General features: G+C 52.7%; 65 protein-coding genes, 1 tRNA gene and 2 pseudogenes (1 of these 68 only partly in view). 12 read left to right on the plus strand and 56 right to left on the minus strand.

Annotated elements, in window-relative coordinates; all coding sequences use genetic code 11:
• Positions 1-322: 322 nt before the first annotated feature.
• The 4 genes from ABOC97_RS17275 to dfrA21 form a co-directional block, all read right to left on the minus strand.
• The gene (locus tag ABOC97_RS17275; protein WP_000376623.1) at positions 323-823 is read right to left on the minus strand and encodes a GNAT family N-acetyltransferase; all 501 of its coding nucleotides are present in this window, start codon (positions 821-823) and stop codon (positions 323-325) included.
• A 127-nt stretch (positions 824-950) separates the two neighbouring features.
• Positions 951-1,790 (minus strand): sulfonamide-resistant dihydropteroate synthase Sul1, encoded by an 840-nt coding sequence (gene sul1 / locus ABOC97_RS17280; protein ID WP_000259031.1) that lies wholly within the window; start codon positions 1,788-1,790, stop codon positions 951-953.
• Positions 1,784-2,131, minus strand: a complete 348-nt coding sequence (locus ABOC97_RS17285) for a quaternary ammonium compound efflux SMR transporter QacE delta 1 (RefSeq protein ID WP_000679427.1) — start codon at positions 2,129-2,131, stop codon at positions 1,784-1,786. The genes sul1 and ABOC97_RS17285 overlap by 7 nt, the downstream gene beginning before the upstream one ends.
• A gap of 186 nt (positions 2,132-2,317) precedes the next feature.
• Positions 2,318-2,815: a trimethoprim-resistant dihydrofolate reductase DfrA21 gene (dfrA21, locus tag ABOC97_RS17290; protein WP_004187529.1), complete on the minus strand. Its 498-nt coding sequence runs from the start codon at positions 2,813-2,815 to the stop codon at positions 2,318-2,320.
• Between the two features lie 144 nt (positions 2,816-2,959).
• On the opposite strand from dfrA21, the gene intI1 reads away from it, so the two are divergent.
• The 6 genes from intI1 (at position 2,960) to ABOC97_RS17320 (ending at position 6,781) form a co-directional block, all read left to right on the plus strand.
• Positions 2,960-3,973 carry a class 1 integron integrase IntI1 gene (gene intI1 / locus ABOC97_RS17295; protein WP_000845054.1) on the plus strand — a complete coding sequence of 338 codons (1,014 nt, stop codon included), beginning with the start codon at positions 2,960-2,962 and terminating at the stop codon, positions 3,971-3,973.
• 454 nt (positions 3,974-4,427) lie between these two features.
• The gene (locus tag ABOC97_RS17300; protein WP_003465043.1) at positions 4,428-4,784 is read left to right on the plus strand and encodes a cupin domain-containing protein; all 357 of its coding nucleotides are present in this window, start codon (positions 4,428-4,430) and stop codon (positions 4,782-4,784) included.
• Positions 4,785-5,038: 254 nt separating this feature from the next.
• Positions 5,039-5,365 carry a hypothetical protein gene (locus ABOC97_RS17305; protein WP_003100858.1) on the plus strand — a complete coding sequence of 109 codons (327 nt, stop codon included), beginning with the start codon at positions 5,039-5,041 and terminating at the stop codon, positions 5,363-5,365.
• The gene (locus ABOC97_RS17310) at positions 5,362-5,862 is read left to right on the plus strand and encodes a hypothetical protein (protein ID WP_003100856.1); all 501 of its coding nucleotides are present in this window, start codon (positions 5,362-5,364) and stop codon (positions 5,860-5,862) included. Before ABOC97_RS17305 ends, ABOC97_RS17310 begins: the two co-directional genes overlap by 4 nt.
• Positions 5,859-6,230: a hypothetical protein gene (locus tag ABOC97_RS17315; RefSeq protein ID WP_003100853.1), complete on the plus strand. Its 372-nt coding sequence runs from the start codon at positions 5,859-5,861 to the stop codon at positions 6,228-6,230. Before ABOC97_RS17310 ends, ABOC97_RS17315 begins: the two co-directional genes overlap by 4 nt.
• On the plus strand, positions 6,224-6,781 hold the full coding sequence (locus ABOC97_RS17320) for a recombinase family protein (protein WP_003100847.1): 558 nt from the start codon (positions 6,224-6,226) through the stop codon (positions 6,779-6,781). Before ABOC97_RS17315 ends, ABOC97_RS17320 begins: the two co-directional genes overlap by 7 nt.
• 453 nt (positions 6,782-7,234) lie before the next feature.
• Here the strand turns inward: ABOC97_RS17320 and ABOC97_RS17325 are convergent.
• The 51 genes and pseudogenes from ABOC97_RS17325 to ABOC97_RS17575 form a co-directional block, all read right to left on the minus strand.
• Positions 7,235-7,309, minus strand: a tRNA-Asn gene (locus ABOC97_RS17325).
• Positions 7,310-8,058: 749 nt separating this feature from the next.
• The gene (locus tag ABOC97_RS17330; protein ID WP_004110169.1) at positions 8,059-8,364 is read right to left on the minus strand and encodes a hypothetical protein; all 306 of its coding nucleotides are present in this window, start codon (positions 8,362-8,364) and stop codon (positions 8,059-8,061) included.
• Positions 8,361-8,513 (minus strand): hypothetical protein, encoded by a 153-nt coding sequence (locus tag ABOC97_RS17335; protein WP_000613550.1) that lies wholly within the window; start codon positions 8,511-8,513, stop codon positions 8,361-8,363. The genes ABOC97_RS17330 and ABOC97_RS17335 overlap by 4 nt, the downstream gene beginning before the upstream one ends.
• On the minus strand, positions 8,513-8,725 hold the full coding sequence (locus tag ABOC97_RS17340; protein WP_022649968.1) for a hypothetical protein: 213 nt from the start codon (positions 8,723-8,725) through the stop codon (positions 8,513-8,515). The genes ABOC97_RS17335 and ABOC97_RS17340 overlap by 1 nt, the downstream gene beginning before the upstream one ends.
• On the minus strand, positions 8,709-8,873 hold the full coding sequence (locus ABOC97_RS17345; protein ID WP_172687143.1) for a hypothetical protein: 165 nt from the start codon (positions 8,871-8,873) through the stop codon (positions 8,709-8,711). Before ABOC97_RS17345 ends, ABOC97_RS17340 begins: the two co-directional genes overlap by 17 nt.
• An 11-nt stretch (positions 8,874-8,884) precedes the next feature.
• Positions 8,885-10,207 carry an ATP-dependent DNA ligase gene (locus tag ABOC97_RS17350; RefSeq protein WP_022649967.1) on the minus strand — a complete coding sequence of 441 codons (1,323 nt, stop codon included), beginning with the start codon at positions 10,205-10,207 and terminating at the stop codon, positions 8,885-8,887.
• Positions 10,208-10,241: 34 nt separating this feature from the next.
• Positions 10,242-10,718, minus strand: a complete 477-nt coding sequence (locus ABOC97_RS17355) for a hypothetical protein (RefSeq protein WP_022649966.1) — start codon at positions 10,716-10,718, stop codon at positions 10,242-10,244.
• Between the two features lie 81 nt (positions 10,719-10,799).
• On the minus strand, positions 10,800-11,594 hold the full coding sequence (locus ABOC97_RS17360; protein ID WP_022649965.1) for a hypothetical protein: 795 nt from the start codon (positions 11,592-11,594) through the stop codon (positions 10,800-10,802).
• Positions 11,595-11,674: 80 nt separating this feature from the next.
• Positions 11,675-12,790: a hypothetical protein gene (locus ABOC97_RS17365; RefSeq protein ID WP_022649964.1), complete on the minus strand. Its 1,116-nt coding sequence runs from the start codon at positions 12,788-12,790 to the stop codon at positions 11,675-11,677.
• Positions 12,791-12,948: 158 nt separating this feature from the next.
• A complete protein-coding gene (locus ABOC97_RS17370) occupies positions 12,949-14,289 on the minus strand; it encodes a DnaB-like helicase C-terminal domain-containing protein (protein WP_006812582.1) in 1,341 nt (446 codons plus the stop codon).
• Positions 14,290-14,349: 60 nt separating this feature from the next.
• Entirely contained in the window at positions 14,350-15,075 is a 726-nt protein-coding gene (locus tag ABOC97_RS17375; protein ID WP_022649963.1) for a hypothetical protein, read from the minus strand.
• A gap of 196 nt (positions 15,076-15,271) precedes the next feature.
• Positions 15,272-16,030, minus strand: a complete 759-nt coding sequence (locus tag ABOC97_RS17380) for a DUF2971 domain-containing protein (RefSeq protein ID WP_022649962.1) — start codon at positions 16,028-16,030, stop codon at positions 15,272-15,274.
• 45 nt (positions 16,031-16,075) lie between these two features.
• The gene (locus ABOC97_RS17385; RefSeq protein WP_161496783.1) at positions 16,076-16,429 is read right to left on the minus strand and encodes a hypothetical protein; all 354 of its coding nucleotides are present in this window, start codon (positions 16,427-16,429) and stop codon (positions 16,076-16,078) included.
• Positions 16,430-16,434: 5 nt separating this feature from the next.
• Entirely contained in the window at positions 16,435-17,100 is a 666-nt protein-coding gene (locus tag ABOC97_RS17390; RefSeq protein WP_022649960.1) for a division plane positioning ATPase MipZ, read from the minus strand.
• Positions 17,101-17,254: 154 nt separating this feature from the next.
• On the minus strand, positions 17,255-18,004 hold the full coding sequence (locus ABOC97_RS17395) for a hypothetical protein (protein WP_022649959.1): 750 nt from the start codon (positions 18,002-18,004) through the stop codon (positions 17,255-17,257).
• The gene (locus tag ABOC97_RS17400; RefSeq protein WP_349600228.1) at positions 17,989-18,411 is read right to left on the minus strand and encodes a hypothetical protein; all 423 of its coding nucleotides are present in this window, start codon (positions 18,409-18,411) and stop codon (positions 17,989-17,991) included. Before ABOC97_RS17400 ends, ABOC97_RS17395 begins: the two co-directional genes overlap by 16 nt.
• Positions 18,412-18,596: 185 nt before the next feature.
• On the minus strand, positions 18,597-18,767 hold the full coding sequence (locus ABOC97_RS17405) for a hypothetical protein (RefSeq protein WP_239663902.1): 171 nt from the start codon (positions 18,765-18,767) through the stop codon (positions 18,597-18,599).
• Positions 18,760-19,011 (minus strand): hypothetical protein, encoded by a 252-nt coding sequence (locus tag ABOC97_RS17410; RefSeq protein ID WP_016051635.1) that lies wholly within the window; start codon positions 19,009-19,011, stop codon positions 18,760-18,762. The genes ABOC97_RS17405 and ABOC97_RS17410 overlap by 8 nt, the downstream gene beginning before the upstream one ends.
• 1 nt (position 19,012) lies before the next feature.
• Positions 19,013-19,705, minus strand: coding sequence for an endolysin (locus ABOC97_RS17415; RefSeq protein ID WP_016051634.1), 693 nt, complete (start codon positions 19,703-19,705; stop codon positions 19,013-19,015).
• A gap of 12 nt (positions 19,706-19,717) precedes the next feature.
• The gene (locus ABOC97_RS17420; RefSeq protein WP_016051633.1) at positions 19,718-20,041 is read right to left on the minus strand and encodes a hypothetical protein; all 324 of its coding nucleotides are present in this window, start codon (positions 20,039-20,041) and stop codon (positions 19,718-19,720) included.
• A 92-nt stretch (positions 20,042-20,133) separates the two neighbouring features.
• Entirely contained in the window at positions 20,134-20,367 is a 234-nt protein-coding gene (cor, locus tag ABOC97_RS17425; protein ID WP_016051632.1) for a phage exclusion lipoprotein Cor, read from the minus strand.
• 11 nt (positions 20,368-20,378) lie between these two features.
• Positions 20,379-20,945: a hypothetical protein gene (locus tag ABOC97_RS17430; protein WP_016051631.1), complete on the minus strand. Its 567-nt coding sequence runs from the start codon at positions 20,943-20,945 to the stop codon at positions 20,379-20,381.
• Between the two features lie 41 nt (positions 20,946-20,986).
• Positions 20,987-21,241: a hypothetical protein gene (locus tag ABOC97_RS17435; RefSeq protein ID WP_022649955.1), complete on the minus strand. Its 255-nt coding sequence runs from the start codon at positions 21,239-21,241 to the stop codon at positions 20,987-20,989.
• Between the two features lie 43 nt (positions 21,242-21,284).
• Complete coding sequence (locus tag ABOC97_RS17440; protein WP_022649954.1) at positions 21,285-21,821, minus strand: hypothetical protein; 537 nt, start codon at positions 21,819-21,821, stop codon at positions 21,285-21,287.
• Positions 21,821-25,375, minus strand: coding sequence for a tail fiber domain-containing protein (locus ABOC97_RS17445; RefSeq protein WP_022649953.1), 3,555 nt, complete (start codon positions 25,373-25,375; stop codon positions 21,821-21,823). Before ABOC97_RS17445 ends, ABOC97_RS17440 begins: the two co-directional genes overlap by 1 nt.
• A gap of 87 nt (positions 25,376-25,462) precedes the next feature.
• Entirely contained in the window at positions 25,463-29,620 is a 4,158-nt protein-coding gene (locus ABOC97_RS17450; RefSeq protein WP_022649952.1) for a phage tail tip fiber protein, read from the minus strand.
• 17 nt (positions 29,621-29,637) lie between these two features.
• A complete protein-coding gene (locus ABOC97_RS17455) occupies positions 29,638-30,228 on the minus strand; it encodes a tail assembly protein (RefSeq protein ID WP_016051626.1) in 591 nt (196 codons plus the stop codon).
• Positions 30,216-31,013 (minus strand): C40 family peptidase, encoded by a 798-nt coding sequence (locus tag ABOC97_RS17460; protein WP_022649951.1) that lies wholly within the window; start codon positions 31,011-31,013, stop codon positions 30,216-30,218. The genes ABOC97_RS17455 and ABOC97_RS17460 overlap by 13 nt, the downstream gene beginning before the upstream one ends.
• Entirely contained in the window at positions 31,006-31,704 is a 699-nt protein-coding gene (locus ABOC97_RS17465) for a phage minor tail protein L (protein ID WP_016051624.1), read from the minus strand. The genes ABOC97_RS17460 and ABOC97_RS17465 overlap by 8 nt, the downstream gene beginning before the upstream one ends.
• An 89-nt stretch (positions 31,705-31,793) precedes the next feature.
• Complete coding sequence (locus ABOC97_RS17470) at positions 31,794-32,129, minus strand: phage tail protein (RefSeq protein WP_016051623.1); 336 nt, start codon at positions 32,127-32,129, stop codon at positions 31,794-31,796.
• Positions 32,130-32,170: 41 nt separating this feature from the next.
• The gene (locus ABOC97_RS17475; RefSeq protein ID WP_349600240.1) at positions 32,171-36,742 is read right to left on the minus strand and encodes a tape measure protein; all 4,572 of its coding nucleotides are present in this window, start codon (positions 36,740-36,742) and stop codon (positions 32,171-32,173) included.
• Positions 36,743-36,749: 7 nt separating this feature from the next.
• The gene (locus ABOC97_RS17480) at positions 36,750-36,974 is read right to left on the minus strand and encodes a hypothetical protein (RefSeq protein WP_000952684.1); all 225 of its coding nucleotides are present in this window, start codon (positions 36,972-36,974) and stop codon (positions 36,750-36,752) included.
• A 125-nt stretch (positions 36,975-37,099) separates the two neighbouring features.
• Positions 37,100-37,417, minus strand: coding sequence for a hypothetical protein (locus ABOC97_RS17485; protein WP_000163862.1), 318 nt, complete (start codon positions 37,415-37,417; stop codon positions 37,100-37,102).
• A 59-nt stretch (positions 37,418-37,476) separates the two neighbouring features.
• On the minus strand, positions 37,477-38,223 hold the full coding sequence (locus ABOC97_RS17490) for an Ig-like domain-containing protein (RefSeq protein WP_022649949.1): 747 nt from the start codon (positions 38,221-38,223) through the stop codon (positions 37,477-37,479).
• Positions 38,224-38,297: 74 nt separating this feature from the next.
• Positions 38,298-38,681, minus strand: a complete 384-nt coding sequence (locus tag ABOC97_RS17495) for a minor capsid protein (protein WP_000469441.1) — start codon at positions 38,679-38,681, stop codon at positions 38,298-38,300.
• A gap of 1 nt (position 38,682) precedes the next feature.
• A complete protein-coding gene (locus tag ABOC97_RS17500) occupies positions 38,683-39,156 on the minus strand; it encodes a hypothetical protein (RefSeq protein WP_022649948.1) in 474 nt (157 codons plus the stop codon).
• Complete coding sequence (locus tag ABOC97_RS17505; protein ID WP_001027662.1) at positions 39,147-39,491, minus strand: hypothetical protein; 345 nt, start codon at positions 39,489-39,491, stop codon at positions 39,147-39,149. The genes ABOC97_RS17500 and ABOC97_RS17505 overlap by 10 nt, the downstream gene beginning before the upstream one ends.
• A gap of 97 nt (positions 39,492-39,588) precedes the next feature.
• Positions 39,589-40,422, minus strand: coding sequence for a hypothetical protein (locus ABOC97_RS17510; protein ID WP_022649947.1), 834 nt, complete (start codon positions 40,420-40,422; stop codon positions 39,589-39,591).
• Positions 40,422-40,856, minus strand: a complete 435-nt coding sequence (locus tag ABOC97_RS17515) for a hypothetical protein (RefSeq protein WP_000801184.1) — start codon at positions 40,854-40,856, stop codon at positions 40,422-40,424. The genes ABOC97_RS17510 and ABOC97_RS17515 overlap by 1 nt, the downstream gene beginning before the upstream one ends.
• Positions 40,857-40,902: 46 nt before the next feature.
• Positions 40,903-41,085, minus strand: a pseudogene (locus ABOC97_RS17520) (Ig-like domain-containing protein); the annotation flags it as partial.
• A gap of 74 nt (positions 41,086-41,159) precedes the next feature.
• Positions 41,160-42,035: a major capsid protein gene (locus ABOC97_RS17525; RefSeq protein WP_001130336.1), complete on the minus strand. Its 876-nt coding sequence runs from the start codon at positions 42,033-42,035 to the stop codon at positions 41,160-41,162.
• Between the two features lie 26 nt (positions 42,036-42,061).
• A complete protein-coding gene (locus ABOC97_RS17530) occupies positions 42,062-42,955 on the minus strand; it encodes a DUF6651 domain-containing protein (RefSeq protein ID WP_022649945.1) in 894 nt (297 codons plus the stop codon).
• A 22-nt stretch (positions 42,956-42,977) separates the two neighbouring features.
• Positions 42,978-44,552 carry a phage portal protein gene (locus ABOC97_RS17535; RefSeq protein WP_349600250.1) on the minus strand — a complete coding sequence of 525 codons (1,575 nt, stop codon included), beginning with the start codon at positions 44,550-44,552 and terminating at the stop codon, positions 42,978-42,980.
• Positions 44,553-44,585: 33 nt separating this feature from the next.
• Positions 44,586-45,842 carry a phage terminase large subunit gene (locus ABOC97_RS17540; protein WP_002211787.1) on the minus strand — a complete coding sequence of 419 codons (1,257 nt, stop codon included), beginning with the start codon at positions 45,840-45,842 and terminating at the stop codon, positions 44,586-44,588.
• 2 nt (positions 45,843-45,844) lie between these two features.
• A complete protein-coding gene (locus ABOC97_RS17545) occupies positions 45,845-46,486 on the minus strand; it encodes a hypothetical protein (protein ID WP_022649943.1) in 642 nt (213 codons plus the stop codon).
• Between the two features lie 195 nt (positions 46,487-46,681).
• A complete protein-coding gene (locus tag ABOC97_RS17550; RefSeq protein ID WP_000176291.1) occupies positions 46,682-46,948 on the minus strand; it encodes a hypothetical protein in 267 nt (88 codons plus the stop codon).
• 9 nt (positions 46,949-46,957) lie between these two features.
• Positions 46,958-47,848 carry a hypothetical protein gene (locus ABOC97_RS17555; RefSeq protein WP_002211789.1) on the minus strand — a complete coding sequence of 297 codons (891 nt, stop codon included), beginning with the start codon at positions 47,846-47,848 and terminating at the stop codon, positions 46,958-46,960.
• A gap of 5 nt (positions 47,849-47,853) precedes the next feature.
• Positions 47,854-48,108 (minus strand): hypothetical protein, encoded by a 255-nt coding sequence (locus ABOC97_RS17560; protein WP_022649942.1) that lies wholly within the window; start codon positions 48,106-48,108, stop codon positions 47,854-47,856.
• A complete protein-coding gene (locus ABOC97_RS17565; RefSeq protein ID WP_006812519.1) occupies positions 48,101-48,739 on the minus strand; it encodes an ATP-binding cassette domain-containing protein in 639 nt (212 codons plus the stop codon). The genes ABOC97_RS17560 and ABOC97_RS17565 overlap by 8 nt, the downstream gene beginning before the upstream one ends.
• The gene (locus ABOC97_RS17570) at positions 48,736-49,404 is read right to left on the minus strand and encodes a ParB/Srx family N-terminal domain-containing protein (RefSeq protein ID WP_000164561.1); all 669 of its coding nucleotides are present in this window, start codon (positions 49,402-49,404) and stop codon (positions 48,736-48,738) included. Before ABOC97_RS17570 ends, ABOC97_RS17565 begins: the two co-directional genes overlap by 4 nt.
• A pseudogene (locus ABOC97_RS17575) lies at positions 49,404-50,107 on the minus strand (ParB/RepB/Spo0J family partition protein). Before ABOC97_RS17575 ends, ABOC97_RS17570 begins: the two are co-directional and overlap by 1 nt.
• A gap of 59 nt (positions 50,108-50,166) precedes the next feature.
• On the opposite strand from ABOC97_RS17575, the gene ABOC97_RS17580 reads away from it, so the two are divergent.
• From ABOC97_RS17580 to ABOC97_RS17605, 6 genes are all read left to right on the plus strand, one after another.
• Positions 50,167-51,726 (plus strand): DEAD/DEAH box helicase, encoded by a 1,560-nt coding sequence (locus tag ABOC97_RS17580; RefSeq protein ID WP_022649940.1) that lies wholly within the window; start codon positions 50,167-50,169, stop codon positions 51,724-51,726.
• A gap of 2 nt (positions 51,727-51,728) precedes the next feature.
• Positions 51,729-52,007: a hypothetical protein gene (locus tag ABOC97_RS17585; protein ID WP_001291547.1), complete on the plus strand. Its 279-nt coding sequence runs from the start codon at positions 51,729-51,731 to the stop codon at positions 52,005-52,007.
• Between the two features lie 59 nt (positions 52,008-52,066).
• Positions 52,067-52,489 carry a hypothetical protein gene (locus ABOC97_RS17590; RefSeq protein WP_032623531.1) on the plus strand — a complete coding sequence of 141 codons (423 nt, stop codon included), beginning with the start codon at positions 52,067-52,069 and terminating at the stop codon, positions 52,487-52,489.
• Between the two features lie 4 nt (positions 52,490-52,493).
• Entirely contained in the window at positions 52,494-53,021 is a 528-nt protein-coding gene (locus ABOC97_RS17595; protein ID WP_006812523.1) for a transcriptional regulator, read from the plus strand.
• Positions 53,022-53,344: 323 nt separating this feature from the next.
• On the plus strand, positions 53,345-53,995 hold the full coding sequence (locus ABOC97_RS17600; protein WP_022649938.1) for a hypothetical protein: 651 nt from the start codon (positions 53,345-53,347) through the stop codon (positions 53,993-53,995).
• 50 nt (positions 53,996-54,045) lie between these two features.
• Positions 54,046-54,249 carry a hypothetical protein gene (locus ABOC97_RS17605; RefSeq protein ID WP_016051712.1) on the plus strand — a complete coding sequence of 68 codons (204 nt, stop codon included), beginning with the start codon at positions 54,046-54,048 and terminating at the stop codon, positions 54,247-54,249.
• Positions 54,250-54,893: 644 nt separating this feature from the next.
• Here the strand turns inward: ABOC97_RS17605 and ABOC97_RS17610 are convergent.
• Positions 54,894-55,161: the 3' portion of a hypothetical protein gene (locus tag ABOC97_RS17610; RefSeq protein WP_022649937.1), read on the minus strand. It continues 215 nt past the right edge of the window; only the last 268 of its 483 coding nucleotides appear in the window; its start codon lies off the right edge, out of view — the gene reads right to left on this strand; it ends in the stop codon at positions 54,894-54,896.

Genomic DNA, 55,161 nt, shown 5'->3' on the forward strand with positions numbered 1-55,161 from the left:
TTTGGTATCTCTCATAAACGGATGTTTTTGAGAGAACTATCTTCGGCCTTCACACGCACGAAAGGCGGCGAAGCTCCGCCGTTAATCCGTCCGCCGGAGATCTCGCCCAGGCAGGCTGAAGGCCGAGCAAGCCTGACAGGCCCGAAAAGCCCGGCACGGGCGTCGGCGGCGATGACGGCGGCGGCATTATCCAGGGTTGATGATGGAAGTGGAGGATATCGACAACCTCTCGCGCAACCAAGACATCGCGGTCGGACTGCAAGTGATCTTGAAGCCACGGGCCCGTCCCACCCCGACATGGACCTCGATGCCCGAACGGACGTTAGATTTCGAGTTCTAGGCGTTCTGCGATGAAGGTTGGATCCCAGCCGGGATTGAAAGTGTCGACGTGGGTGAATCCGAGCCGCTCGTATAGGCCACGCAGGTTCGGGTGGCAGTCGAGCCGCAGCTTGGCGCACCCCTGCGTTCGCGCGGCATGGCGGCAAGCCTCGATCAGCGCGGAGCTGACACCCCGGCCCGCATGTGTCCGTCGCACCGCGAGCTTGTGCAGATATGCGGCCTCCCCCTTGAGGGCGTCGGGCCAGAACTCGGGATCCTCGGCCGACAAGGTGCAACAGCCGACGATGCCGTCGCTGCAACTCGCGACTAGGAGCTCGGATCTCAGGACGAAGGTCTCCGCGAATGTCCGGTCGATCCGCGCGACGTCCCAGGCGGGCGTTCCCTTGGCGGACATCCACGCCGCAGCGTCGTGCATCAGCCGCACAACCTCGTCGATATCACCCGAGCAGGCGACCCGAACGTTCGGAGGCTCCTCGCTGTCCATTCGCTCCCCTGGCGCGGTATGAACCGCCGCCTCATAGTGCAGTTTGATCCTGACGAGCCCAGCATGTCTGCGCCCACCTTCGCGGAACCTGACCAGGGTCCGCTAGCGGGCGGCCGGAAGGTGAATGCTAGGCATGATCTAACCCTCGGTCTCTGGCGTCGCGACTGCGAAATTTCGCGAGGGTTTCCGAGAAGGTGATTGCGCTTCGCAGATCTCCAGGCGCGTGGGTGCGGACGTAGTCAGCGCCATTGCCGATCGCGTGAAGTTCCGCCGCAAGGCTCGCTGGACCCAGATCCTTTACAGGAAGGCCAACGGTGGCGCCCAAGAAGGATTTCCGCGACACCGAGACCAATAGCGGAAGCCCCAACGCCGACTTCAGCTTTTGAAGGTTCGACAGCACGTGCAGCGATGTTTCCGGTGCGGGGCTCAAGAAAAATCCCATCCCCGGATCGAGGATGAGCCGGTCGGCAGCGACCCCGCTCCGTCGCAAGGCGGAAACCCGCGCCTCGAAGAACCGCACAATCTCGTCGAGCGCGTCTTCGGGTCGAAGGTGACCGGTGCGGGTGGCGATGCCATCCCGCTGCGCTGAGTGCATAACCACCAGCCTGCAGTCCGCCTCAGCAATATCGGGATAGAGCGCAGGGTCAGGAAATCCTTGGATATCGTTCAGGTAGCCCACGCCGCGCTTGAGCGCATAGCGCTGGGTTTCCGGTTGGAAGCTGTCGATTGAAACACGGTGCATCTGATCGGACAGGGCGTCTAAGAGCGGCGCAATACGTCTGATCTCATCGGCCGGCGATACAGGCCTCGCGTCCGGATGGCTGGCGGCCGGTCCGACATCCACGACGTCTGATCCGACTCGCAGCATTTCGATCGCCGCGGTGACAGCGCCGGCGGGGTCTAGCCGCCGGCTCTCATCGAAGAAGGAGTCCTCGGTGAGATTCAGAATGCCGAACACCGTCACCATGGCGTCGGCCTCCGCAGCGACTTCCACGATGGGGATCGGGCGAGCAAAAAGGCAGCAATTATGAGCCCCATACCTACAAAGCCCCACGCATCAAGCTTTTGCCCATGAAGCAACCAGGCAATGGCTGTAATTATGACGACGCCGAGTCCCGACCAGACTGCATAAGCAACACCGACAGGGATGGATTTCAGAACCAGAGAAAGAAAATAAAATGCGATGCCATAACCGATTATGACAACGGCGGAAGGGGCAAGCTTAGTAAAGCCCTCGCTAGATTTTAATGCGGATGTTGCGATTACTTCGCCAACTATTGCGATAACAAGAAAAAGCCAGCCTTTCATGATATATCTCCCAATTTGTGTAGGGCTTATTATGCACGCTTAAAAATAATAAAAGCAGACTTGACCTGATAGTTTGGCTGTGAGCAATTATGTGCTTAGTGCATCTAACGTTGGACGTAACGGGCGCCGAGGCGCAGCCGAGGGAACCCAAATGCGCAGCATTTGGGTGTCCCGTTGACGGACTTGTTAGCCGTTACGACGCGCATAGACGGAGTGCGTGTACGTGATTGTGCCTTGAATGGTTTCGGATGAGACAACCTCGAATTCTGCTGCGTTAAGCACTGGGAAGAAGGCGTCACCCTCAAAGGTTTGATGTACCTCAGATAGAAAGACGCCGTTGGCATGCGGTAGCGCCAGCGCATATACCTCGGCTCCGCCGGCTACGTAGAGTTCTTTGCCGTGTTCGGCTGCGATGGCGATAGCCTGTGACAGCGTTGAAACAACTGCACAACCAGGAGCGCTATAACGAGCTTGGCGCGAGAGCACCACTGTGTGGCGGTTTGGTAAGGGCTTGCCTATGGACTCAAATGTCTTGCGGCCCATAACGACCACTTTGCTCTCGGTGAGCCTGCGAAAAATCTTCTGCTCACCTGGGATTTTCCAGGGGATATCGGGACCATTGCCAATAACCCGATTGGCACCCATGGCAGCGACCAGATAAATGCGGACCGATTCCGGGTTCATACGGCTAACTTTGTTTTAGGGCGACTGCCCTGCTGCGTAACATCGTTGCTGCTCCATAACATCAAACATCGACCCACGGCGTAACGCGCTTGCTGCTTGGATGCCCGAGGCATAGACTGTACAAAAAAACAGTCATAACAAGCCATGAAAACCGCCACTGCGCCGTTACCACCGCTGCGTTCGGTCAAGGTTCTGGACCAGTTGCGTGAGCGCATACGCTACTTGCATTACAGTTTACGAACCGAACAGGCTTATGTCAACTGGGTTCGTGCCTTCATCCGTTTCCACGGTGTGCGTCACCCGGCAACCTTGGGCAGCAGCGAAGTCGAGGCATTTCTGTCCTGGCTGGCGAACGAGCGCAAGGTTTCGGTCTCCACGCATCGTCAGGCATTGGCGGCCTTGCTGTTCTTCTACGGCAAGGTGCTGTGCACGGATCTGCCCTGGCTTCAGGAGATCGGAAGACCTCGGCCGTCGCGGCGCTTGCCGGTGGTGCTGACCCCGGATGAAGTGGTTCGCATCCTCGGTTTTCTGGAAGGCGAGCATCGTTTGTTCGCCCAGCTTCTGTATGGAACGGGCATGCGGATCAGTGAGGGTTTGCAACTGCGGGTCAAGGATCTGGATTTCGATCACGGCACGATCATCGTGCGGGAGGGCAAGGGCTCCAAGGATCGGGCCTTGATGTTACCCGAGAGCTTGGCACCCAGCCTGCGCGAGCAGCTGTCGCGTGCACGGGCATGGTGGCTGAAGGACCAGGCCGAGGGCCGCAGCGGCGTTGCGCTTCCCGACGCCCTTGAGCGGAAGTATCCGCGCGCCGGGCATTCCTGGCCGTGGTTCTGGGTTTTTGCGCAGCACACGCATTCGACCGATCCACGGAGCGGTGTCGTGCGTCGCCATCACATGTATGACCAGACCTTTCAGCGCGCCTTCAAACGTGCCGTAGAACAAGCAGGCATCACGAAGCCCGCCACACCGCACACCCTCCGCCACTCGTTCGCGACGGCCTTGCTCCGCAGCGGTTACGACATTCGAACCGTGCAGGATCTGCTCGGCCATTCCGACGTCTCTACGACGATGATTTACACGCATGTGCTGAAAGTTGGCGGTGCCGGAGTGCGCTCACCGCTTGATGCGCTGCCGCCCCTCACTAGTGAGAGGTAGGGCAGCGCAAGTCAATCCTGGCGGATTCACTACCCCTGCGCGAAGGCCATCGGTGCCGCATCGAACGGCCGGTTGCGGAAAGTCCTCCCTGCGTCCGCTGATGGCCGGCAGCAGCCCGTCGTTGCCTGATGGATCCAACCCCTCCGCTGCTATAGTGCAGTCGGCTTCTGACGTTCAGTGCAGCCGTCTTCTGAAAACGACAGCGCGGCACGGGAATCAAGGCATTGCGATTCTCGAAAATAGTTCTTGAAATTCTATTCTTGATTGCATATCATCTCAACGAGTTTCGATAAGAAAGGATGCGCATGCGACCGTCTGGTTCGCTGGTGGGCAAGGAGGCAGCAGCCGACACGCTCATCGGCAACTGCACGACCGCACGACCAGCCTCCCGTTCAAATTCGAGTTAGAACTCATATCCAGCCTGTCTGGGGGCACTGTGAAAGAGGGATCACCGATGACTGTTGAATCGAGAATATTTTCTGTAGCCGAGTATGTTCAGCCGTCCGAAGGCGAGCCTATTCGTTCCGTTGTGCTTGAAACCCGAGACTCAATTATCGTGGTTTGGCATGTCCATCCCGGGCAGGAAATTGCGGCTCACATTCATCCTCACGGCCAAGACACGTGGACTGTTTTGTCGGGAATGGCTGATTACTTTCAGGGCAATGGGATTGTTCGTGCCCTCAGGGAAGGTGAGATAGCCGTGGCAAGACCGGGCCAAGTGCACGGGGCGCGAAATACAGGTACCGAGCCATTTGTGTTCGTCTCGGTTGTGGCATCAGCCAATGCCGGTTTCGTATTGGCTGAGCGATAGAGCCCAATCTCTGGAGTTGGTCCAATGAGCGGTCGGGGAGATAGGTAACAGACATGCAGCGGACACGGCTGCTAAACCAGGTCGCAAACCTCCTTGCGTCGCAGCGTGCCGCAAGCGACGCGATCAATCGAATGGGGTCGGCATGAGACTGAACACCATCCAGTTCCCGACCGCGTAGCCGCCTGTCCTGCCGATCAGGTCTTGACCATCGACGCCTGGGATCAGTCCTGAATGTTCTTGGAGACCACTACGTTATGAGCCGCAGCCGCCGCAAAACACCCATCGTCGGGCACACGACCTGCGGCAGCGAGCGCGAGGACAAGAAGCTCTGGCATCAGCGCTGGCGCACCCGTGAGCGCACGGCGCTGACCAGCGCGTCGCCCGAAGCCCTGAGCGCCCATCTGCCCCTGCTGGAAAACCAGGCCAGCAGCGTCTGGTCGATGGGCAAGGATGGCCGCTCCTACTGGCCCGTCAAGCGCCAGGCCGCCACGGCGGATCGCATCGCCAATCACAAGGGACGCAACCCGCAAGAACGCGCCTCCCTGAAAAAGCGCCTGCTGCGCAAGTGGATGAGCAAATGAAGCTCTCCTTCCATCAGCACATTGCGCTGTTCTGGATGATCGGTGCTCCGGGCGTCTTCGCGCCCGTGATCGAGAACGCCAAGCGGCCCGATGCCGGCGCCGTCATGGCGTGGGGTGTCGCGATCGTGGCGGTGATGATCCTCTTCACCCCTTTGCTGCTGCGCTGTCCACCATTCCGGCGCTGGTATGGCCGGACGGATGCGCTGTCGGAGCGGCAGCGCCAGGCGCTTGCCGAGCGCGGCCTGCGCCGCTACTACCAGACCGCTTTCGATGACGGCTACGTGCCCCGCGTGATGCCCTACGTGTGGCGCATCATCTGGACGGTCGGCGGGTTGATGGCTGTGACCGCCGTACTGCCTACCAACACCGGACGGCCAGCCTTCGATGCCTTGGTGGTCTTCTCGACCTGGTATCCGATAGGCGTGATGCTGCTGGTTTTCGCGTCGAGGCCCCTTGGCCGGTTGATTCGCCAAAGAGCACAGGAGCGGCGGAAATGAGCACGTCAACCATCGAGGCGCTGGCCAGCGCCTGGGCAAGGATTGCCGAGGAAGCGGAATTCCCCGCTGACTACGAGGGGACTGCCACACCACAAGCGCATCGGGCTAGCGAAGCTATTCAGGAGCAGATTCGGGAGCGCATCGTCGCCACCAACGACATGCGGCTGTTCAGCCTGCTGCACCTGCTGGGTCAGGCGTCGCTGCGCATGGAGCAAGCGCTGTGGCCGGAGGATTACGAGCGGATGACGCGCGAGGTTGAGGAAGCCCTGCGGCAAGCCACCGACGCCAACGCCAGATCGTACACCCACGAAGAAGTGATGCAGGCGATGCAGGAACGCATCGACCGGGCGCGAGACAAGCCATGTTGATTGGCTATGCGCGCGTCTCGACGCAGGATCAGAACCTGGAGCTGCAACGCGAAGCCTTGAGCAAGGCCGGATGTAAAAAGGTCTTCGAGGACAAGGTGAGTGGCACGCGGGCAGACCGGCCTGGCTTGGCCAAGACGCTCGAAATGCTGCGCGAAGGCGATACTTTGGTCGTCTGGAAGCTCGACCGGCTGGGCCGGTCGGTCAAGCAACTGGTCGATCTGGTCGGCGATCTGCACAAGCACGGTGTCCAGTTCAGGAGCCTCACCGACTCCATCGACACCGGCACACCATCCGGGCGGTTCTTCTTCCACGTCATGGCGAGCCTTGCCGAAATGGAGCGCGAGCTGACCGTCGAGCGCACCCGCGCCGGGCTGGAAGTCGCCAAGCAGCTCGGCCGCAAAGGCGGCCGCAAGCCGAAGATGACCGACAGCAAGATCGAGTCGGCCAAGAAGCTGCTGGCCAGCGGGGTGCCGCCCAAGGACGTGGCCAAGAACCTCGGCGTGTCCATTCCGACGCTGTACCGCTGGGTGCCAGCCTCCACGCACGCTTAGCGTGCTTTATTTTCCGTTTTCTGAGACGACCCCCATATTGAGTCCTTTCAAGTGAGTCACCGAAAGAACTATACCGACAAATAATAGGTAAGTCATTACTTATCAATTGCATTTTTATGAGACATTCAAGACTCATTGTTTCAGTCTTTGGAAGACTGTTGCTGCGCGGTTATCGAAACTTGGTTAATGCTAATGTACGCGTACATTAGCATTAACCCTCTCATTCCGGCAACAAATAGCATTACAGCAGTGGGAAGCGACGAGAACCATCAACAAAAAAGGGGCCGAAGCCCCTTTGGATTTTGCGCTGAAAAAAGTGTAACTACGATGCTAAGAAGCACTATGGTTAAGAACGTCTGCCGTGTCTATCACAGCGTTGAACGGTCTGGCGACATTTGCGGAGTCTTTCCGTTCGGACGGTGGTGGCGAACTCCAAACCGTTCAGCGCTGTGTTGGCGATGGTGGGTGGACTCGAACCACCGACCAGTTGATTAACAGTCAACCGCTCTACCACTGAGCTACACCATCATTATTCGCGGCGGTACTTGTTCATGGACAACCAGGCAACCAAGAACTTTCCCGCAACTTGCACTTTACGTTAGTGCCAGACGAGGCTTGTGGCTTGCTCACATAGAGCGAAGATCTGGAATCCTTCTCGGCGGTTGATGGCCGCCAGATTCTTCGATCTTATTGGATGTATGGAATCATCCATGTTGTGAAACCAGGGGCTACATAGGCAACAATGATTTCACCAGAGGGTTAAAGAATCCTGCTTTCACAACGTTGAGGCCACTGAACCGATTTATGTTCGACCCAACATATTGATCAGTCACTACAGCTCTGTGGAATCACCTGTATGATTAAAAGAAAAACAGTGACCTCAACGTTGTGCGCTGGCTAACCAAGCCAGCCGGGTTACGTCGCCGCTTTTAACCCAAGATTAAACGACATAAGTAATGGAAATGACGTAACAGGATGGACGGTCAGTTGGCTGAAACCGGGATGATGGAATGGAATGAGGAAAACCAACCGCCCATCCTGTTACTTCATCGAATAGGGCATGGGTGGTGCAACATGCCCTATCCTGCGTTCTGCAATCACACTCGCTCAGTGTGTCCCATTTCGGTGACGAGGCTGGAAACTGACCTCGCTGGTGTTTGGCTTCTTAGGCTACTGCCAGGTACGTATCTTCGTTTGCAGTTATATTTAACGTTCAAACAGTCGCGTCTCAACGAAAACAAGTGAATCTTATACATATTAGATAAGTAAGTAAATACTTATTTTTCTGTGACTCGTTCAGTTGCTATCTTTTTGATCAAACTCACCTTCTGTTCCGGCGTTCTCGTGATGATGGCCGTAAAACGCTTCGCTTGAATAGTGATAGTTTCGTTCTCCTTGAGTTCGCCGTAGTGAGTCTCCAGCAGAGAACCCAGGCGCCACAGACCGTCGTCTATGCGTTTATGGCTGGCAAATCTGATCAGCAGTAGCTTTACGATTAACTGACCAATGTAAAAGGCATATCCGAAGCCGGCCGCCACAAGGTAGGTTGCCAGCCACCAGTCGAATGAGGTCAAATTGCTCATTTCTGCACTCCCGTCTCGTGAACAACCCGATACAGACGCTTACCGATGCGAAGCGTTTTGGTTTTCAGTTCCTGCCTGACCAGATCGCGACAGATACTGAAGCCGAGGGCCACGCCCCCAGCAAAAGATAACAGGATGTATGGAATCATCAGAACGCCCCCGCCTCAGTCAATTGCTGTAACAGTGAGTGTCCTTTTTCAGTGAGTTGATAGTTCTCCACACATCCTTTTGGCGAAACGTTAGCGACAAGATTCATACGTTCCAGTTTGGCGCGGGTCTTTGGCTTCCAGTTGGCGTAGAACTGTTTCCACTGGCTGATTTCACGCAGAGTTTCTTTCTCCCGTTTACTTAACATGATCATCCTTAATCTCCTTCAGTGTGTACGTGATATCTACAATGCGGTAAATGCGGCCGCGCCTCTGCATGACACCGGCTTTTACGTAATCGTTGATGCAGCTGGACATAACCAGACTGCCGATAACAATGCCGACGACCAAAAATACAATCATCCAGCCGAGCATCAGTCTTTATCTCCAATACGGTCTTCGGTATCTCGCAGACATTTCGGCCACTTCAGACGTGGGTGGCGTAAGCTACCGTCTGGCGTTTTCTCATGGCAGTGAACCTCGACGATGCGTCCACGATATTTCTCCTGATTGTTCCAGATCTCATCCAGGTACTTATGTTTGATACCGCTGGCACGCACGATGACGCCGTTCTCCAGACGAATCACTATCTTGCCTAGCGTATGCGCAAAGCCAGAGTCCGGGTCGCCTGGCTCGAAGTCGATGATTTCACCGTCTTCGGAATCCTCGTCTTTCAGCTTCCACCAGCTGCGGGTACGCTTGAACTCGTAAACAGAATCCGGATCTTTGCCCATCTCCCCCTCTTCATTCTCATCCAGGCGCTTCATGAAGCGTTCGATAAAGTCTTCATGGCTATGGATGATGTAGAACGGATGCAGGTGGATATCTTGCGCGTAATCTTCCCCGCAAGTGTTGCGGAATAACGCCACCAGCATAGCCAGGCGCTCTTTCAGCTTCATGCCGGTCTTCAGGTACTCTTTGCTTTTTGCCTGAGCACGCCACTCCGGTAAGAAGAAATCGAAGATATGGTAAACGGCACCAATGGCTGTCACGTTCTTCTTGCGAAGCGCCGACACGGACTGGTTGAACGTACCTGCAGTACCCTCACCATCGAAAAAGATGTGCTTGAAACCGGAGAGTCTGCCTCGCTCAAGCATGGCTGGTTTAAGGTGATCGAGTGACGTAATCGGATTGCCGGTACGCGTCAAGAAGTTCACCTCTTCCTCGTCAACGATAACTTCGCAGATAACCCGGAGACCATCGAGTTTGAGGCTGCCGATCATTGGCCACTTGGCCTTTGGGTTTTGTTTAAATGGGTATTTGTCGCCTTTCTCCTTGTACGGAGACGCCAGCTGTACCTCAAACTTCGGAATTGGGTTTTCGAACACCTTGTTGCACAGGCTAATGCCGACGCCGGCTTTCGGATCTTTCAGCAGGAAGCGACGAAACACGTCCTGCCCGTCAGCGCACATTGAGGCAACGAGTGATTCGACAGCAGTAATGGCCGCGTTCCCGGTCAGTTCGCGCGCCGCCAGCTTCTCCAGCAGCTCGACTACCTTCTGATCGCTGGGTACGGAAGTATCGAGTGGCTCGGCCACTTTGTACTTCTTCACACCGAATCGAATGAATGGGTTGAGCATTAGCGAGACCATGCTCTGCTCAAATTCATCAAGGTTGGCCAGCGCCTCTTTCTTGGCGTTGGTTCCCATCGTTTTTATGGCATCCAGCTTGTGCTTTAGGGCGATCAGTTTTTCCATTAGTGTTTAACCTCCATCGGTCGCTCGGGAGTTTTCATGTGTTTTCTTTGGTTGCTTCTTCAATGAGTGCCGCGTACACGTCAGTGACGGGCGCCAGTGAATCGGTGGACGTGGTTTCGGGTTTGGCTGGTTCTGTTTTCTTCGTGCGTTTAACCAGACTGTTAATCGTCATGGTGTTGCGCTTCCGGGTTAGCGTTCTGGCGTGGTCGTTTTGCTCTTCCACTTCTTTGATAAGCGCAGCCATATCGATGAAGTAGAGCTGTTCGCCTTTGCGGATCTCTTCGACCATCATCTTCAGCGCCTGGCATTTGCCAGCAGCAATGGCCGCAGCGCAGGACTGGAACGATGTCGCCGGGAGGCGCTTCTCTTTGTAGGCGAGGATGGTGTGCTGGCAGACTGTATAGCTGCAATGGGCCTCATGGCCGTTGATCTTCACTTCCGGACAGCGCAGCGAATAACCGTTGTTTCCGGAGATAGACGGGATTTTCGACAAATCTGTTCTTGTGGACATGCTTCTAACCGTAGTCGTGTACTTACTTATTAAGCGCAGTTTAAAAAAGCCCCACCAGGGGGCTAAATGGTTTTTCGAGGCTTACCAGGTCGCCCAGCCAGTCATTTTGTCCTGAGCGGCTTCGAACCGGTATGGCTCCAGTAAATCGTTGGCATGGTGGACGGCGTATGATTTTGCCTCCTGTTTAATCATCGGCAGCTCGTTGGCCAGGCGTGCCACCTGCCCTGCAAAACTGGCGAGCACACCGTCACATGCCTGACCCGCGTCAACAATGATGCGCACCAGGTCTAAGTCGCTGCGGCACATATCGCAGATGATGCCGTATTCCACCTCACGAATGCGCTCAACGGCTTTTTTGGTATCGCCACTGACCACCAATTCCAGCAAACCAGGTGGTGTTGTCAGATCGGTAACGCGTTCGGTAACTTCAGGCAGTTCGACAATGCTCAGGAACGCCGCGATAGACGGATCATCCTCTACACCAGCCCTGCCTTTGATCGCGCGAAGAGTTGCGTCGACAATTTCCTCAAATCGTTCACCTTCATCACACACCGCCTGATTGGTGTAGACAACGCGACCGTCGTACCATGCACCGGCACGTACTTCGACCGTTGCGTCCTTCATTTTGCGAGTGAACGCCACGAGTGCCGCGCGTTTCTGTTTAACACCAGGCAGCTCCGGGGACTCTCCAAAACGAACCCATACCCGCATGTATTTCGAGCCTTCCCCAAGAGGTGCTGTGCTCACAGACGTGGCGATGTGCTCCAGCGCAGTTTGGATCGCCTCATCGATAATCTTCTGGCGCTCTTCTGTATCAATTTCTACGCCTGATTTGTCGATAATTTCGGTAACGGACTTCTGAATATCTGCTTTCATAAAGGTTCCTCAATTCCTTCGTCGAGCATATTCTTACAGAAAAATAAGTATGTATCTACTTATCATTAAAGGCGTGCAATTTATACAAGAGCTTTAATGCCGAGTACCTTGCTTTGTAGCTCCAACTGTCTGGAGTACGGCTTGGCACGATAATAGGCTTTTAGTATCTGCTCTGGCGTCGCGTCGCCGGGGTCGAGACCTTCTTCGCCCAGACAGGCCACTTTGACATTCAGTCCGATGCTGGTGAGACGTTTGGCCGCTGACATGGTGTTGCGGATCGCTTGCTTTTCGCTGTCCCACATCATGATGACGTTGCGTAATCCACGCGCCTTGAGCGTCAGGAACGCGCCTAACTGATCTTCAGCGTCCTCATTCATATTTCCGGACAAGTGCATCCCGAACGTGCCAATTGGCTCTACATAATCCCGCAGCGTCTCTTCGTCGAAGATGGCTCGCTTCACGCCCATTACGTCAAATGCCCCTTCACACACAACGACCGTTTGTTTTCCGACTGCATTGTGGCCGTTGTAGAGAAACTTACCCGACGCCGGCAGCTGCATGGGGAAGAGATAACGGCGTTCTGCTGCACCGGTAATGTCACGCCCCTGGAAGGTCTTCATCACGCCATCCAGATCGTAAACCGGTATCAGGATGCGCATATCAAACACCTGCCCTTTGACCTGGTCTGTGTACGGATCGACGTATGCGTGCTTGCCTTCGACGCAGTAACGCAGATCAAAGTATTTGGCCAGCTCCGGGGAGATATGGCGCTCCACCAGATAATCAGGAAGACGACCGTCAATGGGGAGTTCGTAATGGCGCGGGAGAGCTACTGGCCCTTCGAGTTCAACCTTGCTGGCCAGCACGACCTCTTCCGTCTTCGGCGCCCATCCTTGTGAGATCAGCGCGTTCTGGACGTACTCTTCAAAATCGCGACGGGATTTGCCGCTGTAGTGCTTGAGGAAGACCAGCTTGTTGAACTGAATCTCTTCGGGATGATCACCAGCAAAGCATTTGCCGACGCCATTGGTCAGGTTGAAATAAACCTTCCAGTTTGAGCTGCCGCATACCGGACACTCCTTGATATTCACCTCACGTCCACGAGTACTGACGCCACCACGACGGTAGATGATTCCTTCCATATCGAGCCATTGTTCAAAATCCAGCTCGGTCAGTAATTCTTTCAAGTCGCTCACGTTCTTAACCCTACTTTTTGCAGGTAATATCTTGATAATCCTCGGTATTTGAATACCATAAAGGCTCATGTGTTTTTTCTTTTGTGGCTTTGGCAAAAGAGAAAATTTGTTCTCTTATGGAGACCGGCGTGGAGAGCGTTTCTCCACGCCTTCTTTTTTTAGAGGACGTCCATAATGCGTTCGATGAATCGCATTTGTTCGAGGTTCTGCTTAACGCGGATGCTTACGCCGCCTTTCTGGTTACGTGAACCAGCGAAGTACAGACGCGCTTCGCCTTTCGCCTCTTCCTCTTCCGTTTTGTTGATCGTGATAACGAGGTCAGCGATACGCACCTTCTCGATGTTGTCCGCTGCGTGCATCATTGTTGCCACCTCAGAAGCACCACCTTCCCTGTTAGTCTGCGATGCAGTGATGCCGGCAACGTTGTGTTTGTCGTACAGCGCACGCAGGTCAGTGTAGATGCTGCGAATGTTGGCGCGGTCGTCGCGGAGGTCGTAGCTGGCACGCATCAGGTCAGCGTAGTCGACCACGACCATGTCGGGGATCATGCCATTGGCTTTCATGCTGCCCAACATACGATCCAGATCTGCAGGCGACATGCTTCCGGACGGTCGTTCAACAATCCACAAGCTCCCCACGCCTTTCGTCGCGCCCAGCTCTGCCAGTTTGCGATGGACGTCGTCGCGGCGCTCCACCAGCTTGGACATTTCGGTCTCAGACAGACGGGCGTCAAAGCGATCTGACAGAATGGAGGTGTGAACTTCCAGCGACAGATACAGGACGTTGTAACCGGCAAGCGTGGCGTTGATGGAGAACTCACCCATCGCCGTCGATTTACCAGACTTCGCGAAGCCCATGAACAGCACCATTTCACGCTTTGCCCAGCCTTTCTGGTAAAGCAGCTTGTCGAGCAGCGGTAGACCCGTTGTGATGCTGTTTGGCACGTAATCGTCGGACGCTTCATACTCACGCGCCTTGTAACGCTCTGCTGATTCAGAGAAGTAATCGTAAATGCCGGTCGCTTCGTTAGAGCCGATTTGCTGGACTTTAGCCATGATTGCCATCGCGCCCTGGAAATCGCCCTTCTCTTTCATCTCAGCCGCTTTAATCAGCGCGTCGTCGAATGCTACGCTTTTGGCGAACGTGGCGACCTGGTCGACCATGTACGCCGTGTCTGACAGCTTCTCAGCGAGAATCCGCTTAAACGCCTCAACGACGTCGGGGAACAGCTCTTCGCGGATCGTCTTATCGCGTTTGGCGCGTTTGAGCATGTCGAGTATGGCCGACGATGATGGTGCGCTCTTATACATTCTGTAGTAGCCCGACACCATGTTCACCAGAATGGCGTTGGCCGCATTGGAGAACTGGTTTGGCGCAACCAGATCACCGGCGCGAGTCAGAAACTCATGGTCGCGACAGAAGTAGGCTGCGAGTCGATTCTGGAAGTCGTCGTCGAACTCTTCAGACAACCCTCGTCCTGTGTGGCAAAGTTCGGTCATGTGCTTTCCTTTGGTGCTTAAACAATTTGTTTTCTAATACTAAAAAAGCCAGATAGGGGATCAACAGAATCGCCGTGCTTCTTCCAGTTCTTCCGGGAAGTGCGCGTAAATCACACGCTCAGGCACGATTTCCATCAACCAGACAGCGGAGAAGATGATGCGGACGCGCTTGTCTCGGGTAATGCCACGCAGACGCTCCAGAACCCACTCAAAATAGCGTTCTTGAATCGGGTCGTGCTGCATATCTCCCAGATGCTTAAAACTCACCAGAGAGTCATCCAGACGGGTTACAGCGCGTTTGGCTAACTTCTCTTCGAATATCTCGATCAGCTCGGGCTGCCAGAGATGCTGGGGGCGAGGCAATTTGTCCCACAGACGGCGTGCAGCTGCGGACAGAACGGTAGAAATGAAGTAGTCATAAGAGCAGCAGTACTGGTCGGCAAACTGGCGTGCTTTCCAGAGAGACGTTTTGTTCGCCGTCGACAGCTCCTGATACGGCACACGTTTCAAACCGGTTGTGAATGGGGCCGTCTCATAGTGTTCGCGGCCATGCGACAGCATGATGTATGAGTACTGGCGCTTGTATGCCTCAGTGAAAAGGCATGTGGCCATAAGCGGGTGCATGTCGCGGTAATCAAACCACTTTGTCTCGAACAACTCAGCCTCATCCTTGCAGCGTGACAGCCCAATATTCTCGGCCACCCACTTGTCCATGACTGTGGTGTCCCACTCGGTCATGAAGTCGTACTGGTCGTTGTTAATAGTGTTAAAGAAGATCTGGCTCATGTGCTCCGCCGATAGGTAGTCACTTACTTATCATAATGGGCGAATCATAGCGACTGGAGATGTTTTTTGGAAGTGGAAACGGAAGGGAATGTGTCTGGGAAGTTGGCATAGAAAAAGACCTGCTTCCGTATAAATAATAATAAGTAACTTAGTATTTATATATACGGAAGCAGGTTCTTAATTGAAGCTGCCAGAACTAGTAACCTTGAAAAGTAAGGTTCTTGTCCAGCTCCACACGCTTCAGTTGGTACGAGTCGGTAGGGCAAAGCATTTTGTACACGGCCAGATTGCTGTCCAGCAGTTCACGGGCAAAACTTTCCAGCTCTGGATAGGGTTTGCATCCGATAGAAATCTCTTTGATGAGCGAGGTGTCGAACTTCTTAATCCCTGGCAGCTCAGAGATAATCCGGAACTCTTCTTCGTACTTCCAGCTCTCACCCTTGTGCAGAAAGATGGCTCTGACAATGTCGTACACATCAGCGGTATAGAAGTTCACTTCAGGCGGCGATTTCACGTACTCCACATCACCGTTTAACGCTGTGTGTTGGTCATCCAGCGCTTCCACAATAGCGTCATCAAACCCTATGCAAAATCCAGAGTGGGAGCTGGCGTAATGCGACCACATCAGGTAATTGGTGTCAGTTCTGGTGAGGCATATCACACCGGTATTCAAAAGCAGATTTCCGCGCAGCATATAGGCGTCAAACTCTTCGGCGTTTTTGGTTCGCCCTCTTAACCAGTTCTCACCGTCCTCGTCGCTTTTGCCAGGCCACATCTCATAATATCGGACACGCTTCTCCGGGATCGTGGCGTCAAAACTAAATTTGGCTTTGAACTCGGCAGGGTCATTGAAGTCGTGTGGCCGGGTGGCTCGGATGGTTCCATCTTCGATGAAGAATTTAAGAATTTTGATTAATTCGTTTGGGTCTTCATGCCCTACGTATTTGTACAGCACAAACAAAGTCCTTTTGAGTTAAAGGCGTCTTTCGACGCCTCTTATTTAACCTTTCTTCATCAACTCACGTTTGATTTCATCGGTGCGCATCGTGACGTCGGCAGCTGTGATCGCCTCGTTCAGTTTCACGATGTCTTCGATTTCCTGCGGCGACTTCTCTGCCAGATGGAAAATGGCTGCACGAATCACGTCAGAACGGGTGAATTTCTCGAAACGAGGGATGAATTTCATCATCTCCAGCAGATCGAAATACTCGTCTTCCAGCGACATTGTGCGGCTCTTAATCTTCTCTTTCCCACGAGTCGGACGCCCCTGCGGTCTGACTGGCTGGCGCATTGGGGTGCTGCTTTTTGGCTGCTCTTCCGGCTCTTTGCGCTTTGCAAGGTCTCCCATTCTCATGGACATTATTCTTCCTCCAGACTCATGATGTAATCTACAAACTCTTCGAACTCGGCTTCTGCCTTCTTATCGCGTTCCGCGCCGGTCATTTCAAAGATAGAACGACCGGCCTCTTCCGCATCGTCATAAACGTTACGGTTGTACAGATTAACCGGCGCAGCCTCGATGCCAAATGTCTCGACAATTTCTTTCGCCGCCAGAATACGTGATGCCTGGGAAGGCAGTGACGGACACTGGTTCACTACCGCGCGGATCTTCACTGTCTCGTTCACATTGCGAACGTTGTCGATGATCGGGTCGATATCACGCAGAGATTTCAAATCACGACGTTTAGGACGCAGCGGGATGATTATCACGTCAGCCATAAGCATCGCCAGACGCTGAATTTCGGAGTCAAAGCCACCAGCATCTACCACTACATAATCGGTGCGCCCCTGAAGCGATTTAAGATGTTTGACGATATCATCCTGAACATATGCGAAGGGAATCAGCTCAAGATCATCATTCTGGCGACGGTCTTCACACCAGCTCGTCGTGGTACGCTGGATATCGATATCGGTGACGTGAACCTTCTTTTTCTTTTTAACTTTGAGGCATACCGCAATTTGCTGGGCAACGGTAGATTTGCCTGGGCCGCCTTTTGTGCCGCCAACCACAATGATCTTGGTCATTGGTGAGTTCCCTTTGCGTGAATTATTGTCGTATGAAACAACTTGTTTTCTTATATGTGATATAGCCTAAATGCCTACGGCTGCGGTGTAAAGGTTAAATGATAGGTACTTGAGGAATGTGGAGCGTGGGATCAAAAAACCCGCCGTAGCGGGTTTATGGGAGAGAGATGATGTTGACGATGTGCGTACAAGAGCCTTTATCAAGTCGCAGCTCGCGGTCTCCCCACTCGTCTGTTACGCGACTTAAAGGCAAACTGCCAATATCCCACGGCAGGAAGCCGGTGGTAGAACCCTTTGCCTTGTCGCCGAGCTGGTCAAGACAACATTTTTTCACGGTATCGTAGATCATAACCTCGCCATATCTCCGCATAGTACCTGACCACATGGACGCACCCAGAATGGTTTGCAAATTGTCGCAAACGAGGTGGCGGTATTTGTCCAGTATGAAGCGATATGCTGTAGAGCCTATGCGGGCTGAGTCAAAAGGCGGTTCGAGATAAGCGCCTTTGATTTGCTTACCGAGGTATTCATTCCCATCGACGCCAATAAACGAAAAATCGTTATAGGCAAACCGACCCACAACCTTCAGCTCTTCTGGGCTAAGAGTCGCATCCACGATCTCAATTTTGATGATGTGTTCGGCAGCCTCAAACGCACTCATCCCCTCGTCATCCATAACCCGCGTGATTTCGTCAAATTGATAATCTGAGTTATAGGAGGGCAAAAGATACACAACGAGAAAGTTGTCGAACTCGCCTTTATCGGCACGCATCTCCACCAGACGAACAACATCGCCTTCTGGTGTCGCGAAATGAAAGGTCTCTAAAATAGTATAGCCGCCCATAGAGAGCGGCATTTTGTTCAACTGCTTGTGGTAGCGTTCATCAATTAAAGAAGGTGCCATTGTTCTTTTTTGCGTTCTGGTAAAACGCTTTCCTTGAGGTCGTTGAACTTATTCTTCATGAATTGTACAACGGCTTTCTCAATTTTTGGAACAATGGATTCTTTAACATCAACAATTTCGGGGTACTGTTCTTGCGGCTTGAGAACAAAGCGCAATTTGTTATTGCGCACAACGACCTCTGCCAAAGGAGTTACAGTTGAGGTGCTGTTGGAGATGTTCTCTGCGCGAGTAACATCGCTTTTGAATGTGACAATGAAGTGCTGGCGGTCACCTGTTTCGCGACATAACATGCGGCGCACTTCCACTGAGTCTTCACTGTTATGAAAACGCATAGGGAAGCTATCGACTACCGCAGTGTTCGTGCGGATCGTTTGCATAGTACGTGTTTTGTCATGATAGTTGAGCATGTTTCCACCTTAGCCGTTAAGACGTTGATGTCGTGCGGCGACCCCATCGGGGTTTAGAGGCTACGAGAATGCAGCGCTTCTTTGAAATAATGTATGAATGCCTTGACACTCGTTGATTAAATCTACATCAGTCACAAACTAATTGCAACCTGACCACTCCCCAAAACCCCGCTAACCACGGGCGCTTACGCGCTTCCGTCTGCTTTTTTGCCGCTCCATTGGCACAAACGCTCGCCCACCATATTGTGAGTCAAGATCTGTCGCTCTGTCTCTTCGGTCATTAAATCCTCATTACTCACATAGATAGGGTTGGCTGCATCGCAGAAGAGCACGCCGGAAGTCTGTGTCTTAATCACGCACCCACTTACCATGCAGCTCACGATGAACAGCAGAAGCGCCTTTCCGCCGCACTTCATTAAATGTCTCATTTTTGACGTCCACTGTACTTTGAAGCCTTTTCCTGTCTTCCTGCCTTGCCTTCTCTTCGATCGCTTGCCGAGCCGCACGACCACCCATCGCATAAGCACCGACAAGCACGAAAAGAACGGCAGCCAGGGTAATCAGAGCAATTTTCAACTTCGAAACCAGGCTGCCGAACATTTTAAACCATCCCTTTCTGGTGTTTGCGTACCTGAGACCAGGCAATAAAGCCGGCCACAATGATGGTGGCTACGCCAAAAATGATACGAACCGTATCACCGCTGGTGATATGACCTTGTGCCTTATCCATCGCCACAGACACTTGGGGCATTACGTCGGCCAGCTGCGCCAGCCCAATACCTGCCGTGACAGTTGCGCCAGCCGTTTCTTTGGTCACAGGAACCGCTTTAACCGTCTTGATCGGCTTAACGACGCCAGCGCGACGCAGACCTTCCTCAATAACTTCTGCCGCATACCAGGTGTTTGGCGTTTTCAGTGGGCCACGGCCGTTCTCGTGCCGAATGATCGCCTCTACCAGCGGACGCAGAGTGTCGTAGTCGTGTAGATCGATGATCATGTCCGGGGTGACACCAACGGCTTTAGATACCTCGTTCACGTAGGCACTGGTGTTGTTTTCGTTTGGCGGCGCCCAGCGCTCGATGACCTCGCGAATGGTATCGATGCTTGAGCCGTCCTTCGCCCGGCGCTTGTCGTGGTAAGTGATGAGCGTTACCGCCAGCGCTCGAATCCCCCATACAGGATCTTTGAACGTGCAGAAACGTGGTTCGGAAGGGTTGCTAATAAGCCCCTGCCACGGCGACCCCTTATCGAGATTGCCTGGGTTGTTGTTACGAATACCTCTTGGAGTTTTCATCCTTGATCTCCTTTATTGCAGTCCATTCTTGACGCCGTAGGCGGCTAACCCCAGCAGCAGCGCGGTAATCAGGAACGACGTAATCTTTGAGATAATGCCGCCAAAGAACCCGCTGGAGATGGTGTCGAGCCGGTTAAGAAGTTTGTCCAGGTTGGAGTGCTGAATGCTGTGTTGTGCAGGCGTCATATCGCCAAAGTAGGTTTTGAGCTGGTCATTGACCTCCTGGCCAATTTCTTCACGCAACTCCTTACCTAATTTGCCAACGACTTCACGCGCAACGATTGCGGCAATGCGTTCAACCTGCTCAGGCGTTACGCCTGCCATCTCGTTCGACATGATTTCCTCCATGAAAAGTCAAATCGGGATGGCAGTTTTATATCACAATATAACTGTATTTTGTAGGTAAGCACTTACCTACAAAATGAGTTTTAAATTTTTGGGCATGAGCTTAGTGAGGTGAAAGCACCAGAGCCGACCCAACGCCAGTTAAAGACACTACCTGCACGGTATAATGTGTAATGCCCTTCTTTCTTAATCGCATAGATTGGCACACCAGTGTCAACGCCGCCTACCATTGCTCGCCCATAGCAAACCGGCTCTGGTAGTTTCTGGCACGCAGTCAAAGTTAAAGCCATACCTAAAATTAATATCATCTTTTTCATTCTATTCTCCGTTATCCGTAGAGGTTTCTGTTCAAAACTGGAACTCGGTTATTGATAGCTAATGTAGCCCCACCGTTAATTTCATTAACGAGAATCGAACTCACGGTGTTCCCATAACATGTGTAACCGTATACTAGGGTCTTCGCACCACCCGGCATCGGTATGGCGAATGCGTTAGCATATGTAGGCACAATAGCTACTGGATAATCAAAGTTGTGTTTATCTCCGCTGTTCCAGCTCTTATTATCAAGAAACGTAAATGACAATGGAATATTTGCCGTGTTATAGATCTCCACTCCCGATGAATTAAAGAAACTCATCCCCCACTTCTCTTTTTTTGAAATGCCAGTTGCGAACACATACACCGTTACACTGGAGTCGCTGCCTACCCCGCCGAAGCTGTAAATAACCTGGTTATTGCGAACTAATCGGCTTGCGAGCAGCGAAACAGCCTTTGAATAAGCAACGAAAACAATAGGCGACCGATCTGGAGACAGGCCAGTATTGAACTCACTTCCGCCTCGCAACGACACCACATGCTTACTTTGGAACACCATCGGGGTAAGACTTGGAGACATCCAGACCTTCCCATCAGAACGAACAATTTTGCTTCCGTACATTATTTCTGAAACACCAATATATAAATTGTACCGCGAGCATCAGACCAGTTAATCGAGTTGCCCGATACCGAAACACTTCCAATATATCCATTGATTGTTTCCATTATGTAGTAATCAATTGACATACCTGGCTCAATTGCATAACTTCTGCTGCCACTACCTGTCGGTAGAAAATAATCCAGATAATAAATTGGCGCTAATGCGTCAACCATTTCCTGACGGCTAGGCGACCAGATTTTTGCTCCATAACTCATTATTTTCCCTCCGTGAAAAGAGGCACTAACGTACCTCTTAAAATCAGACTCTGGAGACGGTAAACGTCGCTCCTACCTGATTGAAAAACCAGTTTTGTGCAGTTAATGCGTAATAAGTCCGCACCCCATTCAGGTACATATAATTGACAAACGACAGCACAGTACCATTAAGAGATAGATTAAAGTTTTGTGCAGGCCCATTAACCAATCCCAAATAGAGATTTTGATAACCGCTTGGTTGATAAAAATGTCGGATTTCACAACCAAACAAGCTACCGCTTAGAGAACCAGTAGGGCGCACGGTTAGAACGTTACTGAGTACATTCTGGATACTGCCTGTAGCGGTTGCAAAACCGGTGTAGTTAGTGGACACAACGACCCACTGCATGTTTGTTACCTGCACGCGGGCATCATAAGTACTGCGTCCAGTTGTGATGGTAAAGTCGGCAGTAGATTTACCAACCAAGCCACTCATCCAGAACGGTGTGCCGACCTTAACAGCCGAGCCAGCGGCGGACATCCACCGCTGACCAGTTGTTGCGACGGCTGACGACCCGACCCATCCGGAGCCAATAGCCATCAATTACCTCCCTTTAAAACAGACATTTCTCCACGGAGTTCGCGCACTTCTTCACGTAACTCCTTCACAGCCTCGACCAACATGCCGATCACACCGTTATAGTTCAGACGTAAACGCGCTTGGCCGGACTGATCATTGTGGTCGACAGTTACCAGCTCAGGCTGGACCTTCTGAACGTCCTGCGCGATAAGCCCACCAGACTGTTCGTAACGGTCATAGACCTGAATTTCATAAAGAACGCCTTCAATCTGCTCCACTTTATCAAGCGCCCGCTCAATCTTGCGGATCTGGCGTTTGCTGCGTCGGTCAGAGCGAATATAAACGTCGTTAAAACTACCATTGCCCCCGCAATACCACACGCCATCGCTCTGCAGAAAAGCCTGTGCATCCGTTCCGTTAGCAGTACGCGACTTGTTAATCATGTAGAACCCGAACTGCGAGTTCCCCAACCCACCGACCATAAAGTAACGATCGGCGTGCTCTTGACGAACAATTGCTGATGCTGAGGACGTTGCTACAGCAGAACTGTTTGAAAGCGCTGCGTTAGTCCTCATGTCGATCCACGATGTGCTCGACGTCGGGATTCGGATATTTCCGCTCGTGACATCCACCCCTCCCCCAACGCTCAAGCCATTCCCCATTGAAACTGCACCGCTTGCGTTTGCAATAGTAATCGGTCGTAAAGCATTCCAACTTCCAAGCGGATCTCCAGATGCGGTCAAAAGGAAATAGGTGTTCCCCCCATCATTTCTGATAAAGAAACCATAGTTGCCATATGCCGCGCGGTAGGCGTTGGCCGATCTGGAAATGATATCCCCTGCTGCAGTCAGACCACCTGAAAGCGTGCCACCGGACAAAGGCAAAGCCCCCACATCTGCGGCGCTCGGCTTGTTGAGTGTGGTGTAGAGCTGTGCCCACGCCGACCAATTTGCATCACTAGCATCACGGCGAGAACGAACGTAAACTGGCGCATGAGTACCGCTCGTTCCGCTCCAGCCAATCAATAGTTCACCTTCACCTGAAGACGCCGCACCTTTAAGATGAATGACGTTGCCATAAGTCGTTGGGTAATTGTTGCTGTAGGCTTCATACATTTGTATGCCGGACATTGCCCCCTGGGAGTTAGCTTCCAGCGCTGCGACTCTCCCGCATGACACAAGTGTGGGAATGGAGATATTTGCTGACCCGTCAAAAGACACGTTATTAATCGTTCTTGGGGTCTGTAGCTTAGTCGCTGTTGCTGCATTGCCTGTTGTACTCTGATTACCCGCAGTATTTACGCCCGGCAAATTGATATCAGTTGACCCATCAAAAGAAACTCCGCCAATTTTTCGCGCTGTTTGCAGTTTTGTCGCCGTACCAGCATTGCCCGTAGTGCTCTGATTGCCTGCTGTGTTTACGCCAGGTAAGTTGATATCGGCTGACCCATCAAAAGAAACCCCACCAATTTTTCGGGCCGCCTGCAGCTTCGTAGCTGTGGCTGCATTACCGGAAGTATTCTGATTACCCGATGTATTTACGCCTGGTAGATTGATATCTGCGGAGCCATCGAAAGACACACCTCCGATACTACGAGCGATCTGGAGCTTGCTCGCCGTTGCAGCGTTACCGGAAGTACTCTGGTTGCCCTGAGCATTCACCCCCGGAAGCACGATATCTTTGCTGCCATCGAACAATACGCCACCGATGCTGCGAGCGGTCTGCAGTACAGTCGCTGAACTTGCGTTACCCATGAGCGATCCGGTAATAGAGCCATCTGCATCGGAAAGCACACGATGATAAACAACTCCCACAACGGCGTTTTCCGGTAGCGTATCCAGAACCTCAAAAACTTCCAGGGTCTCTACCGCTGCGCCAGAGAACTGAAGGTTAACAATCAGCTTCTGAGCACCCGCACCGGCATTCAGATAGATATCGTAGTTGTCCTCATCGGTGTTCACAGTGGCTACGTTCTGCACGGCAGAATCCATTGTGCGATAGGTAACTACATTCAGGCCACGCGGATCGCCACTAGCTGTTCGAAGCACTATGTCGGCCATTGCCGCCTGATAAGGGCTGTTGACTTCATATCCCGCACCGCCAATGATCTCGATATAAACGGTGCTGGTCGACTGCGGCATACGTGCGCGCGAAATCTTCACCCATTTAGGCGAATCGGTAGTTAGGTCCATCTCTGCGGAAGTCCCTTTCCACTTCACGCTCGCTACACTTGATTGGGCATTCTGAGCATACTCATACGCCTTATCCTCAGACTCTTTCGCTTTTGTTTGGGATATTTTTGCTTCACCCGCGGAGGTTGACGCCTCGGTTGCCTTCTTCGATGCGAGCACAGCGGACTCAGCCGCCTCATTCGCTTTGACTTCTATCCCAGCCAGAGAATCTGCCGCTGTTGTTGCCGACGCAGCTGCACTCGTCTCTGACTTCTTAGCTTCACCTGCGCTCAATGCAGCGGCTTCTTTGCTGGCTAACGCAGCATCAGCGTATTCGCCAGATGCCGAAGCACTATTAGCCGCAGCCTCGGCACTCAGACCTGCGGCAGATTCACTCTCAGCAGCAGCCTTCTGCGATGCGTCGGCGTTGGTTTCTGAAACTTTGGCCGCAGCAGCACTGGCCACCGACTCCCCGGCGCTCGAAGCAGCATGAGTTTCTGACTCCTTAGCCGCATTTTTCGAGGCCAGCGCATCAGCTGCACTACCAGCGGCGGCCTGCTCTGAGGCAGAGGCATTGGTTTCAGAGGTTTTTGCAGCAGCAGCAGAGTCAGACGCAGCAGACGCTGAAGCAGAGGCTTCGGATGCACTGGTCGCAGCCTGAGCTTCAGATGCTTTAGCCGCATCTTTGGATGCCGCGGCACTCGTGGCTGATTCACCAGCTTCAGTCGCTTTGGCAGACGCTGTCGCGGCAGACGCAGCAGCATCGACCTTGAGGCTTTCAGCATTGGTTTCAGACGTTTTGGCAGCGGATGCACTTACACCGGCAGCGCTTTCTGATGCAGCTGCGGCGGTAGCACTCTGGCTTGCTTCGGTGGCTTTGGTCGTCGCTGTATTGGCGCTTTCCGCAGCGGCCGCAGCACTGGCAGCCGCTGCTTTGGCCTTTTCACCAGCGGCATCGATAGCGTCGGTATTGTCTTTGTACCATTGCTGATTGGCATTGTGCTCATTGACGATCTGCGTCAGCGACTTCACGGTCACTTCCGTACCGTCTTCACGCTCAAGCGTGACCTCATCAACAGCTGTCAACCAGCTGCGCATCGTCTTCGAGTCGGCTGACATACGGGTCATTAGCGCGGTAAAACGTGCGCTGAACTGCGTTAAATCGCCCTCATAGGTTGTAATGATGCGGCACGGAACTTCCGTCTGGGTTTCGCCTGAATACGGCTCCACCAGCAGCAGGCTGGTGTCATTGAGTACGCGCTTAATTTCGTGCAGTTTGTTATCAGGGCCAATGACAATCATGCCCGGCAGCACACCATTCGCGGTTACGTTCCAGAACGTACCGGTGCCGGTGAGTGTGTCACTCCCCTGTGTAAATGTGATAGTACCTTCCCTGTACCACATATTCGCTCCTTGATAAGACGGGCATCCTTGCCCGTTATTAAGTAAGTACCTACTTATTTTTACCGATATGAAGAAATATTTCTACTGTCAAAGAAGCCCAATCCTCACCCGGAGAACGTTGTTGTCGTCATAGACATCGATACGCTGGCCGTTGATGACCAGACGACCGTTACCGCCACTATTGCCGTTGATCTCCAGCACGCCATTTTTCCCAAAGCGCCATCCTGAACGGCCAGAGATAAAGTTGGTGGACTGTAGGTCGCCAACTTTGGCGTTGGTGATTGTTCCATCCTTGATAAAAGCGCCGTTCATGTAAGCAACGCTGTTTTCGACCACAAACGGTGTGGTGATTTTCCCGTTAACCGAGTTCACAAGACCAAAGCGGTCTGCTTGAACAAGGAACTGAGAAAGACCTGTGCTATCAATGCCCAGCGCGATACCGGCAACATATTTCTGGCCACCGCTCGTGGAGGTCTCCATTTTAAGCGTCCACGCTGTCGAAACCTTTTTGTTGGTATCGGCAATTGCCTGGGCCTGCTGCTGGATAGTGGCCGAGTTGCCATCTACTTCAGCCTTAATCGTATCAATACGACCACCTAGTGCTTTATCGGCTTCCGCGCGTGCGGTTGCTTCAGAAGTAATAGCGGCACTGATATCTTTTCCTGTCTGAGCCTGCAAATTGGTGATTTGCCCTGCCAGCGCAGAGTCGGCATCGGTTCTGGCTTTCGTTTCTTCCGCAACAGCCGCCTTAATGTCGGCACCTGTTTGGGCCTTTAGTGTTGTGATTTGTTGTGCCAACGATTCGTCGGCGGTCGCTCTTGCAATCTGCTCTTCGGCCAGCGCCGCGCTGATATCTCCCTCAACCTTCGCTTGCAATGTTGTGATCTGCTTCGACAACGACTCATCCGCCGTTGCACGAGCCTCTTGTTCGGTCACAATTGCCGCAGCGATATCGTCGTTAATCTGAGCTTCAAGCTTGGTTATTTGGGTCGCAATAGCCTTATCAGCCTCAACACGAGCCGTCGTTTCTTCAGTGATAGAAGCGCGAATATCTTCACCAATTTCTGCGCGGATCTCTTCCACTTTCGAGGCCATTGCAGACATATCGTCGGCAAACGTCTTCTGAGTGGTTGCGATCTTCGCGTTATTGACCATCTGCTTGTGCTGGTCTTCATCCTGACGCAGAGCGAGATCGATATTGGTTTTGGCCAATGCCTCAATATTGGTGGTTACTTCCGCGCTGGCTCGCTCGACTTCGGCCACAGTTTTCTTCATCTCTTCAACAGCAGCAACGCTATCGTCAACAGAAGACTTCATCGCCTCAATCTGTTTGGCGTTCGCCATATCGCCTTCTACTCGGGCCTCACGTTCTTCGGCAATCAATGCAGAAGCATTATCGAGTGCTGCATGAGCTGCTTCGACCGCGCCAGCTACGGCTTTGCCCTGCTCGGATACAGTTTCCTGTAACTCAACTAAAGCCGCATTGGAATCTTCAACCTGTTGCAGAGCGTCATTGACCTTATCCAAAGTGCCGGACACTTCCGTTTTAAGCCCGTTTTGCGCTTCTTCTAGTCTCTGATCTGCCGCCGTCAACTTGTCATCGAGATCTTTGAGGCTTTCCTCCATCTGCTGATAGATAGAATCAACAGCCTCCTGAGAAACCTTAGAGTCGATTTCCTCAAGCAACTCCTGTCCCAACTCAGAAGATGTGATTTTCCCTGTCAGGAATGAGAGAACATCCTTTGTCATCGCCTCGGTACCCAAATTGGAGTTCGGCGGACTCAACATGCCTCTCTTATTTGCCGCGCGAACCCAATAGAACCACGTTTCGCTATCTCCCAGACCTGCATGGGTGAAAGTAGTACTGGCGGCCTCGGCAATCAGTTTTGCGGTGTCCAGGTCGTTGGTCTGTGACGCATACACGTTGATGTGGTCGAGATCGATTGAATCAGGGTTAACCCAATTCAGAATCACGTTGCGATAGTCACCCACGGCCGTCAACGCAGTCGGTGCGCCTGGCGGTGTCATCGTTCCCTGAACTTTATAGACTGTACTGATGATCTCAGTCTTTTTGCCGCTGAATGACACAGCATAAAGCTGGATATCATATTGGCCGTTCTCGGCAATATTGATGATTTCGTACTGCTCTTCAGTGACACGCGCGGACTGCCAGTTAGAAACGTTGTTCTCGTCCGAGCGACGCCAACTGATCCAATACTCAGCAGACTTACCTTCCCAGGTCGCAATAAGCTTGATGGAAAGGTTGCCTGGGCTGGAAATATACGTTCCTTCCGTCACCTGCAGGTTTGTCGGCTTCGAGTATGTTGGATCGAGAACGGTGTTGTTCTCCGGAATCAGCGTCGCCCCATTGTCTATCGCTTCGTACTTCGAAGGGTTATTCTGGACGACCGTCACATCGAAAGACCCTTGCGCATCACCCTGTGCAACGTTGATAACGCGTACTCGCATTGGCTCCAGGTCTGGTTCGGTGATAGTCCAGATGCCATTCATTACTGGCATTTCGCCGGATGCCAGAGACTTCGAGAACGTCACTTTAGTGATATTCTCCCCCGTCTCCAGAATGTCGCGTTCGACGATCTTGCCTTCCTGGTTCAAGATGCGAATGTAGCTGCCGCTTTTCTTCAACGATACTGGTGCGTCTAATGTAATGCTGCTCTTGTTAAAGGACATAATGCGACCGGAGTTGCGCTTGCCCGAACGGTACTTGTTCTGGATTAGCACGGTTTCACCAGGCATCAAGAACGAAGCATCGAGACCTGCAGTAAAGGTGATAACGTCAGACTCCATGCGAGCGGTATACAGCAACCACAAACCGACACGATGCGCCTGTCCACGGCTGGTACAACCGAACGCAACCACTTCAGTTTTGCGCTCGCCATAACGGCGCATCGCCTCCTGGTCTTCGACGTACTCGATGTTCTGCTTGTAGCCGTCTTCTTTATTGTTGTAGGTGACAAGCGCAACGGAAGGACGATCTTTGCGAGCTGAACCTTTATAGCTGAACAGGCCATCTTTGACGTTTGCGTTGGTAAACATCATGACCGGGTCTGACGGACTGTCCTGCATGACGTTGACCATTCCACCAGCCCAGAAGACCATACCGCGGAAGGCGCCAGCGATATCCTGAATCAGTCGATAAGCATCCTGCCGGCTGGTTATCTGGGTGTTGATGGCGAAACGCTTCTCCTTGCCGCCGAAACCATCGTCGACCTCTTCGTCGCAATAGCGACCGATCTGATACATCTGTCCAAGATCAATCATGGACTCAGAGACAAACTGCCCAAGGCCATATCGGGCGTTGGTCAGAACGTCGAAGAGAATCCAGGCTGGGTTAGAAGATGACAGCAGCTTAAACGTACCGTCCCAAACACCAACATAGGTATTGGTGTTCTCGTTGTAGTTTGACGGCACGCGGATTTTCAAACCACGCACCAGATACGAACGAGAAGGCATAGAGCTGCCGAACTGCTCTGAGTTAACCTTGAGTCCAACAAGCGCAGAGTTCGGATAGTTCATTGGCGTATCGACGATCTCACCGATGGAGTCCACCCACGTATCGTTATAGAGATACTGAGTTTTGCTGTCGTCGGTTAGGCGTATGACACGAACCTTATATGCGCGGCCAGGTTTCGGCAGTTTGAGTTCGTAGCTGCGGTAGTAAACACCTGTCTTCTTCGCTGTCAGGGCAACTTCAACACTTTTCTCGCCTTCAGCAACTACATCAGCAAATGTTCCATCGCCATTGGCGATCTGAAACTTGTATTTGACTGTTGTGCCGTTGGTGTCACCCGATTTCTTATCCACGCTACGCAGAGAGGGAAATTTGAGGATGACGCGAACGCGGTCAGCTTCATCGTTATCGATGGAGACTGTCACCTCATGTGTCTTTTTCAGCTGAATGTTGATGGATTTGGGCGTTTCAACAAAATCAAAGCCAGCCATAGGCGTCTGGTCTTGCGAACCGTCGCGAAAATCCCATGTAATGCCGCTATAGTTGGCCGAGCCGTCTTCATTGAGGATCGGCAGATCATCGATGAAAATCGATTTTGCACCGTCAACCAGACCACCAATAACGCCTTCCCCGAGCAAGTCGAGGATAGACGCCATAGCACGCGAGTTAACGGTATCATCGGCTTCAACCGGCGTGCGGCTGGAGCTGCTGCTTTTCTTGCCGCCTGCACCTGCGATCAGGAGAGGCAACCTTTTCTTCTTGAACTGTTCCATGTTCAAAAAATCCCTTATTACATAAGCTGGTCGATGGTGATAGAAGAACTCACAACCTGCGAGCCAACCAAAATTTCCTCTCCATAGATGAGCTGCACCGGGTTTCCCTGGTTAGTGGTGTTCTGCGGCCCATCGAAATAGAACGAGTCGGAGTTATCCGCCTGTCTCACACTGTCGTTCGTCGCCTGTGGCGAAATGAGTTGCGCGACGCCGCCCATCATTAATGACAAACCGAGCGGAGCCAGGGCTGGAACCCAGATGGAGGCGACCATCAAAACAGCACCCACCACCGTCTGAAACCAACCAAACGCAGAGCCGCCACTACCGCGAGGAACTGGCGTAATTCGGATCTTCGCGATGTTGTCGGACTGCCCCATCATCTGGTACTCACCTTCGTCGACCGACCATTTGTGGCCCTGCTTGTTGGTGATCTGGATGTGGTATTTGTCGTAGGTTTTGAGGTTTCGCTTCATCCAGGCTTTGAATCCGGGGCGATTAGCCTCAATCAAATCCAGAGCCTGCTTGGTGTTGCGAACCTTCAAATGCCAGTGACGACCGAAGTGTTTGGCCATAGGGCCGCCAAGTTGCACATGAACTAACTCAGACACGTCTCATCTCCCTTGAGTAAGTCTCTGTGACGCAGGTGGTGCGTCGTGTGTTTCTGGTACATGCCACCGTAATAAGCGCGACAACTCAGGCGGTCGATCTGGTGATGCAGGATCATGCCGTCTCCGATATACACCGCGCAGTGGTCAGGCATTTTTCCGTACTGGATGAAGAAGACATCGCCGCGCTGCGGTTCCGTCCCTGGCGCAAGACGCACCAGCCCTTCATTTCGATAGTTCTGGTCGAGAATGTCGTTGTCGCCCGTGTACCATGACGGGATATGCAGGTGCGCATTCGGATTCAGCTCAACACCAAACTCGCGCTTGAGATAGTCGCGGCAAAGCATCCAGCAGTCGAAGACACCGAACACATAGGGTCTCCCCAGATAAGGCATCTCAAAGCCGTCTGGGGTGATCACATTCATCTCACTGAAGTGAAATGGCGCATCGCCCTCGACATTCTTCCGAACAGCCAGAATCAACCACGGAACTTCCGTTGCCTCACATCCGGCTCGGTCGGCGTCTGACGCATCAGCTGATTCGTCAGTGTGGGAGTGCCAGATGGCAACCACGTCCCCCGCATCTTCCGCAGCGATAATGTCGTCAGCGTGCATAACAAACGTGTTTTCCGGGTACTCCGACACGTTCCGGGCTTCAATGAAGCGATATTTCTCGCCAGTGGTGCGCACCAGAAAGCCACACGCTTCGTTCGGGTAGCGTTTGATGGCTGTCAGATAGATTTGTTGCATAACGTCCGAGCCAAGCTCAGGGAGCACTTTATTACCCATAACGTGTTGCTCCGATGAACCCGCCAAAGTGGATTACGCCATTGGCAAAGTAGTTACGGCGAGCGTTGCATGAGTCGTAGCGTTTCGTGCAGTAATCCGCGCCTGACATGGTGGTTTGCTGGTTGTTTTTGTCGAAATATGGGCCGGTGTAGCCGCACTCTGGGCCGCGGTATTTCCACGGGCAGGTGTTTTTGATGATCTGGCGGTACGGCAGCTGCACGCCCATCAGATCGAACACACTCGACAGCTCAAACTCGACGACCTCATGGGTTTCGAGAGTCTTCTGTTCGATGAACCACATCTCATCCGGGAAGTGCTGATTTGGATCTGCGGTTGGATTCCCGTCTTTGAAGTTGGCCGCATCGAGAAAACGCGCCAGCGTCATCTTGCGGATGATGCGGCAACCCACCAGATCGTCGTTTGCCTGAACTTCAGCGGAGACAGTTCCGGCAAAGTTGGAGACCTGGATTTTTGGACGCGGCAAAGTACCCTGACCAGTCTTATCAAAGCCTGACGCTTTGATTGGCCACGGTTCGTAGGACACACCCTGCCAAACGACTGGCTCCATCAGTTCGTTTGTGCCGGCGTGGAAAAACAGCTTGCCCCCAGAGGTGGTGTTCGACATATCAAGTTCGAACAACTCAATGAGCGCGGAGGGCGACAAGCTCTGAATATCAGCTTTAATACCCATCGTTTCTTCCTTGAAATAAAGAGGCGCCAACATCCTGTCAGCGCCTATAAATAATAGTAAATAAGTGCCTACTTATCTAGTAGGTTAAATTATCCTTCATAAATTTGTCTGAAGGTCGCAGTGAGAACCTGATAGCCCTGGTAACGTTTGACCGTATGGCTGTCGCACACCACAACAATCTTTTTGCCACGAGGGTTCGTCCAGTAGAACGACTCAACGGCCGCGCGTGCCGTCAGAAAGTCATCGACGGCATTGATGACGTCGTAAGAGCGCGTAAATGTCAGGCTCCACTCTTCTTTGATGCGATTGAGACCTTTGGCCTGGCGCTGTTCGTAATCGTCACCGAAATTCAGAACCGCCACGTTAGGCTTCACGGTCTTTTCCGACTCGTAGTCGGGATACCAGTTAAAAGTCAGTCTTTCCATCTCACATCCTTGTGAGACTGCCCCTTCCGGGTCAGCCGTGGTTAGTTACGTTGAGAGTTAGGGTTGAGCGAACCGCCTGGCCGCTTCTCCTGAGCGATGGTTTCAAGCGCGATCGCCTTCATGCGCTGCGCTGCCTGACTCCATGCGCCTTCGGAATTGCTGTTCTCCGAGACACTGCCGTCGCTGTTGACGTTGATCTCAATGCTGACAGGTGAGAAAACGCCGCCACCGCCGCCTTTAACACCCTCTGCGTTGAGCGTAACCGGGATGGAACGCCCATCCGGAAGCGGAACGTAGGCTTCGTTCATATCCCCTTCACCAAACAGCGCCAGCTGTGGAGAGTCAGCGATGCCACCTTTCTGGTACGCACGCAGCGGAACCACGCCGTCTTTCCCGAAAATGCCGCCTTTGGCGAACTTCGGAATTGCCGGGATGCCGCCAGTACCATCAGATGCCGATCCGGTGAGATTGTTGAACCCGGAGTTAGAGCCGGAGGAACCCGATCCGATGTTGTCGAAGCCACCACCAGCCCAGGCAGACACAAGCCCGGAGGCAATGGTGGCGCCGAAGCTCAACCACTTATTGCCAGAGCCGGACATGTTTGCTCCCAGCATGGCAAACGCGGCAGAAAGCGCCCCCGTGACAGAGCTAAGGTTCTGCATGGAGAAGATGGATGTCTTCACCGCTTTGGTTTCCGCGTCTTTGGCTTCAGTGCTGGTGAACAGTCCATTCACCCAGCTGCCGATCGCGTTGGTTGCAGAGCCAATCGCGCTGGTCGTCTGCTGAGTGGTCTGCCCCAGACCGGAGACCGAGCTGGAGGTCTCTTTCGTCGCCTCACCCACGCTCTTATCGCCGTTGACCGCATTCATCCGGACGCCCTGGTTGGCAACCGCTGATGCGACACCAGAAAGCAGATTGCCGCTCTGAGAGCTGCCCGCTGCCGTCGTTCCCATCCCCAGCATGTTCATGAGAGGCAGGGTGATCTGCGTCTTCACAACCATGTTGGTGATGTCGCGGAGGATGGATTCTGCCAGGCTGGAGAAGTCCATTTTCCCCTTCATGACGAAGTCGGTCAGCGTATCCGTCATGTTGCTGAACAGGTTGCTCCAGCTATTTTCCAGCTGATCGGCCAGATTCTCGTACTCAAGCGCCAGCTTCTGTGTCGCCGTACCCGTCTCTTTGATGAGAGCGGTGTTGCCTGCCGCCACCAGCTGGTTAATCTGCTTGGTGTAAAGCGCCACGATTTTCGGATCAGAAGCCTGGTCACGCAGATCCATCAACGCTTTCAGGTTACGGTTGTAGGTGTCGTTGAAATCGGCCACCTTCTCTTCACGAGACGGCTTGTAACCCGCGCTGATGATGGAATCGTATTCCGGCGCCCAGGTGGAGATCATCTGCTCGACGTTGCGGCGGTTGAACATCTCGCGATAGTCGTCGCTCGCGTTAGCCAGGTCAGCCAGGCGTGACTTGGCTTTGTCGATCATCTCCTGAGTGATGAACTCATTCGGTACGGCGTTGGCCAGTTCGGTCAGCGATTTGGTGGTATCGCGGAGAGACTGATCAAACGACACGGTCGCTTTTGAGCTTTCACCCATCTGCCCCATAAGCTGATCGGCTTTATCCAGGGCTTTCTGGTAGCCGGCCGCCAGCTTACGCTGCGCATTTTCTTCCTTCCTAGCGACACGCTGAGAAGCATTGGCAGTACGCTGCCCGGCTTTTTCCGCTGCTGCGGCGTCCTGCTCACGCGCTTTGGTCAGTGCGGCGATCGCGGCAGCACGTTCCTCGTCGCTCATTTTCTCCAGAGAGCTGGCGCTGGAGGCTTTCTGCAGGTTCAACTGGGTTTTGAGCTGTTTCGGCCCGATGATCGGCTTGCCTTCGAAGTCCAGCATCGCCGTACCGTCTGGCAGTGTGCGCTGGTAGGTCGCGGAGTCCATCTGGTTCCGCATATACTGCGCCAGTGCTTTCTGAGCCGCTTTATCGGTCGTTCCCAGCCCTAGAACGGTTCCCTGGTTGGACATTACGCCCTTACCGGTTTTCGCCGCGCTATCACGCTCGAACTCCGCCTGAGTCAGCTCCTGAGCAACAGCTTCAAGATGCTCCTGATACCCACGGATGCTGCCTTGTAGCTTCTGAACCTGCTCGGTGTTCCCCTCTTTCTTCGCTTTCTCCAGCATGTCGCTGAAGTGGGCAATTTGCTTCTCGGTTGCGTTTTTGCGAGAAGACAGGTCGTCGACCAGCTTCTGCGCCGGTTCCAGATAGGACTTGTTCACCTTCTCGCGAAGCGGTGCGAGCAGCTTGTTCTTCTCGTCGTCCGAAAGCGATTTGTCGTCGTTGATTTTCTGGATCTTATCCAGAGCCTCCTGACGGGCTTTCACAAACGTTGCAGAGAAGACCTGGTTATCTGCCCGGATTTTCTCAATCTGGGATTCAGCAGCCTCTTTTGCCAGCCGTTTGGCCACCGCGCCATCACCCAGCGCCATCGTGCCTGTGGTTCTTTCGTACTCTTCCTGATTTTTCTTCAGGCGAGCCTCAACAACCTCTTTGGACTCCTTCACGGCGACAGGGCCAGCCGCTGTGGAGTAGTAGTTCACGCTTTCACCGGTTTTAAGCGCCTGCTGGTCTCGCTGGATCTGTTTTTCAAGCTCGGCTGCACGCGCTGCCATCTGCGCACGCTTGGCCGCAGTCATCGCCTCCGGGATTTTGCGGATCTCGTCCACAACTTTGGACGTTTCGCTGCGGAGCATGGTCATATACGTGATAAGACCGGCTACAGCCACGGTAGCTACGGTGAACGCTGCACCAATGGGGTTTGCTGCAATGAACGCAGTTAGCCCAGCAAACGCGCCCTGAAGCCCCGTAATCGCGCCACGGATAGCGAAGATCAGCGATGGGATTGGAGCCAGCCCCATACGAGCCGCACGATTAAAGCGGGTGACCGCTGTCGCGCCCAGATTGAACGGAGCCTGGAGAACGGTCGACATCTTGGTAAATGTGTTAACCATTTGCCCGGCAGTACCGATCACACCTGCAATCCCGGCACGCATCAGCTTGAACGCCACCATCGCAGCAACAACTTTGCCCAGGCTGATAACCAGCTCCTGGTTTTTAGCCAGCCACTGCGCCAGCTCGCGTAAGCCGTCGATCGCCGTGGAGAGTCCGGAACCCAGCGAGTTAGCGAACGAAATGCCTTCAGCGCTGTTCATGATGGAAGCAAGCTCTTTCATCCCCTTTGTGAGAGAATCCAGATAGCCCGCCTGACCGACACGATCGGCAAACAGCGTAAAGGAGGTTTGCAATTGCGCCAGCGCACCAGTGTAGGTTTGCATCATGTCTTTGGCGGCGTTTTCGTTCTCCGCACGCAGACCAACGAACATCAGCGATAGCGCCTGTTTCGCTTCCACAGTACCGGTGGAGACTGCTTTGGTCAGTTCCCCCATAGTGATACCGGCAGCGTCTGCCATCGCTTTCATCGCGTTAGGAACGGCTTCACCTAATTGCTGACGCAGTTCTTCCATCGACACGACGCCCTTACCGGACATCTGCTGGACAGCCACGGCAGCACGTTTAAGCAGTTCGCTATCGCCGCCGAAGCGTGCAACGGAGTCCACCAGTGCTTTCAGCGACCCGTCAGTAGGATCGAGACCTGCCGAGCGGAATTTAACGAAGGAATCGGTCAGAGCCTGCATCGCAAACGGGGCGTTTTGCGCCATATCCACGATGTACTGCATATCCTCTGCGGCTGCTTTGCCAGGGTTGGCCTTGTCCTTGTTCAGCCCGCGCAACATGACACGCATACGCTCCATTTCGGAGGCGGCTTCGATGATTGGCTTCTGCCAGCCGAACAGGATGTCAGTTACCGTTCTTGCCGCATCACCAATCTCGCCAAGCAAGAAAATGTTGCCGCGCAGACCAGAGAACACACCACTTTCAGCACCACGCCCGCCGTGGCCATAGGAACCGCTGTGTCGACCACCACCGCCATCACCGTAGCCGCTGGTGCGTACACGTACCGGCTTGCTGATCAGTTGCTGGCGGCCAATCACGGCATCCATCTGATCGCGGACTTTCTTCAGCCCCTCGGCAGCCTGGCTCGTTGTGACACCCCAATTACTGAGACGCTTCGTCGTGGTGTTAAGGCGCGTATTCATGCCACTCACGGAGGAAGAGGCTTCTTTTACCTCCGTACCGAAGCGGCTGGCGCTCTTGCCAGCGAACGTTGCCCAATCGGAAAACTCGTTGAGTTCAGACTGAACCTTGCGCAGCGATGTGGTGAGCTTATTAACGGATGAGGTGGTTGTGTCGACGCGCTCAATCAGGGTTTTGAGACCTGAGTTGAGGCTGGTAATGTTGCCTCGCGTCTTGCGCGAAACATCAGACACAAGCTCGAAGCCGGCAGCTACATCCTGTAGTTTGTCTGCCGTGGCATCGAGCTTGGACTCCAGAACGCCGATGATGCGGGAGACCGAACCCAACGAGCGTTCCAGATTGTTAATTTTCTGAGCTGGCTTTGTGGCCTGCTCCCCGAATCTGGTAAGTAGCTTACCCGCCCGGTCGATTGACGCTGTAAACTGCTTGTCTTCCAGCGACAGGATAAACTCTACGTTTTGTGACATTCCCTTGTCATCCTCTGCCAAAAATTTGCATCAGTTGCTCTTTGGCGTCAGGGTCTGCCTTATCCTTGCGAGGATCGTAGACTTTATCGGTTACGACTGGTCTTCCAATCCTGAGTTGCAAACCCTCCATGAACGCCTTCACGCCCTCGCCATCTGCCTGAGCAGCGCGAGCGACTTGCAGGTTGCGGACATCCTCTTCCGCACGCAGACGGTCGATGTTGCGGCTGAGCATCCAGAACATCGTTAGAGGGACGCCCAGCAGCTCTAATGGCGACACGGCGTAGTGAGCAACTACACGACTGAAATAGAATCCGAGATCTATCGATACGGTCTTTACCCCGGATTCATCGCGGGAAATTACTTTGCCCCTTCACCAGCCGCTTTTTCGTTCTCTTCATCAATCACTTCCATAGCGAAGGTGAAGATCTGCTGGAGCTGCGGAACAGTCAGTTTTTCCAGTACAGCGTCCGGCACGGATGGGATGACCTTGCGAACCAGGTCGGCGTAAGCAGTAACCTGCTCAACAGGCGACATGTTCTGGAGGTCTTTGCCTTCCATCTGCTTGATGGAGACGAACAGGCCAACAGTCATTTCAACGATGGGATATTCCTGGCCGCCGAACTTGATGCTTTTCTTCGGCGGCAGAATGGAGTCGAGATCGAGTAATTTGGTCATTGGTTAAAGTCCTTTTGAAAGAGAGGCTCTTCCTGAGCCTCTGCTTAGTTACGTCGCGATTATTCGGCAGAATTAACCGTTACTGCTTTGGTCGTTTTCTTGCCGCCGCTATTGCTGGTAAAGGAGATATTTGCCGAACCTTCAGCTACTCCGCGAACCAGACCAGTCTGGTCAACGGTTGCTTTCTCCTGATTGTCGGATTCCCACACACCGGTTTTATCGCCGGCATCTGCAGGGGTGATCTGGGCAGTCAGCTGCACGGTCTCACCGGCTTTAACTTCCGGAGATTCCGGAGAGATAGAGACGGTTTTAACCGGCTTTGGGCCGCTCATTTTCCCCAGCACGCCGTCGTCATCCGGGTAAGCGGTGAACTGAACGGAGAACACGCGAACATCATCAGACTGGTAGGTCATGGTGAAGTTACCTGCGGTCGCAGCTTTCGGGATGGTCAGAACGTAGTCGGTGGTATCCTGCGGGGTCAGAACCAGCTCTTTGGCTACGTCGATCAGGTTGACGCCCTGTGCGGAAGTGATGGTCACAGCGTTATCTTCTTCGCTCAGAGTAGAACCCGGCATCAGATCGACCATATTCTGCAACACAGACTCGGCCAGCGGCGCAGTGATAGTGATGTTACGACCCTGCACCAGCTCGGAGATGGTGGTCTGCCCCAACTGGTCTACGGTGACTTTCAGAGTTTCGGTCGCAACTTCAACCTGAACACCGCCTTTGGTGTAACCCAGATCAACGCCACCAAACGACACTTTGCAGGCGCCAAGTTTGATGTTTTTTACATGGGTATTGGACATTGTTGGAAAACTCCTTTTTCCGTTAAATCAGCACCTTCATGGTGCCAATGGTAAGTATATACTTACTTATTTTATTAATTCAACAAATAGCCCGCAAATTCAATCGGGATACCCGCTTCAATCAGCGAACCTTCGTTTTTGGGATAAGTAATCGGCATCGACATTGGCCGAACCAACCGGAAGTAAACGCCCTCTGACACGGTTTCTTCGACCGGGAACATGTCCATGATCTTATTGGCTTTCGCCACCGCCTTTGTGATCGTCGCATTACGCACGATGACGGTGAAAGAGTCGTGATAGAAGCCTTTTAACTCATGGTCAATGGTGATCCCCGTATTGGGAGTAACCAACAGAACACCGGACTTCACATTGGCTGGCATGTAGTGACAGAAAATGTCAGTGCCGACTGTACCGATCTTCGCCTTCTGCATCAGGCTCGCAAATGCCTCAATAAACACATCAACCTCTCGTAAAACCTGCTTTCCTTGCCGCTTCTGCAATCGTCTGAGTGAACTGTTTCTCACTGATCTGCACGGCTCTCTCAAGGAACAAAGGCCCAACTCGTGGCTTCACACCAGCGACTGGCGGGTTGGTGACGCTCTTCATGCGGGAGAGATAGCCGAGACGATACTTGCCCAACTCCATGTACTCCGCATAATCGCCAACCTCAACGCCCGGATGCCCTTCTCGTGGTTTGGCTCCAGATACCGATAACTCAATACGCAGCCCGGTATAGCCTTCTTTGACCACTCTCGCGAAGATCGCGCTTTCGAGTGAGCCAGTCTCCAGCGGGGCCATTGCCCGCGCCAGACGCTCAACCAGACGCGCCAGCTTCTCCATGTCACGGATGAGATAACGCTTAAAAGCTTTCTGGCTGTTATTGAGCCTGTCGCCAGCACGCTTAAACTGATGCGAGTCGTACTTCAGACCCATATGTTTGCCCCTACTTCCAGGTGCCCAGGGCGCCCACGCAGTCCCCAGCGACGATGCACGCTGGATACCTTCAGCTTTTGCCCCTCCAGAATGAGAACGTCATCAAGCTGCACTGCGGCCTCAAGTGGGATCACCAGAACAGCATCGAACAATTCCAGATTCGCTTTACCGCGACTGCCGGAGCTGTCCGCACGTACCGATGACTTCTCGTTACTTTGCTCAAACTTAACTACGCCGACGTTCGTCTTCCTGACGAACTGCAATTGCGCTTCACCGTAGACGTTCTTCGAACCAAGACGGTAAATCGCAATCTCTGCTTGCCATGAAATGTTCATGCACTCTCCCTGTGGTTGGCGGCCGCACTCATTACCAGGCGAAGGCGCGATTGCTCGTCTTGAGCCTTTCGACCAGAAGTAAATAATGCGACTGGCGTTACGCACGGCGAACAATCATGCGGTTATTGATGTAACTGACCAGCAGTCGCCAGGTACTGCGAGCCACATGCACATTTGCCGCTTTGCCGGTGCGGTACATATTGGTCGTTTCACCAATGGACTCAGACAGAATGCCGTCCTCGCGGGCTGCCGCTACGTCATTACCGTTAGCGATTTCGCAGGCTTCATTAACCACGGCCAGCATTAATGCCAGTTTGAAGTAGTCCGGGAACTCTTCGAATTTATCCGGCGTCATCTGTTCCCAATCGATCTGATCGTGACGATATGCCCCGTCAGCGCCCCACGGAATGTCATAGACGTTCAGCATGTTTTGCGGGCGGTCGTAACGGTCGAAGTCGATACGCAGGACTTTGCGGATTGAGAACGGCAGCGTTTTGACGCGTCTGGTGGCCTCAATGAGACGTTTGCGCATCAGCCCTTCGCCATCAGCTAACAGGGTGTCGCCGTTCAGCATATCGATAGCTTGCATCTGGGCGTCTGCGACCGTTGCGAATGACTGGCCAGGAATTGACAGCTCGAAGCTATTCAGCAGAACGTACATCTTGCGCTCTTCATGCGTCAGCCCGGATGCCACCGCTTTGACAATGACGTGTCGCAGATCGCGCTCTTTATCTGAAAGCAGGTTGTGTTCGGCCGACACGACAACCGGAATGGACATCTGCCCCTCAGTAATATCGAGAGGTTCGTTATCGACGATGATCGCACCTGCGCCATCTCTGACGGTATACGTGGCCGACTCAATATCCAGAACGTTAAATGCAAACGACAGGGAAACTGCTTCCCCGCTACGGTACGTGTCGATCTGCGCCATTACTCACCGCCCTGTGCTTTCAGGATGCCTTCGATCATTTCAACGATACCTTTGGCTTTCACGCCAATCTGGTTGCCGATCTGACGCAGACCCGCAATACCTTCACAGTCCGCAATCGACTCCAGCTCTTCACGAGTGAAGCGTTGTACCGGTTTGGCTTCCACTTCAGCCGTACCACGTTTCATTGGCACAATATCCGGGGCCGCCGTCTCGACAATGTCGTCCGCAGTCAAATCATTGCGGCTGCTGTACGCGGCAGAAGGAGATACATTTTTGCCTTCAACGGTAGTGGCACGCATGGAGGCACAAATTCGCTGCTGATCGATGAATGGCAGTTCAGCAACCGAGATGCCGTCGACAAACTGGATACCGCAGAGAATGCCCGTATACCCCAAAAACTGAGGCTCCAATAAACGAATTTTTGCTGGTTTCATTCTTCTTCTCACTTAATGGGCGTCATCGCCGCCCATGTGTTGGTTACGCAGCCGGTGTAATGGTGACAGACTGAGTGAACGGAATTGCCCGGAAGCAAGCCGCAAGATGGTTCTGCTGGCGCTCGCTCAGAGGCTCGTTGGAGATGGAATTGGTGAATCCGGCACGGCACATATGCCCCGTGAAATCCGCAAACGCCTCTTCCGTGATCTTCATCTTTTGTTCTGGCATTTCTCGCTCCTACAAAAAGGGTGGGCGTATAGCCCACCCTTAAAGGGTAGATAATTACTTACCTACCATACTGATCAAATTTTTACGTTGGTCAGCGCGGCGATAGCCTTGTCGTGCTTGTTCGCCAGAGAGCAGTACCACTTAACGCGGGTACGGGTTGCGTCTTTGTTCTGAACAGTACCGATGTTCTCAACAACGATACCTGCGTTTTCACCGCCATACAGACCAGTCACACCGTTCTCTTCGGACAGGTGCAGGCAGTAGATGCTTGCTTTGCCCGCGTCAGTCGGGATGAAGTCGTTCACGATGAACGGTACACCGTTGTGGCACAGCATCGGACGGCCGAAGTTTTCCATCATGATTTCGGACGGGCCGAGGCTAACGGTACGCAGCAGAGCGCGATAAGCACGCAGGTGCTCGGAACGCATCATGATGCAGTCTGCGCCCAGATCTTTCACCGCGTCGACCAGCTCGTCGAACATGGAGAAGGTCATGGAAGCGCCTTCGATATCGATCTTCTGATCGTCGTGCATCAGCTTCGGAATGCCGTCGAACGCTTTGGTGTTGGTGCTGGAGTCGCCCAGAATCAGGTTGCGGCGGAATGCGCGAGCCAGACCTTTCACCTTCTGACGAACCTGGATTGCCAGCTGGTTGTTGGTGTCGGACATAGTGGTCGCCAGGAATTTGTCGACGTCTACGTCGCCTGCCAGGATACGCAGCTTCGCAACGTGTTCGGTGAAGGTTGCAGCGCCTTCGGTGATGGTGTCGTTCACATCAATGAAGGTTGCTTCGCTCAGGGTAGCTTCGCGGTTGTAGAGGTATGCCTTAGAATTAATCTTCATGAAAGGCAGAACAGCGAACAGGTCATCGCGATCGATGATGGTCTCGATCACACCCTGCTCAAGTTCGTTGTTAGACAGCTTTTCAGCTTCATCACGCAGTAATGGCATCTTTCATTTCCCTATGATTTAAGATGTTACTTGAGTCCGATTTTCCCCAGACCGGAGGTCAACTTATCCATAGTCGACTTGCTCTTCGGCTGGTTTACTTTGTGGGTCGGTTTGCTATTGGAACCAGCACCCTGCTTGGCTTCGCTGCGCAACAGTGCGTCAGCTTCCGGATCTGCACGCAGAATGCGCTCAATCGCGGATTCGAACGGTAACGGTTTGCCTTCACCGTCAACCAGAACTGCACGTTCTTTCTGACCGGCTGGCTTATCAAAGCCCACAACACTACCGTCTTCACCCACTTCGAAATGAGAGCCGTAGATAACGCGAGCCTTAGCCGGAGTCATCAGAACTTTGTCACGCAGGAAGGCAGAGCCGCTGAAGGAAGCGCCAACAGTCATTTCGACCAGTTGAGCCTTCAGTGCGGCGTTCTCGCTCTCCAGAGCGGAGTAGCGTTCGTCGCGCTGTGCCAGTTCAGCCTGGTGCGCTTCGATCATCTGCTTTTTCACAGCGTCGAATTCGCCGCGACGTTCCAGTTCAGCCTGCTCTGCCTCACGGCGTGCGGTTTCTGCGGCTTGTTCAGCTTCGAGAAGCTGGCGAGCACGCGCCGGGTCAATATCGCCGTACTGAGCCAGCTGATCGGCCAATGTGCGCTCTTTCTCCTTGCGCTTCATGTTCTCTTTCAGCAGGTCTGCACCGGTCTTCTTGGACTTTCGTAGTTCTGCCAGCAACTCTTCCTGAGTCATACCGGCATACTCGTCGTCACCCTTCGGTTGCTCTTTTTGCTCGCCCTGTTTGCCTTGGTCTTGCGTACCCTGCTCATTGTCTCCAGCAGGAGCGCCGCCACCAGCGCCGCCGCGCTCATGCGCTTCGGCTGCATCCATCAGGCCACGACGGGCCAAAAGCATTTGCCACAGATTCATAGAAATTCCTTTTCGTTACTTATCACTCGGTCTCTTGAGTAGATGAGTCCCCATTCCCTCGGGGTTGATCTTGCCCGCTTTCTTGGGCTGTATCTCGATCATAAGTAAGTACTAACTTATTTTCAAGGGTGTTTAGATCATTTTTTGGAGGAAATTTCAAGAGATCTTTATCAAATTCCTTTTTCATCGCCTCAGAAATGTTCGGGAACACTTTCTCGATGAGCATTTCCATCTGGTGACGACGAACGGAATCAGGTGCCTGAAGCAGCGAGAGCTTTTCAGCAACTGCAAACTCATCAGTCAGACCGCGGATGTCGAAACTTTCCGGGTACGCGATCAGAGAGTGGTCTTCATCCAGTTCGACACCCATCCACTTCGCTGCCAGCTGCATCATCTGGCGCTCTGCCCTTTCGAGGCGCTCTGCTTTTGTCACCAGCAGACTGTTAACGCGCTGGAAGTCGTACATCTTCGCTGCGCCCGAAGAGTTATCGATGCCCTGTGCGTTATCCTGCTTGGTTCGCTCACCTGCCACGCCAACGGAATGGTAGATCTCGTTAATCACCGTCTTAATCGTGGTGATAATCATCTGGGCCTGTTTCGGGTCCGGAGACAGGTAGAATGGCTGATTACCGCTCTCAGAGTCGAAGGTGAAGACGCGCTTTGTCCCCATTTCAAGCACTTTGGTGTGGTTTTCATCGCCCGGCAGCAATGACTGAACCGGGATCGCCAGCTGGCTGAATGTCTGATCCTGAATAATCGCGTCAAGGTTCGACAGGTAGTTGGCCACGGCGCGATCAAGATAGGCAATATCGTCAATCAACGACGGGCTGAAATACGGAGACTCGCTTTCACCAATGCAATCCACCGGGAACACCGGCACCACGCCCAGATTATGCTGGCCGCTATCCTCCAGAACGACTTTGGCCTGACGGCGACCGCTATTTCCGGAACCCTTCTTCACTTCTTCACGGAACAGATACCACTCGTTTTGCGTCCACAGACGGTAACGCTGGTATTCCTGCCCGGTTGATGTGAACGGATCTTCGTCGTCGCGCGCGATTTCAACAATCAGCGCCCACAACATATTGCCGTCTTCATCCCAGGCAACATCAAGCAGCTGCTGCGGCGAAATCCAGTAAGCGTAGGCACGCGCATCATTTTTCTTCTCGTCTGCAACAGACTCAACATCGACGTTCATGGTGCTGTCCACGACAACCCAGATACGGCCATAAATGGATGATTGCAGATCGATAGCCGCCATAAACGCATCGATGGAGGCTTTCTGGCGCGTGGCTCGCTTCCAGAAATTGCGGATCTGCTCCGGTGCTTCATCAGTGTTGCGGTGAATGACCTCTTTGAAGAGGTATTTGTTGATGAGGTTTACCACTTCGCGCGTATGGTTGAAGCGATAAGCGCGTTCCAGGCGCTCTTTGAACTCCTGATCGCCCTCTTTGAAGTAACGGAAGATATTGTCGTTGAACCAGGCACGCCCGCCAGCGTAGGTGCTGGCGAGGAAGTCCCAATGTTCTTTTTTCTTCTCATATTCAGGGTGGCGTCGTGCCACAAGGTCTTTGATTTGCTTGTCAGTCAATTCCATTTGATTTCCCTTTCCACTTAGGTAAGCACTTACCTATCTAGATCCACCAAGAATAACACGATTTTTCACCGGATACCTACGATGAACCGGATAACCCAACGCATCCGCACTGTGTTCGATGCCGCCAGTCTTATCCATATCGCGTGAGCCTGGCTTGTAGATCACCTTCTCCAGCGAGTCGATGAGGTGTTTGCACTTCGGATCGATGTACAACCGGGTTTCGCCCGAGGCACTCATCAACATGCGGTTCACTGCGTTAACACGGTCTGCGATCGGCGGGTGCTTCTTCGGATAATCGACTCGAAGGAAACCTTTTTCCTTGAAGATATCGACGTCCGATTCGCCGCGTGCGTGCTGGCGATACGCACCTGCCGGGTCAGGGAAGATAGTGACCTGAGACTTCCAGCGCCAGAAACGGCGCTCCAGCTCATCACACACTTCAGCCGTGTTGGAAGAGAACAGCACAACCTCGTCCACGGCCCACAACTCGCCATTTGGCTGCGGCTGCAGGATGACCGATGACATAGGGTCGATGTTGAAGTCCTGACCAACCCAGATCGGCAGTTTCGGATTGAACTGGAGTGGCTTCACATGCACATTGCGGTCGAACGGGTAGTAAACGCGTCCGGACATGTTTTCGAAGCTGGCCAGGTATTCCTGTGCGAACGATTTAGGGTCCATATCGTTCTTCGCTGCTTCGATTTCCGCGCTCGGTACGAACGGAGAATCAGCCGTAACGAACTGCCAGCTCTTCCACTGCCCTTTGCGTTGCAAATCTTTGTTCTGACCGATAGTCCACAGCTTGTGGAACTCGGAGAAGCCTTTTGGCGTACCGATGATCAGCGCACCGCCACGGGTAGAGGACAGTGTCGGACGCAGTACCTTGTACCAGGTGTCCGGCTTCATATCCTGAAATTCATCGAGCACCACAAAGTGCAGTGCCACACCACGAAGCGTATCGGGCTTATCCGCACCTTTCAGCGCGATTTCAGAGCCGTTCTTCAGCACGATGGTCATCGTGGTGTCGTTTTTCTTACGAACCCATTTACGCGGCAGAACTTCCTGCAGGTCATCCCACAAGATCTGGCGAGCCATCTGGTACGTCGGTGCGACGTACCAGACACGTTGCTTCTTCTCTTTGGCTGCCGCGCGGATGATGGTGGAGATCGACAACCGGGATTTACCCCAGCGTCGACCCGCACACACCACTTTGAAACGATGTGGCGACTGAAAGACTTGCATCTGCCCAGAATGCAGCTGTACGAGACTCAGAGACGACGGGATGGCCATAGTTAGACGCTCCCATCACTTTCATCACCAGACGCGTCAGAATCGCCCTCTGCTTCGCTCAGTGCTTCCTCTTCGAGTGACTCAAGCAGATCGTCATCAATCAGATCCGGCTCATCATCTTCCTTACGCAGCTGCGCCACCTGGGAAGGCGTAAGTTCGCCAAATACCAGGTTCGGGATTTCGTCTTCTTCGTTCTCAGCGCGATCCATACCGAGCGCTTTCGAGGATATTTCGAAGCACTTAGCGAGTGTGCCGCTGGCTCGCTGGAGACTTTTAAGGTCATCTTCTATGGCTGCGAGAGGTCTGCCATCCTTTTTGGCAGTGGCAACTTCGTGCATGACCATGCGCCCGAGTGCGAATGCCCAATCGTCGTAACGAGTCCGGCGCTCTTCGATTTTCTCTGCACGCGCCTTCGCACGCAGCTCTGCGTCGGATTTGAGCGACTCGCGCACCATCTTCCCAACGGAGTCCGCGCCTTTCTCTAATCCACGCTTTTTGAAATGTCTGGAGAGCGTTTCACGACGAATGCCGTACTCTTCCTCCAGCTTGGAGAGTGTGTATTCGCCGGAAGTCCACTTTGCTTCGGCTTCTGCCCACTCAGCTGGTGTCAGGCGAGTTTTGCTCTCGTCTTTTTCTACAGTCATAGATCCCTCTAAAACACTCAGAGCGCATCCTTGCGCTCCTAAACAACTTGTTTAATTCAGTGCCTAACCAATTTGTTTTCTGGGTGTTTAAAACCGGGCTGGGGAGTATTCAGAACCTGCTTCCGTATATATTTAATAAGTCACTTAGTATTTATATATACGGAAGCAGGCTCTCAAACTGGCTCCCAGACCGACTTACATCACCAGTAATTTGGCTCGGGCACGACCTAACGTGGTCAGTCCCAGCGTGCGACGGTGGTAGCCGGAATCTCCGCGCTGGCGGCACATTCCTTTCTCCACCAGCCCCTTTTTCACCAGTGCGCGGATAGAGAACTGCATACTCTGTTTGGTCGTTTTGTACGGCAGCACTTCAAGCAGCTCGTCCAGATCGAGCAGATGCCCACGCTCATGGCCTAAATTGATGGTTTTGATGATGTCTTTTTGTTTGTCGGTCAACGTCATGGCAAATCCTTATGCCGGTAATGCAATTTCAAGAGGTTTATTCAAAGGCTGTTTGTCGAATGCCAGCAGTGGCAGCGTGTCCGGCAGCTGACGACCAAAATCCGGGTTGCGGTACACCCCATATAACGGTGAGGTGAAGCTCAGGTTATGAATATCTTTGAGTAGCTTCACGATGCTGGCTTCATCCACCAGGCTGTCGGCAATGTCCTGAATGGTAGTGCCTCGGTTACGCCCGGCTTTGGCCAGTGAACTGTTCTTGTGGTAGTCGGCAACCAGATCACGCAGCGCACGACGGCGGCGAGACTCACTCATGGCGAACAGCTCTTTGACGATCGCTTCGTTGTCGCCAGGGTCGGAACGGAAATGACGCTGGAAGACGCGCAACGCACTCTCATAGCTCTTCGGACGCTCCGGACGGATGAACTGGAACCCTGCTTTCATGGCGAACGGGTTGTATTTGCTCATCGACGACTGGATCTCGATGATTGGCCGGTCGTGCATCCTGCTAACCAGGTTAATCATACGATAGGAGACGCCGACACCGCGGTACTGAGTGTCAACAACGGAACGGCTGATCACCGCAAAGTTGTTGTTCACGTACCGGCCCCAATACTGGTTGGCCACGGTGGTATTGGTGGTTGGCTTCAGCTTAGGAAACATGCGATGGCGAGGCGCCAGCAGCAGTTTCGGGTAAGCCATAACCACGACGCCCACCAGCCGGTCGTCCAGTTCGCAGCGATAATACGTTGGCGCGAACGGCTTACCATCCGTCTTGTAGTGCAGCGACTTCAGCGCGTGCCAGTCTTCAACCGTGCCTTTGGTAACGGTCATACGCTCCAGAAAGTCCAGATGACGCGGGAACTCTTCCGGGCGGTAGCGTTTGATGATGATGTCTGTCATGTCGATCACCTGCGCTCGATATTGGCATTGATGAAGTCCAGGCGAAGCGATTCCATCGCCCCGACCATGACGTATGGACGCCCACCGTTATGCCAGCAATCCAGAACATTGCCGTCGTTGTTGATCATCAGCAGCGCCAGGCTCTGGCTTTTGCCTTCTCTGGCGTACTGGAGTGCTTCTTCCAGCAGGCGGATGACTTCAACGTTGTTGTTGTCAGCCTCTTTCGATGGCTTCAGCTCTACGATCTTCAAATCAGGCATATTCCACCTTCACGCGTTCTTTGTAGTGCTTGGTGATCTGCATATCCGGGCGCAGCGCGTTCTTCAGGTCTTCGTGGGTCGTCGCCACCATTACCGTCGCACCAACCTTACGGGCGGCACGCTGGAGGTTCGACGCCACAACCTGGGCGGTTACACGGTCGAGAACAGCGCCAAATTCGTCGGCTGCCCAGACTTTGGCGCCTGACTCGATCAGCTTGGCGATCTTGAGACGGTATTTCTGGCCGTCAGACATCTCGGATGGCTTGCGCACGAATAGATAGGCGTCATTCAATCCGGCCATAGACAGCAGCCCCAGCGCTTCGCTGGTGGTTTTGCCCAGCTGGTCGATGACGTTAACCTCATTGTCGAAGGTAAAGTCATCGATGGAGGCTACAGAAAGCCCTTCATCCTTCATCTGGCGTTGCAGCTCGCGCAGCACAACGGATTTACCGGAACCGGATTGGCCGGTGATGTACACCACATCGCCCTGCTTCACTTCCAGCTCCAGATTGTCGTAAAGCGTCCACTCTTTTTCGTCCAGGCCAAGACCGAACGATTCGGCAATCTCCAGCGTGCGCGTGGTTTTATTCACGCGGGTCTGAAACGATACGTTGATGGTGTATTTGCTCATGCAGCCAGCTCCCCAGAAGAAACTTTCTCCGCATACGCCACGAAAGCGTCTACCCCGCTCTCTCCCGTGATTTCTTCCATGTGGGCAAGCAAATCCCCAACCACAATGGCAGAGCCAGCAGGGAGCGTTTTAAAGCCCAATACGTCGATGACGCGGACTTCTTCAGAGGCCACTTCGCGACTGATCTCGGTGTGCTCTTCTTTCTGGCGTTCCGTCTCTTCGCCCAGATCGAGCACCAGAGAGCCGGTTTCCATCTCTTCGGTCATGCTGCCGACAAGCACGTTCAGCTCGCGCTCTTCAAAACCGAAGACCTCGACGTCGCCCAGCACCAGGGATTCCAGTTCCTGCTGCAATTTGATGGCGTCGTAGTCAATACTGGCCAGGCGGTTGTCTTCCAGACGCTTCGCCTTCACTTCTTCTTCGCTCAGATCGTCGCGAACGATGACCGGCACACGCTCCAGACCAGCCAGAAGTGCCGCCTCGCGACGACCGTGGCCAGTAATGATGACATCGTGCTTGTCGACCGTGATCGGCTGGTCAAAACCGCGCTTTTTGATGGCGGCCGCCAGATCGCGGATCTGCTGTTCGTCATGTTTTTTGGCGTTCATCTCATACGGGATGAGTTCTGCCGGGTTTCGATAGACGATTTCAAAGTTTTTGGTCATTACATACGCTCCTTGTAGTAGTCGACCAGCCACACCAGGGCTTCCCCGGCGTTCTCCATTTCGTTACCGGTATTGATCCCCTGCTCTTTGATGATGGTTTTGATGGTGTCGGCGACGCGATCTGACGCATCAAACGTCACCTTGAAGCGCATCGTCTGGTGTTCAGCGCCGACTCGCTCGGTTTTCTCGCGTTTGTCCTCATCGACCGACTCGTCATCGCCACGGGAGAGCGCTTCCAGCGCTTCAAGATCGATAACGGACGCTTTGGCGAGTGTTGCCGCCATTTCGTCGTCATACGGGGCGATATCGGACAACCGGTAGTCGATTTCAGACTGGATTTCTTCGATTAAGCGCTGCAAAGCGACCTGATCGTCTTCGCCGTAGCGCTCGTTATCGACCAGGGACATCTGTTTGGCCACCAGGTCGTTAATTTTGCCCACGGAGATGACGGGGACCGTTGAAATGCCCTGCTCCATCGCGGCACGCCAGCGGTGTTCGCCACCGAGGATCTCAAAAACGCCCCCGTCCAGCTCCCGCGCCAGAATTGGCTTAAAAAAGCCCAATTTTTCGATAGAGCCTTTCAGTTTTTCGAAGTTTTGCGCCCCAACGGAGTTGGTATTCCAGGGATTCGGACGCAGGTTCGCGACTTCCACCTGCAGAATCGTAATTTTCACATCCATAATTCTGATACAATCCATTGTATAAGTACTTACTTACTATAATAGCCAATTACCATACAAAAGGCACGAAGGAAAGAGGTTTATGACAGTTCGGATTGTATCGAATGCAGTCAATGCGCTGATTTCTGGCGCTGATGACAACGTGAAACGGCTCGTTCAGGAGATGTTGAGCTATGAAGTGGAGGCTGGTGACTGGAAAGGAACCAGCACGATGTTCAACTGGAGCAAAAACGCGTTCCCGGCTGGGTTTGCGAAGCCAGTAGCGGCCAACCTTCTGAAAGCTGGCATCAAATGCGTGCATGTGCGCAAGGAAAAAGCCCCCGCGCTTGGCAAGCCGAACCCGGTAGTTAACCCATTCCCGTATAACCCGGACTATGCGTATCAGGATCAGACTGTGGAAACACTGGTGCGCGAAGGGATGATGATTGCCCAGATTGCGACGGGTGGCGGTAAATCGAACGTAGCGTGTAAGGCAGCTGCTCGCATTGGTCGTATGACGCTGTTTTTAACCACGCGCTCGGTTCTGATGTTCCAGATGGCAGAGAACTTCCAGAAATCCATCGACTACCGCGCGGAGAATGGCGAGCCGTGGTTGAAAGGTCAGAAAGTTGGGGTGATTGGATCTGGTGAGTTCCAGGTCTCGCGCCATATCAACGTTGCCACGGTGCAGACCCTGGCCAGTTTTCTCGAAGAACCACCGCGCGACGCATCACCGGAGAAAAAACAGTACCACCTGAAGCGCCGGGAACTGGTTAAGCGCTTTCTGTCCAGCGTTTCTCTGCTGATTCTGGAAGAGGCACACGAATCATCTGGTTCAAACTTCTACGATATCGCCAGGTTGTGCATCAATGCCGATTACCGTCTGGCGCTGACAGCTACGCCGTTCATGAAGGACTCGACCGAGGCAAATATGCGTCTCATGGCCGTTGCCGGCCGCATTGAGATAAAGGTAACGGAGAAATATTTGATCGATCGAGGTATTTTAGCGAAACCATACTTTCTATATCATAAAATCGCGTACACTCCAGACGAGGTGCGGATTAGGGCCGAACTTGCTTCGAAACACCTGAACTTTCGGGTTGGAATGAGTACGGCTTACCAGAAAGCCTATCAGTTAGGCATCGTTTACAATCTGGGCCGCAACGAGGCTATTGTGCGCGAAGCGTTAATGTACAAAAGTCACGGTCTGAACTGTATGACGCTGGTTCGTTTGAAGCGTCATGGTCAGATTTTGATGGAAATGATGAAGGAAAGCGGCCTGAAGGTCGATTTCATCTACGGAGAATCAAACCAGACTACCCGACAAGCAAAGCTCAACAGTCTGGCGGCAGGCAAGATAGATGTTCTGATTGGTTCAACCATTCTGGATGTTGGTGTCGACGTTCCAAGCGTAGGGGCAGTGATTCTGGGTGGTGGCGGCAAAGCCGAAGTTGAGATGCGCCAACGTGTTGGTCGCGGTCTTCGAGCCAAAAAGAATCAGGCTAACGTGTGCTTTATCACCGACTTCATCGACGTGAGCAACAAATACCTCATGTCACATTCATATGAGCGGAAGCACATTATCGATACGACGCCTGGGTTTGCCGAGGGCGTTTTGCCGGTGGGTGGCACATTCGATTTCACTGTTTTGAATAGAGAGTAAGCATGAGCGAGAAACGCGCTATACACTGCCAGGTTCAGTTAACCGAAAAAGCAAACGACAAGCTGGAAACCTTTCAGAATCGACTGCGTGAACGCAATATTAAGCTGTCAAAGGCAGACATCATCAATCTGGTGCTGTCCAACATGACGATGGCTGATTTTGATAAGGCAGCTACGTCATTAGAGGCTTCTGCAAAGGCCCGTGAAAAGGTCATGAAGATTTACGAATCCTCTGGCATGACCAAAGAAGATCTGGCCGATATTCTCAAACGTCTCGATTAAGCATTAAGGGCGTCGCAAGACGCCTTGTTCGTTGAAGTGATAAGGATTTAGTTCAAGCCATGAAACACGTTCTACTTCCACTGATTACCATCCCCGTTTTACTCCTGAGTGCATGTTCATCCCGCCCTGTGTCTGTAGCCGATGCAAAACCGGCGCCGCAGGCCAGAGTTTTCAAATACCAGACGTCTGCACCAACCACGCTGGTGGTTATGAGGGACAAAGGTATGATAGGTGCGGGCTGTGACGCGTCCATCTTCATCAATGGTGAGACGGTTGCGAAACTTGAGACCGGTGAAAAAGCGACGTTCCATCTTGATGCCGGGCAATGGATTGTTGGCGCTTCACTGGAAGGCACCGGGCTGTGCGCACTGAACCCTGCTCGTCAGGAACGCGAGACCATCACCAAAGCTGGCGAGACGAAAGTCTTCCGGGTGTTCACCAGCAACGCAGGTGACATCGATATCCTACCAACGACACTGTGACGATATGACGAATATTACTGACATCACCTACGGGATTCCTGCAGAAGTCTGGCCGCGCGATTACACCAACGTGGAGAAGGCGCTGATGTTCTGGCGTAAGTCTCTCATTCCTGTAAGGGTCACGATGGAAGATGGTCAGGTGTTCTGCATGTACGTTCAGGGTCTCATGTCGTCGCGCAACAAAGTCGATCTTTGCCCTGCCCCGTTCGACAAAGAAAATCGTATAAGGCTCCCACTTGAGCGAATCAGTACGATTGAATCAGGTGTGACAGAAGGCATTGCGCACGATTTCACGGGTCGGACAACGGTACACCCAGACTATGTGGACAATCGGCCATCTCGCCGTGATTTCTTCAAAATTTGTCGCCAGGCTCATGAGATGCAGAAGTCTATAAGGGTCTACATGGCGGATGGCCGTGAAATTGAGGGGGTGTCTTCAGGCGTTGACGCTTGCCAGGTCACGCTCAACATGGGGGACGGTCGGAAGACAGTCGTCATGTTCGATTGGGTCGAACGGATTTTACCGTTTTAAATCTATAAGGGTAATAACCGGCTAAGTCCGGTTATTATTTTATGTGTCACTTCCCGTTATATTTATTTCCCCTAATCCCGATTCCGCTTTAAATATATAAGGGTGAATGACCGAATAGGGAATTTATTTAGGCAACACCTTCGAGAAAACGCGATTTATTTCTAAGACTTTGATTTTTATTGAAGAAAAATTTTTTTCGTTCCCGCGTAAAAAACTCTTGATTTTAATTTCTGTATATCGATAATTAGTCACATCGAAAGCGAACACGCTAACGATAAACAAATAACAAATTAAGTTATCAATATTACATAAGGATTAATATCATGTCTAACGTTGCTATCTCTAAAAAATCCATCATCGACGCTGCTGTAGTTATCGCTAATGAATTACAAGTTGCAGCCAATAATGCTACTCAGACTTATAACAATCATTATCAGAATGGTACGCACACAAAAGCAGATAAAGCTAACATGCTTGCAGCGACTACCAAACTTGCATACTTCACCAACAACGTTTTAAACGCTGTTAATGATGAGAAATTAGCTGGTGTCTTTTACTACGCGATTAAAGCAAGCAAACAAGCGCCAGAAGTGTTTTTCCGCGAAGCTATGACCAATAGCTATTCACTCGAAAAATTGGTTTATCTGGTTAAATCTATCAAGTCTGGTAAATGCGTTTATTCCGTCGCTGATATGTCCGGATCTCGCGTATTCGCATTAATCGAAATGATTAATGATGAAATGGAGACATTCACAAATGGCGCTGTTTTCGATTTGATGAATGAAGCCAAAAAAGAAAATGAAATTAAATTAGACGCTGGCTACACTCAAGCCAACCAGCTGATTAATCTTTGTGAACGTCTCGGACTGGTCGAGAAGATCAAAGGAATGGGCGCTGCTAAAAACGGATCTCAGCAATATCGCTTTATCAAGAATGATTTTTATAACTATCTGGCTGATGCTTTCAAAGCGTAATTAGATGGATATAGCGCCCACTATGGGCGCTATTTTTAAGGATAAAAATCATGATTAGTTATGACCAGATCCGCGCGGAATATCGCGCAAAATATCGCGCTTATAAACTTGAATTAATCGACGACTTAAAAGCGCAACGTGACAAATTAAATTTTACGTTTTCTGATTTGCTTAACAGCAAAAGAGACTGTAAGCGCAAGCGTGAATATTTGCGCTTGTCTGAAATGATCGGAAAACTGCAAAACAGCATTTAAGCAATAGCGCCCATAGTGGGCGCTTTTTTCGTTTCAAGATCCGCACATCATAACGTGCCATTGTTGGCGCGTTTTTTATTGTCTGAAGTCAGCCAAAACAGACCAAAAATAAGCGCCATAAACGCGCCAATTTAACGCGTTTTTATGTGTGGTGGTACATACCCATTACCCACAATAAAAAACACGTTATAGCGCGTTTTACAGCGTTTTAGCGCGTGGATTATTTTGTCGTGTCGTGGGCGTGATCGTCTGGCGATAGCTGGCGACGTGATCCGCGCTATCCTTCGGGACGTGTCGGCAATGTTGGCGCTATCCGTGGGCGCTTGCGTATCATTGGCACGTTGGCGCGACGTGTACGCGCTTGCAGTGGTTTACCCACGGATTCACATAATCACATAGCGAAAGCTATCTGGATGGCTCAGGGGCTGAAACTCCACCAGCGTTACCCCAGCGCCGCTACGCAATTTCTGGCGCGATTCTGGGCTTCTCCCGCTCTGTTTTCTACATAAAGGCAAACCCAGCCGTTTCCCGAAAATTTCCTGACCGTTTCCCTTCGGTTCCCCGGACAGCTCTCTGGCCGTTTCTGAAATTCCCTGCGGCAGATGGTGGACGAAAAGAAAGGGGCGTTTCCGGCCCCTCCCCTCTTACTTGCCAGCCATGATGTGAATGCGGTTCTTTCCGTACACCTCTTTCACGTATTCCCCGCACGAGACACTCCACGAGTCGATTCCTGCTTCGTAGGTGACGTTTTTGCACTTGATGGCATTGTTGGCGATGCGCATCCCCTCCCCCACTGCTTCCTGTTCGCTGAAGTCGAACCCGGATTCTGTTTTAACCCATAGCGCGATCTGCGTGGCGAACTCGATGAGTTTTGACTGGCAGAAGCGACCGCTGCGCACCGGGAAGATGAAT

This window comes from Kluyvera huaxiensis, from assembly GCF_040149365.1.
Taxonomy (GTDB): domain Bacteria; phylum Pseudomonadota; class Gammaproteobacteria; order Enterobacterales; family Enterobacteriaceae; genus Kluyvera; species Kluyvera intermedia_A.

Coding starts and splice junctions, on each gene's coding strand:
- sul1 (WP_000259031.1), bottom strand. CDS start 1,790: ATGGTGACGGTGTTCGGCATTCTGAATCTCACCGAGGACTCCTTCTTC.
- ABOC97_RS17305 (WP_003100858.1), top strand. CDS start 5,039: ATGAGCCGCAGCCGCCGCAAAACACCCATCGTCGGGCACACGACCTGC.
- ABOC97_RS17490 (WP_022649949.1), bottom strand. CDS start 38,223: ATGTCCAATACCCATGTAAAAAACATCAAACTTGGCGCCTGCAAAGTG.
- ABOC97_RS17540 (WP_002211787.1), bottom strand. CDS start 45,842: ATGGCCATCCCGTCGTCTCTGAGTCTCGTACAGCTGCATTCTGGGCAG.
- ABOC97_RS17480 (WP_000952684.1), bottom strand. CDS start 36,974: ATGCTCAGCCGCAACATCGACCGTCTGCGTGCGGAAGAGGATGTCCGC.
- ABOC97_RS17590 (WP_032623531.1), top strand. CDS start 52,067: ATGAAACACGTTCTACTTCCACTGATTACCATCCCCGTTTTACTCCTG.
- ABOC97_RS17315 (WP_003100853.1), top strand. CDS start 5,859: ATGAGCACGTCAACCATCGAGGCGCTGGCCAGCGCCTGGGCAAGGATT.
- ABOC97_RS17430 (WP_016051631.1), bottom strand. CDS start 20,945: ATGTCTCCAAGTCTTACCCCGATGGTGTTCCAAAGTAAGCATGTGGTG.
- ABOC97_RS17550 (WP_000176291.1), bottom strand. CDS start 46,948: ATGACGTTGACCGACAAACAAAAAGACATCATCAAAACCATCAATTTA.
- ABOC97_RS17415 (WP_016051634.1), bottom strand. CDS start 19,705: ATGAAAACTCCAAGAGGTATTCGTAACAACAACCCAGGCAATCTCGAT.
- ABOC97_RS17350 (WP_022649967.1), bottom strand. CDS start 10,207: ATGGAAAAACTGATCGCCCTAAAGCACAAGCTGGATGCCATAAAAACG.
- ABOC97_RS17340 (WP_022649968.1), bottom strand. CDS start 8,725: ATGATCATGTTAAGTAAACGGGAGAAAGAAACTCTGCGTGAAATCAGC.
- ABOC97_RS17510 (WP_022649947.1), bottom strand. CDS start 40,422: ATGGCGCAGATCGACACGTACCGTAGCGGGGAAGCAGTTTCCCTGTCG.
- ABOC97_RS17310 (WP_003100856.1), top strand. CDS start 5,362: ATGAAGCTCTCCTTCCATCAGCACATTGCGCTGTTCTGGATGATCGGT.
- ABOC97_RS17385 (WP_161496783.1), bottom strand. CDS start 16,429: ATGAGAATGGGAGACCTTGCAAAGCGCAAAGAGCCGGAAGAGCAGCCA.
- ABOC97_RS17595 (WP_006812523.1), top strand. CDS start 52,494: ATGACGAATATTACTGACATCACCTACGGGATTCCTGCAGAAGTCTGG.
- ABOC97_RS17505 (WP_001027662.1), bottom strand. CDS start 39,491: ATGAACATTTCATGGCAAGCAGAGATTGCGATTTACCGTCTTGGTTCG.
- ABOC97_RS17460 (WP_022649951.1), bottom strand. CDS start 31,013: ATGGGTAATAAAGTGCTCCCTGAGCTTGGCTCGGACGTTATGCAACAA.
- ABOC97_RS17335 (WP_000613550.1), bottom strand. CDS start 8,513: ATGATTCCATACATCCTGTTATCTTTTGCTGGGGGCGTGGCCCTCGGC.
- ABOC97_RS17545 (WP_022649943.1), bottom strand. CDS start 46,486: ATGACTGTAGAAAAAGACGAGAGCAAAACTCGCCTGACACCAGCTGAG.
- ABOC97_RS17570 (WP_000164561.1), bottom strand. CDS start 49,404: ATGACCAAAAACTTTGAAATCGTCTATCGAAACCCGGCAGAACTCATC.
- dfrA21 (WP_004187529.1), bottom strand. CDS start 2,815: ATGAACCCGGAATCGGTCCGCATTTATCTGGTCGCTGCCATGGGTGCC.
- ABOC97_RS17330 (WP_004110169.1), bottom strand. CDS start 8,364: ATGAGCAATTTGACCTCATTCGACTGGTGGCTGGCAACCTACCTTGTG.
- ABOC97_RS17500 (WP_022649948.1), bottom strand. CDS start 39,156: ATGGGTCTGAAGTACGACTCGCATCAGTTTAAGCGTGCTGGCGACAGG.
- ABOC97_RS17605 (WP_016051712.1), top strand. CDS start 54,046: ATGATTAGTTATGACCAGATCCGCGCGGAATATCGCGCAAAATATCGC.
- ABOC97_RS17585 (WP_001291547.1), top strand. CDS start 51,729: ATGAGCGAGAAACGCGCTATACACTGCCAGGTTCAGTTAACCGAAAAA.
- ABOC97_RS17445 (WP_022649953.1), bottom strand. CDS start 25,375: ATGTGGTACAGGGAAGGTACTATCACATTTACACAGGGGAGTGACACA.
- ABOC97_RS17375 (WP_022649963.1), bottom strand. CDS start 15,075: ATGAGCCAGATCTTCTTTAACACTATTAACAACGACCAGTACGACTTC.
- ABOC97_RS17555 (WP_002211789.1), bottom strand. CDS start 47,848: ATGACAGACATCATCATCAAACGCTACCGCCCGGAAGAGTTCCCGCGT.
- ABOC97_RS17525 (WP_001130336.1), bottom strand. CDS start 42,035: ATGCCATTACTGCGTGATGAAGCTGAAAAGCTGTCTAACAACGAACTT.
- ABOC97_RS17410 (WP_016051635.1), bottom strand. CDS start 19,011: ATGTTCGGCAGCCTGGTTTCGAAGTTGAAAATTGCTCTGATTACCCTG.
- ABOC97_RS17465 (WP_016051624.1), bottom strand. CDS start 31,704: ATGGGTATTAAAGCTGATATTCAGAGCTTGTCGCCCTCCGCGCTCATT.
- ABOC97_RS17400 (WP_349600228.1), bottom strand. CDS start 18,411: ATGCTCAACTATCATGACAAAACACGTACTATGCAAACGATCCGCACG.
- ABOC97_RS17530 (WP_022649945.1), bottom strand. CDS start 42,955: ATGAATCTGTGGCAAATGCTTTTGGCCCGTCGTGGCCTGATGGATGCA.
- ABOC97_RS17580 (WP_022649940.1), top strand. CDS start 50,167: ATGACAGTTCGGATTGTATCGAATGCAGTCAATGCGCTGATTTCTGGC.
- ABOC97_RS17275 (WP_000376623.1), bottom strand. CDS start 823: ATGGACAGCGAGGAGCCTCCGAACGTTCGGGTCGCCTGCTCGGGTGAT.
- ABOC97_RS17600 (WP_022649938.1), top strand. CDS start 53,345: ATGTCTAACGTTGCTATCTCTAAAAAATCCATCATCGACGCTGCTGTA.
- cor (WP_016051632.1), bottom strand. CDS start 20,367: ATGAAAAAGATGATATTAATTTTAGGTATGGCTTTAACTTTGACTGCG.
- ABOC97_RS17535 (WP_349600250.1), bottom strand. CDS start 44,552: ATGGAATTGACTGACAAGCAAATCAAAGACCTTGTGGCACGACGCCAC.
- ABOC97_RS17300 (WP_003465043.1), top strand. CDS start 4,428: ATGACTGTTGAATCGAGAATATTTTCTGTAGCCGAGTATGTTCAGCCG.
- ABOC97_RS17475 (WP_349600240.1), bottom strand. CDS start 36,742: ATGTCACAAAACGTAGAGTTTATCCTGTCGCTGGAAGACAAGCAGTTT.
- ABOC97_RS17320 (WP_003100847.1), top strand. CDS start 6,224: ATGTTGATTGGCTATGCGCGCGTCTCGACGCAGGATCAGAACCTGGAG.
- ABOC97_RS17390 (WP_022649960.1), bottom strand. CDS start 17,100: ATGACCAAGATCATTGTGGTTGGCGGCACAAAAGGCGGCCCAGGCAAA.
- ABOC97_RS17435 (WP_022649955.1), bottom strand. CDS start 21,241: ATGAGTTATGGAGCAAAAATCTGGTCGCCTAGCCGTCAGGAAATGGTT.
- ABOC97_RS17395 (WP_022649959.1), bottom strand. CDS start 18,004: ATGGCACCTTCTTTAATTGATGAACGCTACCACAAGCAGTTGAACAAA.
- intI1 (WP_000845054.1), top strand. CDS start 2,960: ATGAAAACCGCCACTGCGCCGTTACCACCGCTGCGTTCGGTCAAGGTT.
- ABOC97_RS17440 (WP_022649954.1), bottom strand. CDS start 21,821: ATGGCTATTGGCTCCGGATGGGTCGGGTCGTCAGCCGTCGCAACAACT.
- ABOC97_RS17565 (WP_006812519.1), bottom strand. CDS start 48,739: ATGAGCAAATACACCATCAACGTATCGTTTCAGACCCGCGTGAATAAA.
- ABOC97_RS17370 (WP_006812582.1), bottom strand. CDS start 14,289: ATGACCGAACTTTGCCACACAGGACGAGGGTTGTCTGAAGAGTTCGAC.
- ABOC97_RS17485 (WP_000163862.1), bottom strand. CDS start 37,417: ATGACCAAATTACTCGATCTCGACTCCATTCTGCCGCCGAAGAAAAGC.
- ABOC97_RS17450 (WP_022649952.1), bottom strand. CDS start 29,620: ATGGAACAGTTCAAGAAGAAAAGGTTGCCTCTCCTGATCGCAGGTGCA.
- ABOC97_RS17345 (WP_172687143.1), bottom strand. CDS start 8,873: ATGATTGTATTTTTGGTCGTCGGCATTGTTATCGGCAGTCTGGTTATG.
- ABOC97_RS17360 (WP_022649965.1), bottom strand. CDS start 11,594: ATGAAAGCAGATATTCAGAAGTCCGTTACCGAAATTATCGACAAATCA.
- ABOC97_RS17470 (WP_016051623.1), bottom strand. CDS start 32,129: ATGGAAAGACTGACTTTTAACTGGTATCCCGACTACGAGTCGGAAAAG.
- ABOC97_RS17355 (WP_022649966.1), bottom strand. CDS start 10,718: ATGTCCACAAGAACAGATTTGTCGAAAATCCCGTCTATCTCCGGAAAC.
- ABOC97_RS17420 (WP_016051633.1), bottom strand. CDS start 20,041: ATGTCGAACGAGATGGCAGGCGTAACGCCTGAGCAGGTTGAACGCATT.
- ABOC97_RS17515 (WP_000801184.1), bottom strand. CDS start 40,856: ATGAAACCAGCAAAAATTCGTTTATTGGAGCCTCAGTTTTTGGGGTAT.
- ABOC97_RS17285 (WP_000679427.1), bottom strand. CDS start 2,131: ATGAAAGGCTGGCTTTTTCTTGTTATCGCAATAGTTGGCGAAGTAATC.
- ABOC97_RS17560 (WP_022649942.1), bottom strand. CDS start 48,108: ATGCCTGATTTGAAGATCGTAGAGCTGAAGCCATCGAAAGAGGCTGAC.